The organism is Rahnella sp. PD12R, assembly GCF_019200965.1.
Lineage (GTDB): Bacteria > Pseudomonadota > Gammaproteobacteria > Enterobacterales > Enterobacteriaceae > Rahnella > Rahnella laticis.
Map to the genome: position 1 here is coordinate 1 of NZ_JAHTMS010000014.1, position 57,671 is coordinate 57,671.

Consider the following 57,671-nt stretch of genomic DNA (forward strand, 5'->3'; position numbering starts at 1 on the left):
GTGCAAGCCTGAGGTAGGGTGAGCGTTATGAATGAAACAGAATTTGCCTGGCGGCAGTAGCGCGGTGGTCCCACCTGACCCCATGCCGAACTCAGAAGTGAAACGCCGTAGCGCCGATGGTAGTGTGGGGTCTCCCCATGCGAGAGTAGGGAACTGCCAGGCATCAAACAAGTGAAAAGCCCTGTACTGACGTACAGGGCTTTTTGCTATGGGAAATTTGGGGAATATTGCAGGTGTCGGAAGGTAGTTACCGTGCCTATTCCTTCTTTTTTCTCAACCACTCGACGATAAACTCACCAATTTCACCAACGTTATTCAGATCTAAAACCCTGACACCGTCAAAGATAGGTGCGGAAGAGAGATCTGTAGCAACAGCGATCACATGATCGTCGATTAATTTATCCAAAAGCGTTCCAGCATTTTCTCTGTGAAGAAAAATCTTCTCAATTTTTTCATGCTTGAAACCTTCTACTAAAATTACATCCAGATCCTGGCAGTCAAAACGGCTGGCCAGATAGTTAAGATCAGGCTGATTTTGCAGAGGTGTTTCTGTCATAAGTGCCCATCGGCTACTGCTGGCGACCATTGTCTGGTCAGCACCGGCTTTGCGTAGCTCGAAGCTATCCTTTCCAGGAGTATCTACATCAACATTATGATGCGTATGCTTTATCAGACCGGTCCAGATACCACGTGAACGTAAATACGGAATGAGTTGTTTCAGCAACGTCGTCTTACCTGTTCCGCTGTATGCGACGATTCCAAGTAAAGGGGTCTGCGTGCTTTTCATCGTTTGAGATCTCGCTGGTTAGCCTTCCAAAGTTCAACATCCTCAGGCGTGTTGAGGTTTGAAAAATCTGCCGGATTATGGAAAAGAGCTGTTTGGGCGCCGATTTTTTCAAAGAAAATCATCAGCTTTCTATCACCATTTCCCAGATAAGATTTGAGCGCTGGAATGATTTTTCGGTTCAGCAGGCAAAGTGTCGGATGGGCTCTTTCAGGATCACGTGCATAAACGGCGTACTGCCCGCTAACTTCGGCCTGTAATACTTCAGCAAGATTGTCAGGGAAAGCAGGGACATCGCAGGGGACAAATAAAACCCATTCTGTTTTGCTCACTGACAATGCGGCAAGCATGCCTGCCAGCGGGCCTGAAAAGTCGGATGTCAGATCCGGGACTGTCTGAAAATCTCTTCCGTAACGTTCATTATTTCGGTTACAGCTGATCAGAATTTCACTGACCTGTGGTAGTAACTTCTCGGCGATATATTCGAATAAAGGCCGTCCGTTTACTTCTACCAGCCCTTTATCTTCGCCCATTCTCGTTGAGCGGCCACCTGCCAAAATAACGCCAGTAATGTCACTGCGGTTCATAATTTTTCCTGCCGGGGAGTCTGTATTCTGATGATTGTAACGTCTTACGATGAGGGCGGGCAGATTTAACTTTTACGTCGCAAGCCGGCTCTTCCCCAAAAGAAATAACCCTGTTATTTTTAGGGTCTGTAAGCTAATAGAGAGAAATAACATGAAAGAGCATCGCGTAAACGAGTTGATTGAATTACTGCATCCGGCATGGAAAGAAGACTGTGATCTGAACCTGATGGAGTTTATTCAGAAACTGGCAACGGAATGTGGTTATCAGGGGCCATTGGGTGAACTAAGCGATGACACCTTGATTTATCACCTTAAAATGCGTGGTACCGACAGCACAGCAGAAATCCCGGGGCTTAAAAAAGACTATGAGGATGACTTTAAAACCGCTCTTTTACGTGCCCGTGGCGTGATTAAAGATTGATGTAAACTTATGTGAACTTCATGCGTGCCGCTAAAAATAGATGATACTATTTCCCATTGTCATTTTTCTGTGCGGCCAATCCGAATGAAGTCATGAACAATTCAGCATTTAATTTTCAGGCATTGTCGCCGGATCTTATCCTTGATGCTTTAGAGAGTGTCGGTCTTATTGCTGAGTCCGGCCTCACTGCATTGAACAGCTACGAGAACCGGGTTTACCAATTTCTTGGTGAAGACCGAAAACGTTACGTCGTGAAATTCTACCGCCCGGAACGCTGGAGCGAAGAGCAAATTTACGAAGAGCACCGTTTCTCGCTTGATATGGCTGATGCTGAAATACCGGCTGTCGCTCCGCTTTCAATCAATAATGATACCCTCCATCGCCATCAGGGTTACCTGTTCACCGTGTTTCCCAGCGTAGGCGGACGTCAGTATGAAATCGATAATCTGGACCAGCTGGAATGGGTGGGTCGTTTCCTCGGTCGTATTCACCAGGTGGGTAGTCAGAGCCCGTTCAAAGTTCGTCCGACGATAGGTTTGGATGAGTATCTGACGCAGCCGCGGGAAGTTCTCGCGCAATGCTCCCTGATACCCTCCAGCCTGCGCGAACCTTTCTTATCCGCTACTGATAACCTGATCCGTACTACGCGGGAATTCTGGCATACGGACTGGCAGTCATTACGTTTACACGGTGATTGCCATCCGGGAAATATTCTCTGGCGTGATGGCCCGCTGTTTGTCGATATGGATGATGCCCGCACTGGCCCGGCCGTTCAGGACATGTGGATGTTGTTACATGGCGAGCAAAGTGAGCAACGAATTCAGTTAGATATCTTGCTGGAAGCTTATGAGGAATTCGCCGATTTTGATTCCAGCGAGCTGGCGTTAATTGAGCCGCTGCGTGCTATGCGCATGGTCTATTATCTGGCCTGGGTCGCGAAGCGTTGGGGTGATCCGGCGTTTCCAAAAAGCTTCCCGTGGATGCAGGACGAAGATTTTTGGCGTGGTCAGATATCCGCTTTCACCGAGCAAATTAAGAAATTACAGGCACCTCCTTTACAGCTGATGCCAATGTACTGAGTCACGATTAATGTTCGAAGTTTAATTAAATGGAGATAGGCTTTATATGAAAAAGATATTCCTGGCACTGGTTGGTATGGTTATGGCCTTCAGTGTATCTGCAGCACAGTTTTCTGATGGTGCACAGTACGTTACTTTAGATAAAACCGTTGCTAATGAACCACAGGTACTCGAGTTCTTCTCATTTTATTGCCCGCACTGCTATCAGTTCGAACAAGTCTGGCATGTATCAGACAGCATCCGTAAGAACCTGCCAAAAGATGTGAAATACACCAAATACCACGTGGAATTCCTGGGGCCTTTGGGTAAACAATTAACTCAGGCATGGGCTGTTGCTATTGCTCTGGGTGTTGAGGATAAAGTCAGCCCGCTGATGTTTGATGCCGTTCAGAAACAACAGTCTGTTCAGAATGCTGATGATATCCGTAAGGTCTTTATTCAGGCCGGTGTGAAAGGCGAAGACTACGATGCAGCCCTTAACAGCTTTGTAGTGAAATCATTGGTTGTTCAACAGGAAAAAGCCGCTGCCGATCTGGGTCTGCAAGGCGTACCTTCTGTATTTGTGAACGGCAAATATATGGTTAAAAATGACGGACTTGATACCAGCTCAATGGACAGTTACGTCAAACAATATTCTGATGTGATTAACTTCTTATCGACCAAAAAATAAGACGTTTTGATCCCAACGCCAGCCTCAGGGCTGGCGTTCTATTTTCATAAAATTAAAAATCGGAAATGATTACGGACGAAAATATAAATGTTTTCTGCCGGCAGTTATTTTTAATAAATATAACTATCCACAAAAGCTATTAAGTTTCTATTACACGATAATCCCCCGCCTGCTTTCTATAACCTGATGAAACCAGTAGTTAAAATTCTGTAATATTTTCCGGTACAATTCAGATAATAATCCCCTTTGGAAACTATTCACAAACTTATCCACAGGAAGATCCTTCGAGATCCCTCGCAAGTTCGCAATGATTTTTCCTCGCGAGGTTCGTCTTTCCGGCTGGCTATGGCATCCTTAGAGCATGTCTGATCACGAATAAAGAAGAGTTATGGCCCAGATAGCAGAAAACCCCTTAATCCTGGTAGACGGTTCGTCTTACCTCTATCGCGCTTATCATGCGTTCCCGCCGCTGACGAACTCTGCGGGTGAACCGACAGGCGCGATGTACGGTGTGCTTAACATGTTGCGCAGTTTATTGCTGCAATACACGCCAAGCCATGTCGCTGTGGTTTTCGACGCGAAAGGCAAAACCTTCCGTGACGAACTTTTTGAACAGTACAAATCCCATCGTCCTCCAATGCCTGATGATCTGCGCTCGCAGATAGAACCTTTGCACCAGATGGTTAAAGCTATGGGCTTGCCGCTGCTGGTGGTTTCCGGCGTAGAAGCTGACGACGTGATCGGCACTCTGGCACTGGAAGCGGAAAAGGCAGGTCATGCTGTTCTTATCAGTACCGGTGATAAAGATATGGCACAACTGGTGACACCGGGCGTGACGCTGATTAACACCATGAATAATGCGATTCTCGGGCCTGAAGAAGTCGTTGAGAAATATGGTGTACCGCCTGAACTGATTATCGATTTCCTGGCTCTGATGGGCGATTCTTCGGATAACATTCCGGGCGTGCCTGGCGTTGGAGAGAAAACAGCGCAAGCTCTGTTGCAGGGGATTGGTGGCCTTGATGCTTTATATGCAGACCTTGATAAAGTATCGACATTAAGTTTCCGTGGTTCGAAAACCATGGCTGCGAAGCTTGCTGACAATAAAGACGTCGCTTATCTGTCATATCAGCTGGCGACCATTAAAACAGATGTTAAGCTCGACTTAACCTGTGCAGAACTGACCGTTTCAGAACCTGATGCTGATGAGCTTCATCAGCTCTTTGGCCGTTATGAATTTAAACGCTGGCTGGCCGATGTTGAAGCTGGCACCTGGCTGAGCGGTAAGAAATCTGCTGTTAAGGCTTCTGCCACATCGAAAAAGAGTACTGACTCAACCGAAGTGGCCTCAGCAGAACCTCTTGAGCGCAATCAGCTTTCTCAGGACGGTTATGTCACGATTCTGGATCAGGCCACTCTGGATGAATGGATTGGTTATCTGAAAGCTTCTGACGTTTTCGCTTTCGATACAGAAACCGATGGTCTGGATACGCTGACGGCCAACCTGATTGGTCTGTCTTTCGCGACAGAAGCAGGCAAAGCCGCTTATCTGCCCGTTGCTCATGATTATCTGGACGCGCCGGTACAACTTGATCGCGATGACGTGCTTAAGCAACTTAAACCGTTGCTGGAAGATGAGAAGCAGCTGAAAGTCGGGCAGAACCTGAAATTCGATCGCGGCATCTTATTGCGCTATGACATCGAAATGAAAGGCATAGCCTACGACACGATGCTTGAATCCTATGTTCTCGACAGCGTATCTGGCCGTCATGATATGGACAGCCTTGCAGATCGCTACCTCGGTCATAAAACTGTAGGTTTCGAAGAGATCGCCGGGAAAGGCAAAAATCAGCTGACTTTCAACCAGATCGCACTGGAGCAGGCCGCGCCGTATGCAGCGGAAGATGCTGATGTTACGCTCCAATTGCATCAGGCGCTTTGGCCACGTATTCAGGAAAGTGAATCACTGAAGAAAGTCTTCACTGAAATTGAGATGCCTCTGGTGCCCGTTCTGTCTCATATCGAGCGCACCGGTGTTTTGATTGACCAGAATATTTTGGCCGCTCATTCCAAAGAGCTGGCAATCCGCCTGAATGAGCTGGAAAACAAAGCACACGAGCTGGCGGAAGAACCTTTCAACCTTTCTTCGACTAAGCAGCTTCAGGCTATTTTGTATGAAAAACAGAAATTGCCGATTCTGAAGAAAACGCCAGGTGGTGCTCCATCAACGAATGAAGAAGTTCTGGCTGAGCTGGCACTGGATTATCCGTTGCCAAAAGTAATTCTGGAATATCGCGGTCTGGCAAAGCTGAAGTCAACGTATACCGATAAGTTGCCTCTGATGATCAACCCGCAGTCTGGCCGGGTTCATACCTCTTACCACCAGGCGGTAACGGCTACCGGTCGTCTGTCATCCAGCGATCCAAACCTGCAAAACATTCCTGTGCGTAATGATGAAGGACGTCGTATTCGTCAGGCTTTTATTGCGCCAAAAGATTACATCATTCTGGCTGCCGACTACTCGCAAATTGAACTGCGTATCATGGCGCACTTATCCAAAGATGAAGGTTTGCTGAAAGCGTTTGCTGAAGGTAAAGATATCCACCGTGCAACCGCGGCGGAAGTCTTCGGTACGCCACTGGATAGCGTCACCGGTGAACAGCGTCGCAGCGCTAAGGCGATTAACTTTGGTCTGATTTATGGCATGAGTGCTTTTGGGTTATCCCGCCAGCTGAACATTCCCCGTAAAGAATCTCAGCGTTATATGGATTTGTATTTCGAGCGCTATCCGGGCGTACTTGAATACATGGAACGCACACGTACTCAGGCTTCTGAGCAGGGTTATGTAGAAACGCTTGATGGCCGCCGTCTGTATCTGCCGGATATCAAATCCAGTAATGCCATGCGCCGTAAAGGCGCCGAGCGTGCCGCAATCAACGCCCCGATGCAGGGAACAGCAGCGGACATTATCAAACGCGCGATGATCAGCGTTGCCGACTGGCTCAGGCAATCCGATGCTCCGCGTGCCCGCATTATCATGCAGGTACACGATGAACTGGTGTTCGAGGTGCATAAGGATGATGTCGATGCAGCAAGTGAGAAAATTCGTAATTTGATGGAGTCGAGCATGGAGCTCGCTGTTCCGCTCAAAGTGGATGTCGGTACGGGTGAAAACTGGGACCAGGCTCACTAAGCGGTCATTTGACTAAGTGGATAGTAATTAAGCTTTTTTTGTAATTAAGCTACAGGATTGTGTGCTCAGACCTTGAAGGTGATCGCATAATCCGCGATTTTTGTGTAAGTAAACTACAAAAAGTTCTTTTTCCCCGTCAGGAAATAGGGTAAAGTTTCTCTTGTAGGGTACAGAGGTAAGATGTTCTATCTTTCAGACCTTTTACTTCACGTAATCGGATTTGGCTGAATATTTTAGCCGCCCCAGGCATTTATGTCTGGGGCGTTTTTTATTGTGCTTTTCATGACGTTGCGATGGTTTCCCTCAAACGCAATCCATAAAAAAGGGCGACCTGCTGGCCACCCTGATGATGTTCTTTACTTACACATGCCATTCATAATGGCCGGTAACGTTATTCGCCGGACAATTCTTCTTCCAGCACTTCCGGTGGGATCTCGTTGAACCAGTTGTTCAGCTTATCGCTCAGTTTATCCACGCCCATTTTCTTCGGTGAAGAGAACGCTTCAACCTGAATATCGCCCATGAATTCTTTTACTGCTTCACGGACCATCTTGATCTGCGCCTGACGTGCACCGGAAGCCAGTTTATCGGCTTTGGTCAGCAGCAACATTACCGGCGTACCAACATCCACTGCCCACTGAATCATCTGCTGATCGAGATCTTTAAGCGGATGACGGATATCCATCAGCACAACCAGACCCTTCAGCGAATTACGCATTTGCAGATATTCGCCCAGCGCGCGCTGCCATTTGCGTTTCATTTCTTCCGGTACTTCTGCATAACCGTAACCCGGTAAGTCGACCAGACGGATGCCCGGTTTGACTTCGAACAGGTTGATCAGCTGAGTACGTCCCGGCGTTTTACTGGTACGTGCGAGGCTTTTTTGCTGCGTCAGCGTATTCAGCGCACTGGATTTGCCGGCGTTTGAACGACCAGCAAATGCGACTTCAATGCCTTCGTCAGCTGGCAGGTGCCGGATATCCGGGGCGCTCATGACGAAATGGGTCATATGATAGTTGTAAGTTTGGCTGGTCAAAACGTGCGTCTCCGTGAGGCATGAGTATCTGGCTGGCGATTATAACTGCAACAGAGCCGAGATGTGTTCGTGTTTTTGAAATCCGAATGATGAGGCGAAGGGACCACAGAGATGAAGGCGGGGGAAATTGCCTTCATGATGTAAGACATTTGCTATTCATGATGCGGGTTATTTCGCTTGTTTTATCGCCGTATTTATTAATTCTTATCGTAATCAACAAGATAAAATTTGAGTGTTTCCGAAACCTCACTGGCGGCTGGCGGGTATCTTGAGCCTTTGCGCCAGTCGGGTAAAGTAATTCTTACGCGATGAAGGTAAGTAGGGAAACACGGACGAATTCTGCATTCACGGATCACGGGAAATGCATTGCGATTTAAGGACGAACGGGGCCGGAGGCTCTGAAAGGCAAAGGAAAAACCGGGACGTTGACGCTATACAGGGAAAGTGTTTGATGAATATCCTTCAGACGAAGGAAAGAAAAAGGCAGCAAGGTTACCTTGCTGCCTTTTTTCTTTGTTCGCTTTCTGCTAGATTCCGCCGCAAATCTATACTAAATGTACACACCTAAGAGCAGATGCCATGAAACAGCCAGCGAAAGCACCACGCGCCAAAACCGCGACAGCTAAAACGAAGAAGAAAAGTCGTGTAGAGCTTGATATCGAAGCGCGCGAACGCAAGCGTGATAACAAGCGCCGTGGCCATAAAGCAGGCTCACGCGCCAATCCGGATGCGGCTCAGAATCAAAACGGTTCCGGCGCTAAGAAAGCCGATCCGCGCATCGGCAGCAAGAAAGCGGTGCCATTAATCGTTGAGACAGTAACGAACAATGCGGCGAAAGCTAAAAAAGCCGCGCAGCCGAAGCAAGATGCAAAACCAAAAATGACGCCGGAAGAAGAACTGACGTTGCTGGAAAATGATGAGCGTCTGGATTCACTCCTGGACCTTATCGATGACGGCAAAGCACTGAGCGCGGAAGATCAGGCTTACGTTGATCAGACGCTGGATCGTATTGATGTTCTGATGGAAATCCTCGGCATTGAACTCGGCGACGATGAAGATGACGAAGAAGAAGAGAAGAACGAAGACATGATGCAGTTGCTGAAGCGCGGAAATCCAAAAGACGGTTTCTAAGCCATGCGCTGGGTCGTCCCGGCAATAGCCTTACTCTTTGCATGTTATATGCTTTGGTTATTCGGTAAACTACGGCGGTTATCGAAAACCAAAGCACGTTTGCGCAGAGCGACCTTTGCACGGCAGGCCCAAAACCTGCCTGTAAGGCGAACCGGCAGCATCCGACGCCGGAAGGAGTAAGTCACCCCATGTCAGAACAGACAACCGTCTGGGATTTAGCGCTGATCCAGAAGTACAACTATTCAGGTCCGCGATACACATCCTATCCAACAGCACTCGAATTCAGCGAAAGCTACGATGATGCGGCCTTCAAAAAAGCGGCTGTGCGTTATCCAGAGCGTTTCCTTTCGCTGTATGTGCACATTCCTTTCTGCCATAAGCTCTGCTATTTCTGCGGCTGCAATAAACTGGTGACCCGCCAGCAGCATAAAGCCGAAGAATACCTTAACGTCCTAGAGAAAGAGATCAGCCACCGCGCACCGCTCTTTAAAGGCCGTCAGGTCAGCCAGCTGCACTGGGGCGGTGGTACTCCGACTTACCTTAATAAAGCGCAGATAAGCCGTCTGATGAGCCTTCTGCGGGCACACTTCGATATCCTGCCTGACGCCGAGATGTCGCTGGAAGTGGATCCGCGCGAAATAGAGCTGGATGTTCTCGATCATCTGCGCAACGAAGGTTTTAATCGTCTGAGTATGGGCGTGCAGGATTTCAATAAAGAAGTGCAGCGTCTGGTGAACCGCGAGCAGGACGAAGACTTCATTTTTGCGCTGATTGAACGGGCACGTGCGCTGGGTTTCAACTCCACCAATATCGATCTTATCTACGGCCTGCCAAAACAAACCGCAGAAAGTTTTGCGTATACACTGAAACGCGTGGCGCAGCTGAACCCCGATCGTCTGAGCGTTTTCAACTACGCGCATATGCCGAAATTGTTCGCCGCTCAGCGCAAAATCAAAGATGCCGATTTACCCGGCGCCGAAGAAAAACTGAAGATCTTGCAGGAAACCATCGCTTCGCTGACAGATTCCGGATACCGCTTCATAGGCATGGACCACTTTGCCCGCCCGGATGATGAACTGGCCGTGGCGCAGCGCGAAGGGAAATTGCATCGCAACTTCCAGGGCTACACCACGCAGGGCGACAACGATTTGTTAGGCATGGGCGTTTCGGCGATCAGCATGCTGGGCGACACCTATGCGCAGAATGAAAAAGACCTGAAAACCTACTATGACCGCGTAGAAGCTGAAGGAAATGCGCTGTGGCGGGGTCTGGAAATGACCGATGACGATTGCCTGCGCCGTGACGTAATCAAAGCACTGATCTGTCATTTTGAACTGGATTTTGCCGATATCGAGAAACGTCACGGGATTCAGTTTACGGATTACTTTGCCGATGATCTGGCCTTGCTTGAGCCGCTGGTCAAAGACGGTCTGGTGGAAGTCAGTGAAAACCTCATTCAGGTCACCCCGCGCGGCCGTCTGCTGATCCGCAATATCTGCATGTGTTTTGATATTTACCTGCGCCGCCAGGTTCGCCAGCAGCAATTTTCCCGCGTTATCTGACGTTCGCTGCACAAACAAAAACAGCCGCATTTGCGGCTGTTTTGCTTTCTGGCAATGACGTTATTCCATGCCGAGTTCTTTCAGTTTACGGGTCAGGGTATTTCGTCCCCAACCCAGTAATCGTGCAGCTTCCTGTTTGTGCCCCTGAGTATGGCGCAGCGCCGTAGTCAGCAGCGTACGCTCCATCTCCGGCTGTGCTTCTGACAACAGATTTTGATGACCGGAACGCAGGGCGCGATCGGCCCATTGTGCCAGCAGCGTTGCCCAGCTGTCCGGCAGGCTTTGCCCACCCGTCTCAGGCGCTGTCGTTTCAAACAATTCACTCGGTAAATCCTGAATCAACACTTCCTGACCGGCGGCCATAACGGTTAACCAGCGGCAGGTGTTTTCCAGCTGGCGCACGTTCCCTTGCCACGGCAGACGTGTCAGCGCCGTTTCAGTTTCAGGATGAAGATTTTTGGCTTCCACACCCAGCTCTTTCGCCGCAACTTGCAGGAAATAACGGGCCAGACGCGGAATATCTTCACGACGTTCACGCAGCGGAGGCAGATGGACGCGGATCACGTTCAGACGGTGGAATAAGTCCTCACGAAATTTGCCTTCCTGAACCCGTAACTCCAGATTCTGGTGGGTAGCCGCGATAATCCTGACATCCACTTTTACCGGCGCGTAGCCGCCAACCCGATAGAACTGCCCGTCAGCCAGCACGCGCAGCAGGCGGGTTTGAACATCAAGCGGCATATCACCGATTTCATCGAGGAACAGCGTGCCGTTATCGGCCTGCTCAAAACGTCCCTGACGTATGGTATTCGCCCCGGTAAATGCGCCTTTCTCGTGGCCAAATAACTCGGACTCAATCAGGTCTTTCGGGATCGCAGCCATATTCAGCGCGATAAAGGGCGCTTTGGCGCGCGGGCTGTGGCGATGCAAAGCATGGGCGACCAGCTCTTTACCGGTTCCGGATTCCCCGTTTATCAGCACACTGATTGAAGAGCGTGATAACCGGCCAATAATGCGGAAGACGTCCTGCATGGCTGGCGCTTCACCAATAATATCAGCCGTCGGGCCACTGGCAGGTTGGCTGCGCGCCGGTTGTTGTTGTTCCTGATAATGACTGATCGCACGCTCGACAAGCGCAACGGCTTCGTCGATGTCGAACGGTTTTGGCAGATAATCAAACGCACCTTGCTGATAGGCGCTGACCGCGGCATCCAGATCGGAATGCGCTGTCATTATGATGACCGGAAGCATCGGATGGCGCTGTTTAATCTGTTTTAACAGCGCTAAACCGTCCATGCCGGGCATACGGATATCTGATAACAAAACGTCAGGGGTTTGAGTCGCAATGGCATCAAGCACTTCATTGCCGCTGTCAAACGTGGTGCAGGTTAAACCGGCTCCAGTGAGCGCGCGTTCAAGTACCCAGCGGATGGAGCTATCGTCATCGACGATCCAGACTATCCCTCGTTGCATAAGAACCTCACTGGCGAATAGGCAGGAAAACCGAGAATTCGGTGTGTCCTGGCCAACTGTTAAATTCAACTTTACCCGAATGCTGATCAATCAAACTGCGCGCGATAGAGAGGCCCAAACCGGTGCCCCCTTCGCGGCCACTGACCATGGGGTAAAAAAGGGTGTCCTGCAAATGCGCCGGTACCCCGGGGCCGTCATCTTCAATATCGATACGGGCCACCAGACGATAACGCACGCCGTGTAACGTAATCTGGAAAGCCGTGCGTGTGCGCAAAGTAATTGTGCCGCCTTCGTCCCCGAGCGCCTGCAATGCGTTGCGGGTGATGTTCAGCAAAATCTGTTCTATCTGATCCGGATCGTGCGCCAGTTCTGGCAGGCTCGGGTCATAGTCTCTGACCAGCTGAACGTTATCCGGTTTTTCCATCGACACCAGCTGGCAAACACGTTCCGCAACCTGATGAATACTTTGTGTGATGTGCTGGCTTGGGCGTTGTGGCCCCAGCAGGCGATCAACCAGATTACGCAGACGGTCGGCCTGCTCGATAATGACTTTGGTGTATTCCAGCAGAGCCGGATCGGGCAGTGCTCTGGATAATAACTGGGCGGCACCACGCAGCCCGCCAAGCGGGTTTTTGATTTCATGGGCCAGGCCGCGGATCAAATCACGCGCGGCAACCTGTTGAGCATGCTGCAATTGTTCCTGACTCAGACGTCGCTGGTTATCCATCGGCGCCAGTTCGACCAGAATGAAACCTTCCGGCAGCATCTGCGCGGTCAGTGAAAGAACATGTGCGCGCCCATCGACAACCAGGGTCACTTCGCTGTCTGTAAAGCCCTGTCCGGCTGTCAGACTTTCACGCATTAAGTCGATATTGAGCGAAAAATATCCCACCAGTTCCGGCAAAGGGGTACCAAAGAGTTTGCGGGAACTTTGCGCCAGTAACTGCTGAGCGGCCGGGTTGGCGTAATGCACAGCCAATTCGTCGTCCAATAACAGAACGCTGTTGATTAAGGAATTCAGGATCTGCCCAGCATCGGGCAGCTTGCCAGTTGCCATACCGCAGTCTCCCGCACCTGATTGGTGCATTTTATCTCGCTACCCGGCGAAATCACGGGCCAGAGGGGTTAAGCAGGAAAGAGTGTGGAGAAAAAAGCCCATCCGGAGATGGGCTGAAAGTTTCCACGGCAACAAATAAAATCGTCTTACTTAATTTTGACGCTGAAGGCTTTGTTACAACCAGGCCATCAGTCGGGTATTACGCTCAGCGCCAGCCCAACAGCGGGCGCTGAGCTCAGGGTTTAATCAGAAATTAAACGCTGTAGTACAGTTCGAACTCAACAGGGTGCGGAGTCATACGCACACGGTCCATTTCTTCTTTACGCAGACTGATGTAAGCATCGATAGCGTCGTCAGTGAACACGCCGCCACGGGTCAGGAACTCGCGGTCTTCGTTCAGTGCGTTCAGAGCTTCTTCCAGTGAACCTGCAACTTTTGGAATTTCTGCTTCTTCTTCCGGTGGCAGGTCATACAGGTTTTTATCCATCGCATCGCCAGGGTGGATCTTGTTGATGATACCGTCCAGGCCGGCCATCATCAGTGCAGCAAACGCCAGGTATGGGTTAGCCGCTGGATCAGGGAAGCGAGCTTCGATACGCATGGCTTTAGGGCTGGATACGTGTGGAATACGGATAGAGGCAGAACGGTTACGTGCAGAATATGCCAGCATCACAGGTGCTTCGTAGCCCGGGACCAAACGCTTGTAGGAGTTTGTTGTCGGGTTAGCGTAGGCATTGATGGCTTTAGCGTGCTTGATGATACCGCCGATGTAGAACAGTGCCATTTCTGACAGGCCGCCGTATTTGTCGCCAGAGAACAGGTTGTTACCGTTCTTAGACAGAGACATGTGGCAGTGCATACCGGAACCGTTATCGCCAAACATTGGTTTTGGCATAAAGGTCGCAGTTTTGCCAAATGCGTGAGCCACGTTGTGAACCACGTATTTGTAGATTTGGATTTCGTCAGCTTTTTTGGTCAGCGTGTTGAAGCGGGTTGCCACTTCGTTCTGGCCAGCAGTGGCGACTTCGTGGTGGTGAGCTTCAACAACCAGACCCATTTCTTCCATGGTCAGACACATGGTAGAACGCAGATCCTGGGAGGAGTCGACCGGAGGAACCGGGAAGTAACCGCCTTTAACTGCAGGACGGTGGCCTTTGTTGCCGCCTTCGTATTTGGTGCTTGAGTTCCATGCGCCTTCGATATCATCGATAGCAACGTGGGAACCGGAGATGCTGCTGCCGAAGCGCACATCATCAAACAGGAAGAATTCTGGTTCTGGCCCGAACAGGACGGTATCCGCGATACCAGAAGAGCGCAGGAAGTCTTCTGCACGTTTTGCGGTAGAGCGTGGGTCGCGGTCATAACCTTGCAGCGTTGTTGGCTCAAGGATATCGCAGCGAATGATCAGCGTGGTTTCTTCGTAGAATGGGTCAAGAACAGCAGTGCTCGCGTCTGGCATCAGAACCATGTCAGATTCGTTAATGCCTTTCCAGCCACCGATTGATGAACCATCAAACATTTTGCCTTCTTCGAAGAAGTCAGCGCTAACCTGGTGCGCTGGAATGGTGACGTGCTGTTCTTTACCCTTGGTGTCAGTGAAACGCAAATCTACGAATTTCACTTCATGCTCATTCAGCATCGTCAAAACGTGTTCAGCGGACATACTAGTTCTCCCGAATTTCTCATTATCGTCGTGGAACGAATAACCATTTTTGGTCTTTAGTTGGAAATAACAGCTTTACTTGAACTGGCGTGTGGCCTAAACAGCACTATTATTTGTCTGGTCAGACTCTTTCACCCAGTAAAAACTTTTTACCCTAAAAAATTTTTACTCTAAAAACTATTAGCGAAAAGTGTGCCAACTTTGAGAAAATGCAAACAACGCCATTTTACAGGGCTTTTGCACTCAATAAGTATGCACCATAACGGAATTTATGCACTACAATGGTGCTAATCGTGAGATGCAAGGCACCAAAAAGGTGCGTCATAATGGTTCAGGGGTTCTTTTGCACCGTGAAAGGGATCACAAAGTAGCCATCCACAAGTTGTTTCAACAAGATCCTTGTGATCTTGTTTAGAACCTCGCTTAATACGTGTACAATAGCGCGCTATTTCTAATGCCTGAGGCAAAGCTGTGATCGAAAATTTGCGTAACATCGCCATTATTGCCCACGTTGACCATGGTAAAACCACCCTGGTCGACAAGCTGCTGCAACAATCCGGTACTTTCGGAGAACGTGTAGAAGCTACCGAACGCGTAATGGACTCCAACGATTTGGAGAAAGAGCGTGGGATTACCATCCTCGCAAAAAACACCGCCATTAATTGGAAAGACTACCGCATCAACATCGTGGATACCCCAGGACACGCCGACTTCGGCGGTGAGGTAGAGCGTGTGATGTCAATGGTCGACTCGGTGCTGCTGGTTGTGGATGCAATGGATGGCCCAATGCCGCAAACCCGTTTCGTGACCAAAAAAGCATTCGCTAATGGTCTGAAGCCGATCGTGGTAATCAACAAAGTTGACCGCCCTGGCGCGCGTCCTGACTGGGTTGTTGATCAGGTCTTCGACCTGTTCGTAAACCTGGACGCAACTGACGAACAACTCGATTTCCCAATCATCTATGCATCTGCACTGATGGGTATCGCGGGTAATGACCATAACGATATGGCCGAAGACATGACCCCGCTGTACCAGGCGATTGTTGACCACGTATCTCCGCCACAAGTTGAGATGGAAGCACCTTTCCAGATGCAAATCTCTCAGCTGGACTACAACAACTATGTTGGCGTCATCGGCATCGGTCGTATCAAACGCGGTACTGTTAAACCTAACCAGCAGATCACTGTGATCGACAGCGAAGGTAAAACCCGTAACGGTAAAGTCGGTAAAGTTCTGACCCATATGGGTCTTGAGCGTATCGAAGCGACCGTTGCTGAAGCTGGCGACATCATCGCGATCACCGGTTTGGGTGAGCTGAACATTTCCGACACTATCTGTGACCCGGCAAATGTTGAAGCTCTGCCAGCGCTGAGCGTTGATGAACCAACCGTTACCATGTACTTCTGCGTTAACACCTCTCCGTTCTGTGGCAAAGAAGGTAAGTATGTGACTTCACGTCAGATCCTTGACCGTCTGAACAAAGAACTGGTGCACAACGTAGCATTGCGTGTTGAAGAAACTGAAGATGCTGATGCATTCCGTGTTTCAGGCCGTGGTGAACTTCACCTGTCGGTTCTGATCGAAAACATGCGTCGTGAAGGTTTCGAGCTGGCGGTTTCCCGTCCTAAAGTAATCAACCGTAAAATCGATGGCCGCATGCAAGAGCCATTCGAGAACGTGACACTGGATATCGAAGAGCAACACCAGGGTTCTGTAATGCAGGCCATGGGTGAGCGTAAAGGCGATGTCAAAGACATGATCCCAGACGGCAAAGGTCGTATCCGTCTTGATTACCTGATCCCAGCACGTGGCCTGATCGGCTTCCGTACTGAATTCATGACCATGACTTCAGGTACCGGTCTGCTGTACTCCACATTCAGCCACTACGATGACGTCCGTCAGGGCGAAATCGGTCAGCGTCAGAACGGCGTTCTGATTTCCAACGGTCAGGGTAAAGCAGTTGCGTTCGCACTGTTCAGCCTGCAAGACCGCGGTAAATTGTTCCTGGGCCACGGCGCAGAAGTGTATGAAGGCCAGATCATCGGTATTCACTCACGTTCTAACGACCTGACCGTGAACTGCCTGACCGGTAAGAAACTGACCAACATGCGTGCGTCCGGTACTGACGAAGCAACGACTCTGGTTCCTGCTATCAAAATGTCTCTGGAGCAAGCTCTGGAATTCATCGATGATGACGAACTGGTCGAAGTGACTCCTCAGTCTGTACGTATCCGTAAACGTCACCTGACCGAGAATGACCGTAAACGTGCAATGCGTGGTCCAAAAGAAGGTTAATCTTCTTTTACGCAAGCCGTTACACAGAAGCAGGGTGCCTTTGGGTACCCTGTTTTTTTTTGTGTTTTTTTTCCAAACCTGCACTAAACCCCGCGCATCTGTCACTGTTCACCTGTACGTTTTACCGCTAAAGTTAAAAGTCATCTTTGAAATCAGGAGCGTGCAATGCTGTACATTTTTGATATGGGAAACGTCATTATTGATATTGATTTCAAACGTGTTCTTGGCGTGTGGAGCCATCTTAGCGGTACGCCGCTGGCCACGCTGACGGAGCGATTCTCGATGGGCGAGGTATTCCAGAAGCACGAGCGTGGCGAAATCAGCGATGAACAGTTTGCCGCCGACTTATGCCATGAAATGGGCATAGCGCTCAGTTTCGAGCAGTTCAGCGCGGGCTGGCAAGCTATCTTCGTCGGGTTGAGGCCTGAGGTGATCACGGTATTCAAAAAGCTGCGCGAAGAAGGCCATCGCGTTGTCGTATTGTCGAATACCAACCGCCTGCATTTGGATTTCTGGCCGCATCACTATCCTGAAATCGAAGCCAATACCGACGCTATGTACCTCTCGCAAAATTTGGGTATGCGTAAACCCGAGCCGGAAATTTTTCAGCATGTGCTTGAAAAAGAAGGTTTCAGCGCAAGTGAGGCGGTATTCTTTGATGATGTCGCAGAAAACATTGAAGCTGCCCGGGCGGCCGGAATTGAAGCCGTTTGGGTGGAAGATAATCAAACCGTACCAAAATACTTTTCCTGAAGGATGAAAGGATGCAGAAAAGGGCACTGAGCCACTACCCGAAATCATTGTGGAAATTCACCCACCTGCTCTTAAAGCGTTCAGATAAAGATGGCCTGACGCTCCTTGCGGGCCATTTAGCCTATGTCTCTTTGTTGTCGCTGGTGCCGCTGATTGCGGTGGTCTTTTCATTGTTTGCGCTGTTTCCGGTGTTTTCGGATATCAGCGCGCAGCTCAAAACATTCATTTTTTCCAATTTCATGCCGGCGACCGGCAACGTCATCCAGCGCTACCTCGAACAGTTTGTCGCAAACTCCAGCAAAATGACGGCGGTGGGCACCTGCGGGTTAATCGTCACTGCGTTGTTGCTGATCGCGTCCGTCGACAGCGTGCTGAACAAAATTTGGGACAGCAAAACGAAACGCCCGATCGTCTTCTCTTTTGCTGTTTACTGGATGGTGCTGACGCTCGGGCCGATCCTCCTGGTGGCCAGCGTGGCGGTCAGTTCATACCTTCTCTCGCTGAACTGGCTGAACATCAGCGGCGTGCATTCCGTCATCGATCATTCCCTGAGGGTTCTTCCGTTGCTGATCTCCTGGGTTTCGTTCTGGCTGCTGTATCAGGTGGTGCCAACGGTCCGGGTTCCGTCAAAAGATGCACTGGTCGGCGCGCTGGTTTCCGGTGCATTATTTGAATTGAGTAAAAAAATCTTCGCCCTGTATATTCAGCTTTTCCCGTCTTATCAGTTGATTTACGGTGTACTGGCGGTGATTCCGATTTTATTTCTTTGGGTCTATGTCAGCTGGTGTATCGTGCTTCTTGGCGCGGAAATCACCGTTACGCTTGGCGAGTTCCGTTCCCTGAGAAAATTGCAGTCTGCTCAGCAAGTAGCAGCAGAAAAATCAGTCTGAAGGATTTGTATGATTGCGTTAATTCAGCGGGTATTGAATGCCAGCGTGACCATCGACGGAAGCGTCTGTGGTGAAATCGGGCCAGGGTTGCTGGTTTTGCTGGGGGTTGAGCGGGGCGATGACGAACAAAAAGCCAAACGTCTTTGTGAACGGGTGATTGGGTACCGGATATTTGGTGACGAGAATGACAAAATGAACCTGAACGTTCCGCAGGCTGGCGGCAGTTTGCTGGTGGTTTCGCAGTTTACGCTGGCGGCGGACACTCAAAAAGGCATGCGTCCGGGGTTCTCACAGGGCGCAGAGCCGCAGGAGGCCGACCGTTTGTATCAGTATTTTTGCGGGCAATGCCGTGAAAAAGGTATTGCTACCGAAACGGGCCGTTTCGCCGCGGATATGAAAGTGGCACTGGTGAATGACGGGCCGGTGACCTTCTGGCTACAAGTCTGATCGATAAGGCATAACGCCGGAGAGAAAGCATCTATGTATCACCTGAGAGTACCGACGACCGAAAAAGAGCTGGCCGCCTATTACCGATTCCGCTGGGAAATGCTGCGCAAGCCGTTGCATCAGCCGGAAGGTTCAGAACGTGATGCCTACGATTCGATTGCGCATCACCAGATGGTTGTGGATGAAAACGGCGATCCGGTTGCGGTAGGTCGTTTATATATTAATGCCGATAACGAGGCTTCAATCCGTTTTCTGGCCGTTGATCCGAATGTACAGGACAAAGGATTGGGGACGCTGGTGGCGATGACGCTGGAGTCTGTCGCCCGTCAGGAAGGCGTGAAGCGTGTGGTGTGTAGCGCGCGTGAAGATGCCGTGGAATTCTTCGCCAAGCTGGGTTTTGTGAATCAGGGCGAAATCACCACGCCGCAAACGACGCCGGTTCGCCATTTCCTGATGATCAAACCCATTGAAACGCTGGACGATATTTTGCATCGCCCGGACTGGTGCGGTCAGTTGCAGCAGGCCTGGTACGATCACATCCCGCTGAGTGAAAAAATGGGTGTGCGTATCAGCCAGTACACTGGCCAGAGATTCGTAACCACGATGCCGGAAACGGGCAATCAGAATCCTCATCACACCTTGTTTGCAGGCAGCTTGTTCTCGCTGGCCACACTGACTGGCTGGGGGCTCATCTGGTTATTGCTGCGTGAGCGCCATCTGGGCGGCACTATCGTGCTGGCCGATGCACATATCCGTTACAGCACGCCGGTGACCGGCAGACCGCGTGCCATCGCCGATTTGGGCTCTGTCCGGGGCGACCTTGACCGGCTGGCCCGCGGACGCAAAGCGCGCGTGCAGCTTGAAGTGAATTTATACGGCGACGAAACTGATGGCGCAGTATTTGAAGGTACTTATCTGGTTCTTCCCGCCGCTCCCAGCGCGCCGCTGGAACCTGAAATCAACTGATTCGCTTTCCGTAAAAAACAAAAAGGCACCGTGCAAACGGTGCCTTTTTACGTTCAGATGCGGAATTAATTATTCCGGCGCAGCGCCTGAAACCAGCCCGTTAACCATTTGCTGATTCAATGTCTGTCCGTTGCTGCCGGTAACCTGCAAAGTGCCTCTGAGCGTCGGTTTGAAATCGACATTGGCGGGCATTTGGCCTTGCAAATTGAGCTGCATATTGGCATTACCGTCCAGCGCCAGGTGCGGCCATCCCCAGTTTTCCAGCTCATTTGCCGGCACCGCACGTCCGCTCATTTTCATGGAGAAATGGCGCTGTGGTTGCTGATCTACCGTTGCCGTCGCTTCCAGTAATCCTTCTTTGGTGAAGGCGCTCAGCTCGGAAATATTCACCTGACTGTCGTTCGCATCCAGCGTTATGGAAGGGCGGCGAACATCATTACGGTTGAACGTCGCTTCACTGGCGTTGAGATTCAGCTTCCCGCCCCAGACTCCCCACTGATGGTCACGCGCCAGCAACAAATTACTGCCCAAACCATCAAGCGCTGTGATTTGGAACGGGAATTGCGGGTTGATATCGATAATCAGGTTACGGTTAGCGATGAACCGGCTGACAGAAATTTCGGCCAGCGGAGCAGGCAGCGCCTGAATCCAGAGTTGTTTCCAGTTCTGAGGCAGCGTGTATTCCAGCCCGGCAACGGAAAGCTCATCCAGTTGCAGACGTTTGTTCGCGCGCAGCCAGTTACCGGTCGTTCTCAACAAGCTACGCTCCCAGCGTGCGGTGGCCTGTTTGATGGAAATCCCCTGCGGGGAAAGGTCGAGGCTGATGATTGGATCCTGAATATGCAGATTACCGTCAATCATGTCCGTCGCGTTCAGCGTGATTTCGCCGTCATCGCTTTGCCAGTCACCTTTCTCCAGCGTCAGGTCTTGCACGGAAAGGTCGACATCGCTGAAAGCCCAGTCAGTGCCTTGCAGCCGGGCATCGATCAGATCCAGGCGCTGAATCGTCACTTTCGGCAATGTCTGGAAATCATCAAAGAATGCAGAAAGCGATTTTGACGTTTGCAGGCGGACATTGCTCAGACGCAGATTCTCGATATTCCAGCTGCCGTCAGCGGCCTGCGTCGCTTTACCAGTCAGCTGACCGCGCGCCAGATCGCCACCGAAATTACTCAGTGTCAGATTCTTGTTGTTGATATTGCCCTGAATCAGCACGTTCTCAGCCGGCAGCCCGTTCACGGTCAGGTTCGATGCGCTCAGCTGGAAATCCGCTTTATCACCCAGAAGCTGATTCGGTTTCGGCTGCCACGGCGAAATACCGGCGTTGATTTGCTGCCCCTGAATATCAAGGCCTGCGGTATTTCCGGTCAGTGCCATCTTGCTCAGTTGCAAAGTATTGGCCTGTAAGGGCAGCTTGATGGCTGAAGGGCTAACGTTCAGACGGCCATTGGCCAGAACAACGTGATCGAAAAAGTAAGGGTCAGTAATCTGACGCCAGCTCAAATCAAGATCCACTTCTCCGGCGTTCAGAATTTCAGGCTGATTTTTTTGCCCGAAGATGACATTCGTCAGCGTGATGCGGCCAGGCGATGACCAGTTGTGATCCAGCTTTTCTAGCGAGAGCCGGTACTCGCTGTTGTCGCTTATCCAGCGGCTGCCCCAGCCGGCAGCCCAGCGGGTTTGTAATAGGACGTACACCAGTACGATCGCCAGCACCAGAAGTAAGGCGAACGTCAGCAAAATTTTACCGATAAATCTCATCGTCTGGAGCCCTGTAACGGGAAAAAGGAAAAAAGATTCTTTGTTTATGCCGCAAACAGCGACTTTTCTCAACAGGTTAGCAGAAGGGAGACAATAAAAAGCGGCAGGGGTTCCAGACCCGCTGCCGCTGTTGCACGTGGATTACATCCCGTGATTACTTTTCGTGAGGGAAAACCAGATTCAGAACTATCGCAGTAATCCCGCCTGCCGCGATGCCGGAAGACAGCAGCGTTTTAATCCAGTCTGGCGCGAATTGCAGGATCAGCGGCTGCTGGGAAACGCCCATGCCGACGGCCAGTGAAAGCGCCATGATCATTATCGCGCGGCGGTTCAGGCGCTCTCGGGAAACAATGCGCACGCCGGAAGCGGCAATCGTACCGAACATCACGATGGTTGCACCGCCTAAAACAGGCTCAGGAATGTGCTGCACGAACCCGGCAACCGCAGGGAAAAGCCCCAGTACGATCAGCATCAGCGCAACCACAAAACCAACATAACGACTGGCTACGCCGGTCAGCTGAATCACGCCGTTGTTCTGGCCGAAACAGGAGTTAGGGAAGGTATTGAATACGGCTGACAGCATTGAGTTCAGGCCGTTAGCCAGTACGCCGCCTTTGATGCGCTTCATGTACAGAGAGCCACTTACCGGCTGCTCGGAAACGTCAGATGTCGCAGTGATATCACCGATGGTTTCCAGCGACGTCACCATAAAGATAAGCATCAGCGGGATGAGCAGATTCCAGTCGAAGCCAAGGCCGTAATACAACGGCGTCGGTAACGTAATCCAGTTGCTCTGTGCGGCTGGCGCCACGTCAGGCAACATGCCCATCATCCAGGCCGCCAGATACCCTACCGCCATGGCGATAACCAGAGAAGCGACGCGCATATACGGATTACGCTGGCGGTTGAGCAGAATGATAACCACCAGAACGACGGCAGCCAGAATCAGGTTTTTAGGCGCGCCGAACGTATGATTACTCATCGCCGCATAGCCGCCACCAATTGACGTCAGCCCGACCTGAATCAGCGAAAGACCGATAATCATGACGACGATGCCGGAAACCAGCGGGGTGATGACGCGGCGTGCAAGGTGCAAAAATCGCGACAAAACGATTTCGGTGCAGGACGCCAGCATCAATGTGCCGAACAGTGCGGCCATCATTGTCGGAACGTCAGCGCCGCCGTTTTTCAGCGCCAGACCGCCCATAATCAACGGTGAAACAAAGTTAAAGCTGGTGCCCTGAATTGAAAGCAGGCCGGAACCGACGGGACCCCAGGTTTTAATTTGCAGAATGGAAGCCAGACCTGAAGCAAACAGCGACATGCTGATGATGTGCTGAGTGTCCTGTGCAGGTAAACCCAGCGCCTGACAAATCAGTAATGCGGGGGTAATCACCGCGACAAACATCGCCAGTAAATGCTGACAGGCGGCAAAGAGAGTCTGAGGAATTGGCGGACGATCTTCGAGCCGGTAAATCAGTTCACTTTTTGTCTGGCGGGAAAGGTCGGGTTGCTGCGAGTCTTGTTCTGTGGTTTGCGAACTCATGTTATGGCATTCCAATAAGCGGCAAAGCGGGCATTTTTATTGAAATGCGCGACAAAAGCAAACGTTTGCTAACGACAATTTAAACTGTGAAATCTTCGTTAAAAAATCTTTTATGAACTGTTTGCCCGGCTGAGGTTTTTTCTGAGAAGGTCTTGTTCCGTTTTGTACGGAAAATCGGGTAATTCCGGTGGGTGACTGACGCTAAACAGGCGCCGGGATAAAAGCCACGGCGCCAGTTTCAGGCTTTCTGTTTCTTCACTTACCGCTTACTGAGTGGCCTCTGCTTTTTCCGTAAATACCGCTTCAGCTTCCGCTGCCTTTTCCTGCGTCAGCAACTGCTTTTCGTAAACCTTGAAGAACGGATAGTAAATCACCATCGAAAGCAGCATCAGCATGATCACCAGAATCGAGACTTTGAAATCCCAGCCCATCGCCCATGCCGCGCCAATCGGTGCGGGAGATGTCCAGGGAACCAGTGAAATCATGTGCGGAAGAAGATTAGTCGAGACAGCGCAGTAGGCAATCACGGCGTTAACCATCGGTGCGAGAAGGAACGGAATGAAAAAGACCGGGTTCATGACGATCGGCGTACCAAAGATCACCGGCTCATTGATGTTAAAACAACTCGGTACCAGGCTAAGTTTTCCCATGGTGCGCAGATGCGCCGATTTACTGCGGCAAAACAGCAAGACCAGCCCGATGGTGGCACCGGAGCCGCCGATCACGATCAGGAAGTTCCAAAATGCTTCGGTCATGATGTGCGTCATCGGCAAACCGGCGGCGAGATCAGTCTGATTCAACCCCAGATTGGTCAGCCAAAAAGCCTGCAACATCCCCGACACGATAGCCGAACCATGAATACCGGCGAACCACAGCAAGTGGCAAATCAGTACCGCCAGAAGTACGGCGGGCAGGGAGTCAGCGGCGGAAATCAACGGCTCGAACAGCGCCATAATTGCCTGCGGTAACAGCATGTCGAAGCCCGACTGCACCAGCAAACTCAGCGGGAACAGCGTAATCACAACGGCAATAATCGGGATCAGCAGATCGAATGAATGCTTAATATTGGAAGGAACCTGTTCAGGTAGCCGTATGCCAATATTGTATTTTTTCAGCAAGCGTGTCAGCTCGGTCACATAAATCGCCACCAGAATTGCGGTGAAAATCCCCACGCCGCCCAGTGCTGCTGTCGACATTTTTTCATCAATCTGAGGCGCAGCCACCAGCAGAAAAGACATCAGCGACAGCATCGCGGTCATAAACGGGTCAAGTTTGTAGCTTCGCGCCAGGTTGTAGGCAATGGCCGCAGCGATGTAGATCGACATAATCCCCATCGTCATATTAAACGGTGTCAGAATCTGTACTTCATATTTTGCCGACAGTTCCAGCCAGCTTCGGGCAAATCCCCATGAGGATTCAGGAGAGAAAGGTGGATGTACAAACACCAGCAAAAAGGACCCCACAATCATAAACGGCATTGCTGAAATAAACCCGTCGCGCACCGCCATGACATGGCGCTGAGAAGATAACCGGGCCGCAAACGGGCTGATTTTCTGTTCTATAAAATCAAAGAGGGACTGGCTGATACTCATGATGATATTGGCCTTATGGTGAGGGGATCTGACAGGCTTGCCTTAATTATCATCAGTGTAGTGGCGGGATGTGAAACCGGTTACCGACTTTGCCCCAGTCTGTGAAGGTCATCAAATAACCAGAAGACTTAATAGTTTTGAGGCGGAAATGAGCAAAAGTCGGGTTAATACATTGAAGCCAAACCATCATTTTCAATAATGTTTTGGCGTTTCAGAGAGAAAAACGAAAGTCGAAAAGCATAAGAATTATGCGTTAGTATAACGCACTCTTTCCGGCAACCAGCGCTCAATCAGCGCCTTGGCATGATCGGGAAATTGCTGCTGAAGATACCGCGCAATGCGCTGTACTTCGGGGATCATGGCCTGATCGCGCAGCAAATCAGCGACTTTAAATTCAGCGCTACCTGTCTGGCGCGTGCCCAGTAATTCACCCGGCCCGCGGATTTCTAAATCCTGCTGAGCAATCACAAAACCATCGTTGCTGTCGCGTAAAACCTGCAAGCGCTTCTGCGCTGTTTTGCTCAGTGGTGTTTTGTACAACAACACGCAGTGAGAAGCGACAGCACCACGTCCGACGCGGCCACGCAACTGGTGTAACTGCGCCAGCCCGAGGCGTTCCGGGTTTTCGATGATCATCAGGCTGGCGTTGGGCACGTCGACGCCCACTTCAATGACGGTTGTCGCCACCAGAAGCTGCACTTCGCCCTGTTTGAACGCCTGCATGACGGCCTGCTTTTCCTGTGCTTTCATCCGGCCATGAACCAGCCCGATATTCAGCGCAGGCAGCGCTTCTTTCAGCCCTTCCCATGTGGCTTCCGCCGCCTGAGCTTCCAGCATTTCGGATTCTTCAATCAGCGTACAAACCCAGTAAGCCTGACGGTTTTCCTGCTCGCAGGCGCTTTTCACGCGGCTGATGATATCGCTGCGGCGCGTATCAGGGATCGCAACGGTTGTTACCGGCGTTCTCCCGGGCGGAAGTTCGTCGATGACCGACGTATCCAGATCGGCGTAAGCGGTCATCGCCAGCGTTCGCGGGATTGGCGTTGCGGTCATGATCAGCTGATGCGGATGGAAGCCCTGTTGCAGACCTTTCTCCCACAATGCCAGCCGCTGATGGACACCAAAGCGGTGTTGTTCATCAATGATCACCAGAGATAATGAGGAGAACAGAACCTGTTCCTGAAATATCGCGTGAGTCCCGACGACCATCGAAACCTGGCCACTGGCAATCGCATCCTGCTGCGCCTGTCTGGCTTTGCCTTTTTGTTTTCCGGCCAGCCATCCGACCTGAATTCCCAGCGGTTCGAACCACTGACGGAAATTATTAGCGTGCTGCTCGGCGAGTAATTCGGTGGGTGCCATCAGCCCGACCTGCTGACCCTGCGCAATTGCACAAAGCGCAGCAAGTGCTGCTACCAGCGTTTTACCTGAACCTACGTCGCCCTGAACCAGACGCATCATCGGATAGCTTTTAGCTAAATCCTGTTCGATTTCAGCCACCACGCGCTGTTGTGCGCCGGTCGGGCTGAACGGCAAAGAGGCCAGGAACTGATTTTTCAGGCGATCGTCATGATGCAGCGGCATGGCTTTATAGCTTTGCGTGCCGGCGCGAACGGCCAGCATGCTGAGATTGTGTGCCAGCAACTCTTCCATAATCAGACGGCGTTGTGCCGGATGATGCCCTTTCTCCAGATCGGCCAGCTGAATATCTGGCGGCGGCCGGTGCAGTAAATGAAGCGCCTGTGGAAGCGGAATTAGCGAACGGCTCAGTTCTTCCGGCAACAGTTCCGCAATAGGCACGGTATCGAGTAATTCCAGCGCCTGATCGGTCAGTTTACGCAGCGTGGCCTGACGGATGCCTTCCGTTGTCGGATAAACCGGCGTCAGCGATTCCTGCAAAACAACTTCGCTGTTTTCGCCCTGAATACGGTATTCCGGATGAATAATTTCAGCGCCGTGCGTGCCGCGTTTGATTTCGCCATAAGCCGTCACGCGGCGGCCAGCAGCCAGGCTATTTTTCATGGCGGCGTTGAAGTTGAAAAATCGCAATGTCAGCAAACCAGTGCCATCGCTTATCTGGCAGGTCAGCATTCTGCGACGGCCGAAACTGATGTCACTTCGCAGCACTTCGCCTTCAACGGTCGCAAAGATGCCCGGCAATAAATCATTGATGGTGTACAGACGGGTGCGGTCTTCGTAACGCAGGGGAAGGTGAAGCAGCAGATCCTGAATAGTTTCAAGACCGAGTTTAGCGAGTTTGTCTGCCTGACTGGCTCCCACGCCGGAGAGCGACGTGAGCGGGATGGCGTCGAGCAGGCGGCCTTTCATCTTTTTTTCACCGTCATTTGCATCGCTGACCACCATTCCTCGTCAGCAATAATTTGACCATTTTCATCAATGAACGGACGCGGTAATTTCTTACGTTGCGCCACATGAGATAAGACCGGATAGCCACCTTCAAAGAGTAGCCGTTGCTGTTCTTTCTCACTTAAAACGCTGTTCTCGCGAGTATACATTCCGGCATTCTCACGCTGGCGCTGTGCTTCGTACAGGATTAAAGCGGAGGCCACAGACACATTCAGCGACTGTACCATCCCGATCATCGGAATAATGATATCGCTGTCTGCAAGAGCCAGCGCTTCGGGAGTAATACCGGTTTTTTCCTGCCCCAGCAAAATGCAGGTCGGGCGGGTGTAATCAATCGCGCGGAAATCGACGGCTTTTTCAGACAAATTGGTCGCAAGAATCTGCATACCTTGCGCCTTCATTTTGGCGACGGCATCCTGAATAGTTTTGTGCGTTTTGACCTGAACCCAGCTGTTACTGCCCGCAGCGGAAGACACCAGCGTCTTCATTCGGGTCGTTGGCCAGACGGCGTGGATTTGGTGAACACCGACGGCGTCGGCGGTCCGGATGACAGCAGAAACGTTATGCGGTTTATGCACCTGTTCCATGCAGACCGTCAGGTCTGGCTGTCGGGCCGCAAGCATTTCGCGGATGCGCGCATAACGTTCTGGGGTCATAACAATCAGTTTCGGTTGCGGGTAACTTTGATGACGTCCGGCATGATACGAATTTTACGCATGATATTCGCCAGATGAACGCGGTCGCGGGTCGTCAGGCGGATAAAGGCACTGTATACACGGCCGTCTTTTTCTTCAGTGCTCAGGCTCTGGATGTTTGACTGCGCGGCGTTAATCGCAGCGGTCAGATTTGCCAGAGCGCCCTGATGGTTGAACATGTCGACTTTAATTTCCGCGATAAATTCCTGATCGGTTTCCTGGTGATCGTCCCAGTCAACAGCCATGAATTTCTCAGGTTCTTTCTGATAACCGCGAATGTTACGACAGGATTCGTGATGAATAACCAGTCCTTTACCCGGGCTCACGTGAGCAATAATCGGGTCACCCGGAATAGGGCGGCAGCATTTCGCGAAGGTAATCAGCACGCCGTCTGCGCCTTTGATTGGCAGATTGCGTGTACCCGATGTTGCCATCGAAGACTGATCACCCATCAGATTTTTAGCCACGACAACGCTCATGGCGTTACCGAGACCAATTTCAGCCAGCAAATCGTCCATCGCCGCGAGCTTCATGCGGTCGAGTTCGTTTTTGATATTTTCTGGCGGAATGTCTGACAGTTTCTTACCGGCGCCCAGCGCATGGTTCAGCAGACGTCGACCGAGCGAAACGGAATCATCACGTTTCAGGTTCTTGAGCATCTGACGAATTTTGGCGCGAGCGCGTGAGCTGACGACAAAGTTGAGCCATGCCGCATTCGGGCGGGCGCCCGGCGCGGTAATGATTTCAATTGTCTGGCCGCTGCTCAGCGGCTGCGAGAGCGGATAAGGCTGGCGATCTACACGGGCGCCGACGCAGGCATGGCCGATATCGGTATGCACGGCGTACGCGAAGTCGACCGGTGTCGCACCCGCAGGCAATTCGACAATACGGCCTTCCGGCGTGAAGACGTAAATCTCGTCCGGGAACAGATCCGATTTCACGCTCTCGATAAATTCAAATGAGTTGCCTGCGCTCTGTTGCAGTTCGAGCAGGCTTTGCAACCAGCGCTGGGCACGAATCTGCGCCGTCGTGCTGGTTTCACTGTTCTCTTTATAAGCCCAGTGTGCCGCAACCCCCATCTCTGCCATCTGATCCATATCTTCGGTACGGATTTGTACCTCAACCGGAACACCGTGCGGGCCGATTAAAGAGGTATGCAGAGATTGATAGCCGTTGGCTTTAGGGATGGCGATGTAATCTTTAACCCGACCCGGACGCGGTTTGTACAGGCTGTGCGCCTGGCCCAACACGCGGTAACAGGTATCGAGTTCTTTAACGATCACCCGGAACGCGTAGATATCCATAATGGAATGGAAACGCTGTTCTTTCAGGTGCATTTTGCAATAGATCGAATACAGGTGTTTTTCGCGACCGCTTACACGGCACTGAATACCGGCTTCGGTTAAACGGCCTTCTATCTCAGAGAGGATTTTTTGGATCATCTCTTTACGGTTACCACGCGCGGCTTTCACCACTTCTTTGATGACGCGATAACGGTTTGGATAGAGTGCTTCGAAGCCCAGCTCTTCGAGCTCGGTTTTCAGATGGTGAATACCTAAACGGTGTGCCAGCGGGCTGTAAATTTCCAGCGTTTCGCGGGCGATGCGGCGACGTTTATCCGGGCGAAGAGAGCCCAGCGTGCGCATATTGTGGGTACGGTCGGCGAGTTTGATCAAAATGACGCGGATGTCTTGCACCATCGCCATGACCATTTTGCGGAAGTTTTCCGCCTGTGCTTCTTTCTTATCGCGGAATTTCAGCTTGTCTAACTTTGAAACGCCTTCAACCAGTTCAGCAACGCTTTTGCCAAACAGTTGTTCCATATCCTGGTAGGTTGCAGGCGTGTCTTCGATAACGTCGTGTAATAACGCCGCCATCAGAGTCTCATGATCGAGCCTCATTTCAGCCAAAATACATGCCACGGCTACCGGGTGAGTGATATAAGGCTCACCGCTGGAGCGTGTTTGCCCCTCATGCGCGTCCCGCGCCACGAGGTAAGCCTGCACGAGGCGCTTAATTTGCTCCTCCGGCAGGTATTTTTGAATCAGTTGATTCAGGCTTTCAAAGATATACAAGTGAGATCCGTTTCGTTAATTAACGACGACCTTCAGCGATGGCAGTCACTGCCTGAATCTCTGCGGCTTCCTGCTCTTGCTGTTCCTGACGGTCACGAACGTCGAGGATCTGATTCGTGATCAGGCCTTCTTCAATTTCGCGCAGGGCAATAACAGTGAATTTATCGTTTTCTTCAGCGACCAGTGGATCTTTACCACCAGATTGCAGCTGGCGTGCGCGACGAGCAGCCACCAACACCAGGTCAAAACGGTTACCAATTTTCTCAACAGCGTCTTGAACAGTTACGCGTGCCATATATGTGCTACTCCACAGGGTGACGAAAGACTGGGCATAATACTGAAAGTGACTTCAGTCTGCCAATAGTTTGGTGATTAATCCGTCATGACGGAGCCGTTGACGGCTCAGACGCAGACGTTCGGCGCGAATAATCGTTTTTAAATCCGATAAAGCCAGATCAAAATCATCATTCACAATTAAATAGTCGTATTCGGCAAAGTGCGTCATTTCTGCAACAGCCTGCGCCATACGTTTTGCGATGACTTCTTCGCTGTCCTGACCCCGGCCACGCAGGCGACGGTCAAGCTCATCTTTTGATGGCGGCAATACGAAAATACTGCGTGCCTGCGGCATTCTTTTCCTGATCTGCTGAGCACCTTGCCAGTCGATATCCAGGAAAACGTCAACACCAGACGCCAAAACCTGCTCAATGGTTTCACGTGAAGTCCCGTAATAATTCCCGAAAACTTCTGCGTGTTCTAAAAAGGCATCACGTTCAATCATCTCGCGAAACTCTTCTTTAGAGACAAAGAAGTAGTGCTCGCCATGTTTCTCGCCCGGACGTTCTGTACGGGTGGTATGGGAAATAGAAACCTGTGTGTCGTAGAGCGGTTGTGTCTTCAGTAAAGCCTGAATCAGACTTGATTTACCTGCTCCACTCGGGGCGGAGACAATATATAGCGTGCCTTGAACCATGATGACGTTTCAACTGATTGGGTTGATAGGAAGTATGCGAAGAGTGATCTCTCGCACAGTATACACGCTCGCCGCATTCGGTGCAGCGTTCCGACGTATTTCATCGTAACTAAGCTCGGGAAAACAGCCCCACTTTGTGGAATTACGCGCTGCATTCCAAAATTTCTTTGTATTACAGCAACGAATGAAATAACCAAGAAAGCATCTCGCAAGAACGAACATTGGCACTGGCAGATAAAATATCGACAACGTTTACTGGCGCTCACAAGGAGGTGCTTATGCGCCGTTTCATTCTTTTTATCAGTGTGTTCTGTTTTATTTTCCCAACGGTTGCCGGTGAGATATTCCCGCAGGATTGTCCTGCGTGGTCAGCGGCGCAGCTGAACAGGGAAACACATAAGCTTTCGGAGCAACTGGCTCAGTGGGACAAGGCGTACCATGAATCCGGAAGCAGCCCGATCGAAGATTCTGTTTACGATAACCTGCGACAGAAGCAGAGTAAGTGGTTGCAGTGCGCCGGATTGCCATTGCCTGAGCTCACGGTACCGGGTGGCGATGACGTCATCATTACTCACCCTGTCGCTCATACCGGGCTCAATAAATTACGTGATAAACAGGCTGTATCAGACTGGATGCGCGGCCGTAAAAATCTCTGGGTACAGCCTAAAGTCGATGGTGTGGCCGTTTCGCTGATTTACCGGCATGGCAAACTGGCGGCTCTGTTAAGCCGGGGCGATGGCGTCAAAGGCCAGAACTGGACGGTTAAAGCGGCTTCCATTCCGTCAATTCCACTCAATATTGCCGATACAAGCCCGGAACTGGTATTGCAGGGCGAGCTGTACCTGAAGATGACCGGTCATCAACAAAGTGTTGAAGGTGGCATGAATGCGAGATCGAAAGTGGCGGGTGCCATGATGCGAAATTCGGTGTCCGATCAGCTTAGTCAACTTGGCATCTTCATCTGGTCATGGCCTGACGGGCCTGCCGACATGCAGGAACATCTCCAAAAACTTAGTGCTTTAGGGTTCCCTGAAGTTTCTCAATTCACACTTGCAGTTAACTCGGTGGAAGATGTATCGAAATGGCGTGATGCCTGGTTTCTCCAGCCGCTGCCTTTTGCGACCGACGGCGTGGTGATCCGCCAGCAAGAAGAGCCAGCCGGAAAATACTGGATCAATAAACCCGCCGCATGGGCCGTTGCGTGGAAATACCCGCCCGCAAGACAACTCACGGAAGTCTCCGGAATTACAACAACCACGGGGCGAAGTGGAAAAGTCACCGTAATTCTGAACCTGAAGCCGCTGAAACTGGACGATAAATCGGTGAGTAAAGTCAGTGTAGGCTCGGTTGCCCGCTTTAAAGCATGGGATGTGTTGCCCGGTGATCAGGTGGCTATCAGTCTGGCCGGTCAGGGGATCCCGCGCCTTGATGATGTCACGTGGCGCGTGAGCGAACGCCCCGAAATAAACCTTCCTGATCCACAACAATATGATGCGCTTTCTTGTTTCACTCCGGAACCCGGTTGCGCGCAGCAATTTCTCTCGCGCCTTGTCTGGCTCAGTGGTCCTGAAGGATTAGATATGGCCGGATTTGGTGGTGCGACGTGGCAAAAGTTGTTCGAGAGGATCCCGGCTGACTCACTGGTGGCGTGGTTAAATCTGAATGAGAAGGACATGGCGGCTGTGCCGGGAATTAGTGTTAAGCAGGCGCAGAAGCTGTTGGCGCAAATCCAGCTGGCACGGGATAAAGGTTTCAGACACTGGCTGTCAGCATTGGGTTTTCCTACCTTTGCCCTGAAGTTTGCGGAGCAAAGGCAAAACTGGCGCCAGCTGGAACAACTTACTTCAGGTGAGTGGGAAACATTGGCCGGAGTTGGGCAAAAACGGGCCCGTCAGGTTTACGACTTTATCCATCACCCTCAGGTTGTGGCGCTCGCCGGGCGGCTAAAGCAGGCAGAACTGCCTGCTTTTCAGTAGCGCACAAAGCCAGCCGATAACTTAATGGTCTGAGTGCGGGTAGTTGAAAACCGGCAGCCCGAGGCGAAAGCGCAGCGCGATAAGGCGTGCGGTAAAACCGACAAGCAGGGTGATGATCACCACCAGGTTGTGCGGCAATGCGAGGTATTGCAGGCCGATATAAACCCAGGCGGAGGCGAAAGAGATCCCGGCGTAGATTTCTTTCTGGAAAACCAGCGGGATCTGATTACACATCATATCCCTCAGTACGCCGCCGAAAACGCCGGTAATCACTGCACAGACTGAAGCAATAATGGCGCCGTGGCCCATATCAAGCGCAACCTGCGTCCCGATGATTGAAAACACCACCAGGCCTACGGCATCAAGCACAAGAAATAGCCGGCGAAGATGTTGCATCAGTGGGGCCAGCCAGGTCGTCATAATGGCAGCAACGGCCACAATGACGATGTATTCCGGATGCTTAACCCAACCTAAAGGATAGTGCCCGAGCAACATGTCACGAACAGATCCGCCACCAATGGCAGTCGCCGCTGCGATAATAATGACGCCAAAAGAGTCCATTTTACGACGCCCGGCCGCCAGAGCACCGGTCATGGCTTCTGCGGTGATCCCAATAATATAAAGAACTGTGAGTAACATGAATGTTCGCCGGACAAATCAGTAAGTGAGAAAGCAGGAGCCGCGTAGAGTAATGAGCTTTTCATAAACTCTCGATTGAGTTTTTCTTTTGCATCTTATTTCGGATTATTAAAAATAATGCGATTTACACATAACTCAGGCTAAACAAAAGGATCGGGAAGGATTCTGGCTTATTTTAGATTAGAAAAACAGATATCGCATGCCAGTTTGTTCATCCTTCTTTCGTTTTCTTCCTGATGGGTTTCTTCCATAAAGATGAAAAGTGTCTATTTTTAAGTTACGATTATTTAAAATCGTCACTAAAAGACGCAAAACCCAATGGTTTTATCTGTCCGGAGGAGTGTATGAAGCCCGAAATTCCGGTTGCGTTAACTCAGCGTGGACCAGCCGAACACGAACGGCGCGAACAAATTATTGATGCGGCATTTGAGCACTTTCGTCTGTATGGTTATGCCAAAACGTCTGTGGCGGATCTGGCGAAATCAATCGGTGTTTCAAGTGCTTATATTTACAAGTTTTTTGAGTCAAAACAGGCGATTGGTGAAGCAATCTGTTCCCAGCGAGTCGGTCAGATTGATCAGGCTTTGCTGCTGATTGCTCAGAGCGACCAAAGTGCAACTCTGCGCCTGCGTTCAATTTTTAAGACGTTGTTAACACGTAGTCTGGATCTCTTCTTTCAGGATCGAAAGTTGCACGACCTGGCTGCGACAGCTTCGGCACAGCATTGGAAATCTACGCTAAATCACCGGGCTATGATGTATGCCATCGTTGAAAAAATAGTCAATGACGGGCGTGAGTCTGGCGAATTTGAACGTAAGACGCCTCTGGATGAGGTCTGTATGGCCATCACCAGCGTGACGACTCCGTTCTCTCACCCGCTGTTGCTGGAACAAAAAACGCCGGAGCAACTGGAAGAACGCGTTCAGGCCATTACCGGTCTGGTTCTGCGTAGCCTGGCTAAATAGTCGCGACAAAAATTTTGAGTTACGGGTTTACAAAATCGTAATTCGTCACATACTGTCAGCCTTTAATTAAATCGTTTCTGCCCGCTGGTGGAAGTTTCAGCAGAAACTTATGTCTTCAACAGACAGAGAGGAAAGTTTTATGACTCATCGTCGAGTGGTTATTACCGGCATGGGGGCTGTGAGTCCTCTGGGCTGTGATATCGAAACTATCTGGAAGCGCCTGCTGGCCGGTCAGTCTGGTATCCGCGTTTTGCCGGAAGAAATTGTTGAAACGCTGTCGGTGAAAATTGGCGGTCAGGTACAAACTAAAGAACAGGATCCTGAATCGGGTTTCGACCCTGACCTGTTTGTTGTGCCGAAAGACCAGAAGAAAATGGACCGTTTCATTCTTTTCGCCATGGCAGCCGCCGATATGGCGATTGCGAATTCAGGCTGGAAAGCGGAAACCGCTGAACAGCAGGAACGTACTGCAACCGTCATCGGTTCTGGTATCGGGGGTTTCCCGGCGATTGCACATGCTGTGCGCACCAACGACAGCCGCGGTGCTAAGCGTTTATCCCCGTTCACCATTCCTTCATTCCTGGTGAATCTGGCTTCCGGTCAGGTTTCCATTAAACACCAGTTCAAAGGCCCAATCGGTGCGCCAGTTACCGCGTGTGCGGCGGGTGTTCAGGCAATCGGCGATGCGGTTCGTTTGATTCGCAATGATGAAGCTGATGTTGCACTGTGTGGTGGCGCTGAAGCGGCTATCGATACCGTGAGCTTGGGTGGTTTTGCAGCGGCAAAAGCGATGTCTGCCGGCCATGAAGATCATCCGGAAAAAGCATCCCGTCCATTTGACAGCGCCCGTGACGGCTTTGTGATGGGCGAAGGCGCAGGCATGCTGGTTATCGAAGAACTGGAACATGCGAAAGCGCGTGGCGCAAAAATTCTTGCTGAGATCGTCGGTTACGGTACCAGCGGCGACGCTTATCACATGACCTCCGGTGCGGAAGACGGCAACGGCGCGGGCCGTGCGATGAAAATTGCTTTGCGTCAGGCGGGTATTCAGCCTTCAGACGTGCAGCATTTGAATGCGCATGCGACCTCTACGCCGGTGGGTGATTTAGGTGAAATTAACGCGATTAAAACCCTGTTCGGTACCGACGGGAAGCTGGCGGTAACATCCACCAAATCTGCAACCGGCCATTTGCTGGGCGCTGCGGGCGGTCTGGAAACTATCTTCACCATCCTGGCTGTGCGCGATCAAATCGTCCCGCCAACGCTGAACCTTGAAAACAAAGATGCCGCGGCAGAAGGCCTGAACATCGTTGGCAACACGGCGCAGAAGCACGGCATTACTTACGCGCTGTCCAACGGCTTTGGTTTTGGTGGTGTGAATGCTTGTGTACTCCTGAAACGTTGGGAAGATTAATTTCTTTCTGATTTTCAGAGCTAAAGCATAAAAAAACGCCTCTGGTCAGGCTGACCGGAGGCGTTTTTTATTGCATCAGAACAGATGATTTACTCGATGTTCTGAATCTGTTCGCGCATTTGTTCGATAAGCACTTTCAGCTCGATGGCTGAAGTTGTGACATCGGCATTGATCGATTTGGATGCCAGTGTGTTCGACTCGCGGTTAAATTCCTGCATCATGAAATCAAGACGACGACCGACCGCCTCTTCTTTCTTCATGATTTTATGCGTTTCCTTAACGTGCGCTTCCAGTCTGTCGAGCTCTTCTGCCACATCAATACGCTGCGCCATCAATACCAGTTCCTGTTCCAGGCGGGTATTTTCCAGCTGAACCTGCGCGTCTTCCAGTTTACTCACCAGACGTTCGCGCTGCCATTGCAGGATATTGGGCATCTGGGCGCGGACTTTCACGACTTCACCGCTGACGCCGTCGAGACGTTGTTCAATCAGCGTTTTCAGCGCAGCACCTTCGCTTTCGCGCGCGCTGATAAAGTCGTCCAGCGCGGTATCCAGCGCCAGCAGTAGTTCGGTGCTGATTGCATCCAGATCCTGTTCTTCGGCCAGCATTACACCCGGCCAGCGCAGAACTTCCAGCGGATTAATTTCGCCTTCGTCGCTTTGCATTTTTACCCATTGCGCCGCTTCAACCAGCTGTTTCGCCAGTTTTTCATTCAGCTGCAAAGTGCTTTGCGCGCCCGGATCGAGATCAAAACGCAGATTACATTCGACTTTACCCCGTGTCAGACGGGCACGAATGCGCTCGCGAATAACCGGCTCCAGGCTGCGAAATTGCTCTGGCAGACGGATGTAAGTTTCGAGATAACGTTGGTTTACCGAGCGAAGTTCCCACGCGGCGCTGCCCCAGTCACCCTTAATTTCGCGTCGGGCATAAGCGGTCATACTACGGATCATGTATGCGTACCTGTTAATGTAAAGATGCAGCGATTATAGCCCCGGTAAGCGGGTCATGATAGGCATTACCTCGCGAAGTCCGTATAATGCGCAGCCAAACACGATTCGCGACCCGGAGAACTATCCATGCGTCCAGCAGGCAGAAATGCACAACAAGTACGCCCCGTAACACTGACCCGCCATTACACTAAACACGCTGAAGGTTCCGTGCTGGTGGAGTTTGGTGATACCAAAGTGCTGTGTACCGCGACGGTCGAAGAAGGCGTTCCGCGTTTCCTGAAAGGTCAGGGACAAGGTTGGATCACGGCTGAATATGGCATGCTGCCGCGCTCCACGCACAGCCGTAATGCGCGTGAAGCCGCGAAAGGCAAACAAGGCGGTCGTACTCTTGAAATTCAGCGTCTGATTGCCCGCTCATTGCGTGCGGCAGTGGATCTCAAAAAACTGGGTGAATTCACCATCACGCTGGACTGCGATGTTTTGCAGGCTGATGGCGGCACGCGTACTGCGTCTATCTCCGGTGCCTGTGTGGCGCTGGCGGATGCACTGAACGCGCTGGTGGCTGCGGGTAAACTGAAAGCCAATCCGATGAAAGGGATGGTTGCTGCCGTTTCCGTCGGTATTGTGAAAGGTGAAGCGCTGTGCGACCTCGAGTATGTCGAGGACTCCGCTGCCGAAACGGACATGAACGTGGTCATGATGGAAGATGGCCGCATGATTGAAGTACAGGGTACCGCCGAAGGCGAGCCGTTCAGCCACGAAGAACTACTCACTTTACTTTCCCTCGCACGAGAGGGGATCGACACTATCTTCCAGGCGCAGAAAGCGGCGCTGGCGGAATAATTTTTTAAGGCGACTGAGAAGTCGCCTTTTTTATGGCCTGCGGGCTGACAATTGCAGATATAAGACGTTAACGAGGAGACCATCAATGAAAGCCTATCAGCGCCAGTTTATTGAGTTCGCACTGAACAAACAGGTTTTGAAATTCGGCGAGTTTACCCTGAAGTCCGGGCGCATCAGTCCTTACTTCTTCAATGCCGGTTTGTTTAATACTGGCCGTGATCTGGCGTTACTGGGACGTTTTTACGCTGAAGCATTGATGGATTCAAAAATTGATTTCGATTTAGTTTTCGGCCCGGCCTATAAAGGGATTCCGATCGCGACAACCACCGCCGTCGCACTGGCTGAGCACCATGACCGCGATGTACCGTATTGTTTCAACCGCAAAGAAGCCAAAGATCACGGTGAAGGCGGTTTACTGGTGGGCAGCCCGCTTCAGGGCCGCGTCATGCTGGTTGATGATGTGATTACCGCCGGTACAGCTATCCGTGAATCCATGGAAATCATCAATGCTCACAGCGCGACGCTGGCGGGCGTGCTGATTTCTCTGGATCGTCAGGAACGTGGCCGCGCGGATATTTCGGCGATTCAGGAAGTTGAGCGTGATTATCACTGCAAGGTGATTTCAATTATTACGCTGGCGGATTTGATTGAATATCTGGAAGAGAAAGCGGAAATGGCTGACCATCTGGCGGCTGTGCGCGCGTATCAGCAAACGTACGGCGTGTAATCATTCCCGTGAAATGAAAAAGGGCCTTCCGGCCCTTTTTTGCATCTGTAACCGTGCTGAAAATTGACGTTATTGCAGCTGAGCAGAAATCAGTGGCCAGCGGGTATCAAAGTCCTGAGTCGGACGATACTTAAATTCTGAACGCACAAACCGCGACAACATCCCCTCGCAAAATGCCAGCAACTGACTGGCGAGAAGGGTTTCATCACTGGCGAATCCACTGCCCTCACGCATTTTCTTTTCCCGCAGTACCTGTCGCAGTTGCGCTTCAATCCGCTCAAAAAGCTGGTTGATGCGGCCTTGCAGGCGGTCTTGTTCGAACATCAGTGCGTGACCGGTCATAATACGGGTAAGCCCCGGATTGCGTTCGGCAAAACCTAAAATCAGCAGTAAAATCAGACGGATTCGGTTTAACGTATCTTTCTCATCCTGGAGGATAAGATTGATACGGGTGATCAGGCTATCTTCGATAAACTCGATTAAGCTGTCAAACATCCGCGTCTTACTGGGAAAATGACGGTAAAGAGCTGCTTCCGAAACGCCTACGCTGGCGGCGAGTTTTGCGGTAGTGATCCGCTGGCTGCCATCGCTGGACTGAAGCATTTGCGCTAACGCCTGCAAAATCTCTTCGCGCCGGTTCCTTTTTGTCGTTTCTTTCTCTGCCATGTCTGAATAGACCCTTGCTAAAAAACGGCTAAAATCATGGAGAAACCGCACAACTGCCGCATGAATCGCTGTGATCCTGCGGCTTATTTCGTTCCCTTGGTGTTGTTACGGTCTGATAGTGATAAGGATCTGTTCAATATCGCGTCAAAATCTGCGGTGCTGAACAGGTTCTTATTGACGGCCCGAGTGGCCAAAACCACCTTCACCGCGTTCACTGGCGTCAAAATCTTCCACCAGATTGAATTCTGCCTGAACCACTGGCACAAAGACCATTTGAGCAATACGCTCGCCCGGCTCGATCACAAATGTTGTCTGACCACGGTTCCAGACGGAAACCATCAACTGGCCCTGATAATCGGAATCGATAAGACCGACCAGGTTGCCCAGAACGACGCCGTGTTTATGGCCCAAACCTGAACGTGGCAGGATAACCGCCGCCAGATTTGCATCACCGATATGGATAGCCAGACCGGTTGGCAGCAACGTCGTTTCGCCCGGTTTCAGTTCTACAGATGCGTCCAGGCAGGCGCGCAAATCAAGACCTGCGGAGCCCGGCGTTGCGTAGGCAGGTAAAGGGAAAGTCGAACCGATGCGCGGGTCGAGAATTTTAATGTCGATTTTTTTCATCATAACGGCTGACAATCTCTTCTAATAAACGTTGACCAAGCAGGGACTTATCGCTGAGCGGTAAGATTTTATCCCCGTCCTGCCAAAAAAGATGCAAGGCATTGGTATCAGTATTGAAACCGTGCCCGGCAAGTGAAACGTCGTTAGCGCAAATCAGATCCAGATTCTTACGGATCCTTTTTTGCCGCGCGTATTCTTCCACATTCTGGGTTTCTGCGGCAAACCCCACGACATAGGGCCGGTTTTCCGTCATAGCGGCAACGCCTGCCACAATATCGGGATTTTTGACCATTTTTACAGTGATTTCATCACCTTGTTTTTTGATTTTTTCTTCAGCAACTAACTCTGCACGGTAATCCGCGACGGCTGCGCAGGAGATGAAAATCTGCTGTGAAGCGGCGGAAAGTTGCACAGATTTTTGCATATCCAGCGCGCTTTCGACGTCAATGCGGCGGACATTCGGCGGTGTCGGTTGTGATACAGGACCCGCAATCAGCGTGACCTGTGCGCCACGGTCAGCAGCCGCTTTGGCGATGGCGAATCCCATCTTTCCTGAACTGTGGTTGCTGATAAAACGTACCGGGTCGAGCGCTTCGCGCGTCGGGCCTGCGGTAACCATGATATTCAGATGCGCCAGATCTTTACGTGCAGAAAAATGGGTATTGGCTAAATCGACTATCACCAGCGGATCGAGCATGCGGCCCGGGCCGATATCGCCACAGGCCTGGCTTCCGCTGTCGGGCCCCCAGATTAACGTGCCGCGTGCGGCCAGTTTTTCCAGGTTCTCCTGAGTGACGGCAGCGCGATACATTTGCTGGTTCATAGCTGGCAAAACGGCAACGGGCGCGGCAGTTGCCAGACAGACGGTTGTCAGCAGGTCATTCGCCATACCGGCATTCATTCGTGCCAGTAAATCAGCCGTGGCGGGAGCAATCAGAACTAAGTCAGCCCATTTGCCCAGCTCAATATGCCCCATTGCCGCTTCGGCAGCCGGATCAAGGAGGTCATCAGAAACCGGGTAGCCAGAAACGGCCTGCAGGCTCAGGGGAGTCACAAAGGATTTCGCCGCTTGCGTCATGACCACGCGTACTTCTGCGCCTCTTTCACGTAAGCGACGTACCAGTTCTGGTGCTTTATAGGCAGCGATACCACCGCTGATACCGAGCACAATATGTTTGCCGGAAAGTCCCGTCATCATCATTGTCCGATTGGTTGTAAGCCGAAAGAAGCGACATTTTAGCATAACGCGGAATGATGACAGCTATTGGCGATGCTCTTAAGCGGATGAATAAAAATTCTGCGTAATGCCTCGCAGGCTTTTAAACCAGAAACGCCCGCAGGCAGCGCTCTGTGCCACAATCGGCGCCTAAAAGGAGTCAGGATGACGAAAGCACAGGAAAGCTGGCCGGGAGAGTTGCCTCCGCGGGAAAAACTACTGCAACAGGGCGCAAAAGGGCTGACCGATCAGGAGCTGCTGGCGATTTATCTGCGCACCGGTTGTCAGGGGATGCACGTCATGGAGCTGGCGAAGAATCTTCTGGAAAAATTCGGTTCTCTGCATCAGTTGCTGATGGCTGATTTTGATTCAATGGCGGGCATTAAAGGGATGGGCGTCGCGAAATTTGCACAGTTGGTTGCAGTTTCAGAACTGTCGCGCCGGTCATATTTACGCCACCTCAATGCTGAGAATGCGATGCTCAGCCCTGAGGTCATGCGGGAATATCTGCAGAATTTGCTGGTTTTTCGGGAAAGAGAGGTCTTTCTGGTACTTTTTCTCGACAACCAGCATCGCGTTATTCGCCATGAGGAGATGTTTGCTGGTACTATTGGGCACGTAGAAGTGTATCCCCGCGAAATTGTTCGCGGTGCGATGAAGGTTAATGCGGCAGCCCTAATTCTGGCGCATAATCACCCATCCGGTCGGGCTGAGCCCAGCCTGATGGACCGGAAAGTGACTGAACAGATTATTCGAGCGTGCCAACTGCTGGAAATTCGCGTCCTCGACCATTTGGTTGTAGGCCACGGAGAAACAGTCTCTTTTGCTGAACGCGGTTGGATTTAGCGTCGTTTTTTGAAGATCCTTAGGGATCTTTAGCTGTTCGGGACTTGAGCACTTACGCTACAGAGCGTATACTACGCCACCTTTGAGAATCTTGGGTTTGGCGTTAAGAGCCTATCTCAGCAGGTTTCTAACCTGATGAATTGGTTTTTACCCGACGACAGTGAGTCGGTTCTCAGTGGAGTTTGCTGAGATGGGCTCTAAAAGCCTGACGAGGCGGCCATACCCTATACGAAGCTCGAGCTGATTTGATTTTTGGAGAATAGACATGTCCCGAGTCTGCCAAGTTACTGGCAAGCGCCCGGTGAGCGGTAACAACCGTTCCCACGCACTGAACGCGACCAAACGCCGTTTTCTGCCGAACCTGCACTCCCACCGTTTTTGGGTTGAGGCTGAGAAGCGCTTTGTAACTCTGCGTGTATCTGCTAAAGGTATGCGTGTTATTGATAAGAAGGGTATTGAGACGGTCTTGGCCGATCTGCGTGCCCGCGGTGAGAAGTATTAAGGAACTGCATCATGGCTAAAGGTGTTCGCGAGAAGATCAAGCTGGTTTCTTCTGCTGGTACTGGTCACTTCTATACCACCACGAAGAACAAGCGTACTAAGCCGGAAAAATTGGAACTGAAGAAATTCGATCCAGTTGTCCGTCAACACGTGATCTATAAAGAAGCTAAAATTAAATAATTTTAGTGGATTAATAAAACCCGGCTCCGGCCGGGTTTTTTATTGCCTGAATTTGGCCATTTCCGCTCAGCGCGACTTTTGTTTGCCTGATGCCGATGTCTGCGACACACTCTGAGAATCATTCTGCTAAGGGAGAAATTATGCCGGAATTACCTGAGGTTGAAACCAGCCGCAGAGGGATTGAACCCTATCTGAAAGGCCACACGATCATGCACGCTATCGTGCGTAATCCGCGTCTGCGCTGGCCTGTTTCTGCAGAGATTCTGTCGCTCAGTGACCAGCCGGTGCTGAGCGTTCAGCGTCGTGCAAAGTACCTGCTGGTTGAGCTCAAGACGGGTTGGATCATCATTCATCTGGGCATGTCTGGCAGTTTGCGGATTTTGTCGGAAGAAACCGAGCCAGGTAAACATGACCATGTCGATCTGGTGATGGATACCGGTTACGTGTTGCGTTATACCGACCCGCGACGTTTTGGAGCCTGGTTATGGTCTTCAGATCTGGCGGCCAGCAATGTTTTAGCGCACCTCGGGCCGGAGCCTTTAAGTACTGATTTTACGGCCGATTATCTGCTGGAAAAGTCGCGCACAAAAAAATCCCCCATCAAGCCTTGGCTGATGGACAACAAACTGGTAGTCGGGGTAGGCAACATTTACGCCAGCGAATCGCTGTTTGTTGCGGGAATTTCACCGGACAGGCTGGCGCATTCGCTTAAACGCGATGAGGCCGAATTACTCGTCAGAACCATTAAAGCGGTGTTACTACGTTCCATTGAGCAGGGCGGAACCACGCTGAAAGATTTCCTTCAGTCGGATGGCAAACCGGGGTATTTCGCGCAGGAATTACAGGTTTATGGCCGCGCTGGCGAGCCTTGCAGGGTATGCGGTACGCCTGTCGAGAGTAAGAAACACGCTCAGCGTACCACGTTTTTTTGCCCTAACTGCCAGCGGTAGAACAGACTCAGGCGCTGATCTTCTCCATCAAAGCCTGAGTGATTTTTTGAGGCAGGAACGGCGTGATATCGCCACCGTGGCGGGCCACTTCCTTCACCAGAGATGATGAAATAAACGACCACTCTTTTGATGGCATCATAAATACGCTTTCCAGCGTCGGCAGCAAATGCCGGTTCATGTTTGCCAGCTGCATCTCATATTCAAAGTCAGACACCGCACGCAAGCCACGCACCAGCACATTCGCGCCCTGCGCTTTGGCAAAGTTCGCCATCAGATCGCTAAAGCCAATCACCTCAACATTTTTCAGATGAGAAGTGACCTGCGTGGCCAGCGCTACACGTTCATCCAGAGTAAACATCGGTTTTTTGCTCGGGCTGGCGGCAATCGCCAGAATGACGTGATCGAACATCAGCGCAGCACGCGTCACGATATCCAGATGTCCGTTAGTCAGCGGGTCGAAAGTGCCGGGATAAATTGCCTTAGTGCTCATACAGGCTCACTTTTGCAGTTGATGGCTGAGCGCCCACAGGGCGGCATATTTATTGAAAGTATACTGTGCATTGACGCCCGCCAGGATCAAACCCTGTTTTCCATCCAGAAAACCCGCCCGCAGGACCCAGGTTTTGATGAATGCGCCTGACGTGTGTGAAATGACAGAGAAAAAGCTGCAACGGCGGCCTTGCTGGTGGCGCTGACGGGCCCATGCTTCGGCATAGCTGAGCTGTTTGCGCTGGAAAGCAAATAAATCCCGACAAGTCAGGTGCAGCAAATCGCCTTGCAAAGGGATAACGGCGGCATTGCCCGTGTTCAGCGATTCATGAACCAAATCGTCGTTATAGCGGAAGGCTGAAGGATATAAGCGGTTGACGCGATCGGGATACCAGCCGCTGTGGCGCATAAATTTTCCGAGGAATAAATTACTGCGGCCGAGACTGTAAACCGTATTTTCCTGAGGATTATTCAGAACGTTTTCAACCGACTGACGCAATTCCGGGGAAACCCGTTCGTCCGCGTCGATCATCAAAATGTAATCGCCGGTCGCATAGCTTTGCGCTAACTGGCGCTGCCTGCCAAAACCGGGCCATTGCACGTTGGTGAACACTTTCGCGCCGAACTGACGGGCAACGTCCGGTGTGGCATCTTCACTGCCTGAATCAAGCAGGATGATTTCATCTGCCCAGGCCACAGACTCGAGGCATTCGGGCAGCAGATCTGCTTCATTGCGTGCAATCAGCACGACGGATAAACGTTTTTTATCGGCCATTAATGACCCCGCACAGGCAGATAAGGCTCCAGCAAATGCAGCAGGCGTTGCAGCGCGCCCTGATTTTGATGCAAAACTTCTACCGCGTGGCGCCCGTAATACAGACGATAATCTTCATCTGTCAGCAGCGTGGAGATTTCTTTGACCAGCGACGGCGTATCCGTCACGGTGATCAACCCATCGTCCTGCGCGAGCTTGGCGCAGATATCTTTGAAATTAAACGTATGCGGACCCATCAGGACAGGAATGGCGTGTGCTGCGGCTTCCAGAGGATTATGGCCTCCGCGATCGACCAGGCTGCCGCCAACAAACGCCAGATCGGCAATTCCGTACAGCAGCATTAACTCACCCATCGTATCGCCGATCACGACCTGCGTTCCCGACGAAGGCACTTCTCCCGTACTGCGCTGCGTGAAGGTCAGACCTGCTTTGCGCGTCAGTTCACAGGCAACCGGGAAACGTTCCGGATGGCGCGGCACAAGGATCAGCAGCAGTGTCGGGTGAGCTTTCAGCAATTCTTTATGCGCTTCCAGCAGGAGGGTTTCTTCCCCTTCATGCGTACTGGTCGCAATCCACACCTGTCGGCGTGATGCCCACTGACTGCGCAGCGCGATGGCTTTCGCGGCAAGCTCCGGCGTCACGGAAATATCAAATTTCAGGCTACCGGTAACCGCGAGCTGATTGCGTTTTAATCCCAGCGAAAGGAAGCGGTCGCCATCTTCCTGATTTTGAGCGGCAATCAGCGTGATACGTTGCAAGATAGTGCGGATGAATTTGCCCAGCTTTTTGTAGCCTTTGGCCGAGCGTTCGGAAAGGCGCGCGTTAGCAATCACTAAAGGTATTTTACGGCGATGCAGGGCGCTGATGAGATTTGGCCAAAGCTCGGTTTCCATAATGATAACCAGCTTCGGGTTCACCTCATTGAGAAAACGGTTCAGCGATCCTGGCAGATCATAAGGAAGATAAACGTGATGAACACCGGCGCCAAAAGCGGACTGAACACGCTCGGAACCCGTTGGTGTCATCGTGGTCACCGTGATCGGCAAAGAAGGATAACGATGACGCAGGGCACGGACTAAAGGAATTGCCGCCAGTGTTTCGCCCACGGAGACTGAATGCAGCATGATGCCGCCAGAAACCACCTTCCCTTTGCAGAAGCCATAACGTTCAGCCCAGCGTTTACGGTATGCCGGTGACTTCCGGCCACGTACCAGTAAACGGATCCAGATAAGAGGCTGGATGAGGTATAGAAGAACTGTATACAGCGTTTGCAACATAATATCCGTGAAGTCTCGAGTAGGGTTGGAATTCTAAGTTTTTAGCCAAATCAAAGCTAATACTTTTAACGCCAGAGGCAGGGGGCTCGCGCATCAGGATGCGGTTACCGACCGTTACGGGATCTATCCACTGATTAATTTTCGCAATTTGAAATACCGACGCCCCAGCCGCCAGCGGAGGCGAAAAGTATTGGCGTTTCGCCACATCAGGTTCCAGACACCTAGCTGGAAAATTTCCTCAACCAGTTTTTTCTTCAATGCCGGGTCTTTTATTTTGTCGACAGTATGAAGAATGCCCAGACCTTCTTTTGCTATTTGCCATTTACACGCTGGAATTTTAGCGACTTTCTCCGGATACCGATGATTAATATCATCCAGCATACGAAGAATCTTCATGTAATGATGTGCAGAGCGGACTTCGGTTGCGTCACCGTCTGTTTTATGTGAAACCGAATTCGAATGAATTAAATAATCGTAGAAAATATCACTGGTATATTGAACACGTTCTGCCGCCAGCAGAATCTCAGTCGTCCATGGAATATCCTGATGTCTGAGCCCTGGCTCGAAAGAAAAGTGATGACGTTTAATAAAATCATGATTGTAGATGTTCAGCCAGGTCACATGCAGAAACTTGCGGGAGTTGAGCGCCTGTTTCAGCCAGACGTCACCCGAAATCACGCCTGTCGAAGATAAACGTTCTGGCGGGAAGATTATTTTGTTTTTTTCACTATTTTCATAAACATAGCGCCCGTTGCAGGTTGCTACATCCAGCGAGTTCTTATCAGCCATCTCCAGCAGTTTCTGATACATACCAGGATGAATATTGTCATCGATGTCCGGAAATGCCAGATACTGGCCCGTGGCTTGCGACAAACCGTGATTACGTGCGGTAGAAACGCCCTGATTTTCAATTGTGAATACCTTGAACGCCTCAAAAGATTCCCGATAGGATTCAATAAGTTCTGCACTTTTATCCGTTGAACCGTCGTTAACAATAATCATCTCAAAATCGGTTAATGCCTGCTGGATGATATTGTCGAAAAACTGGGCGAGAAATTTCTCCCCGTTATAAACGGCAACGATAATACTCAGTGAAGGGATCTGCAGCATAATTATCCTGGAATAGACGTAGAGCAGCGGGTGCTCAGAATGAATTCTTATTTAGCTCTCAGCATTTTTTGCCAGCGAGCAATATTGTTCGCAAATAGGTTCAATGCCAAAGCCTGATAACGTTTCCTGATTGATTTCCGGGGGATTCTGGTAAATATCCACCATCACTTTGGCTAAATCATGGCTGTTCAGCTGAGCCAGCCCGCGGGCAAGTTCACCTTGCAGGATTTCAGCCGGGCCGCCCGGGCAACGTGTGCTGACGACCGGGGTGCCCAGAAGTAGGGCTTCAACTAATACATTCCCAAACCCTTCGCTGTCCGAACTCAGCACCAGCATTGCTGCATTTCGAATGAAAGGATAAGGGTTAGGCCTGAATCCGGGAAACAGAACCTTGTCTTCCACGCCGAGATCCTGAGCTAATGTTTTCAGCTTTTCGGTTTTCGCCTCTGACCCCTGGCCCAGCAGAACCAGAGGGAGTTCGATATGGCTTTCAGCATAAGCCTGAATGAGCCGGTCGTGGCGCTTATTCTCATGAAAACGACCTACATGAATCAGGTACGATCCCGGAGAAAACTCACATTGTTGAGCTGCTGCCAGCCTGATTGCTTCAATATCGAACGGGTTGTAGATCACCTTAAGCTGCGAGGGACGGAGTTTGAAATGGGCTAAATCATCTGCCACAGCCTGTGAAACGGTCACGAGATTCCGGTTCTGATAAACCCTTTTGATCTTGAGTTTCTTCAGCCAGCGGCTTAGGCCAGTCCGGTGCCCCAGATAAGACGCTGAGAACATCCCGTGTAAACAAAACCAGACTTTATGGCGGGGGAGGCATTTGCTGCGGGAAACGATACGATCAGTTTTGTGCAGGTTTGATAATACCAAATCGAACTCATCGCTGGATTGTACGGCCTGATCAAGCAACCGGGCACGTCGTGTAAGCTCAGTGATTTTACGCCACGGCGCGCGGCATTTATCTTTGATCACCCGGTAGTTCAGACCTTCCGGCAGCGGATACTCACAAACGTCTCTTAATGAAAATAGCGAAACACGGTGTCCGGCGCGCAGGAAGCCTTCAGCTAATGTCAAAACAACCTTCTCAGCACCGCCGCCAGGCAAACCATCAATAACAATCAGAATATTTATCATCGGTTCAGAAGCTCTTTATAGAGGTTAAGAAGCTGCTCTGAAAGGCGCTGAGGCGTATTGTTCATGACCGTTTCCCGTGAGTTTAGAGACTCGCGAGAATCTACCACATTAGACGGCAGAGCCATAATCGCTTGCTGCAGGTCGTTGATATCCAGCGCATCACAAACGAATCCGTTTCTTCCATTTTCTATAAACTCGGCACCACCACAAGTTGGGGTAGTGATCACGGGGAGGCCACAGGCCATGGCTTCGAGAATCACGTTGGGGAATGGATCGTATAGTGTAGGAAGAAGCAATCCATCAGCCATTTGATAGAACGGCAGCGTATTTTGCTGAACGCCAAAGAAATGCACCCGATCTTTGCAGCCGGTTGCAGCCGCTAATTCGCGGTACCGTGGCTCATTTTTATCTTTGCCGACTACCAGAAGATGTCGCGACGTTCCTGAAATGGCTTTGATTGCCGCGTCCAGGCCTTTGCGCTCAAAGCCCGAGCCAACGTAAATCATGCAAGTTGCATTTGCCGGCACACCATATTGCTGGCGTAACTGAGCACGCAGTGGGGTTGTAGCGGGTATGAAATGTTGGTTATTTACAGAATTATAAATGACGTGAATTTTTTCTGCTGGCACAGAAAACCGCTCAATGATTTCTTTTTTAACCATTTCGGCATTACAGATGACCGCTTTCAGCTCTGACGCGGCATACATATCCTTTTCTGCTTGCATGACGTAACGGTGAAACCGGTCGGTGAAAAGTCTTTTCGCTTTGTGCTGAGGCAACAATCGCGAACGCTCTTCCAGCCATCTGACATGAACGCCATCACCGGCCCGGTATAAATCGCAGCCTGGTATTCGTTCGTGGCTTTGCACTAAATCGAAGTTCTCTTTTTGCCAGATTTGCCGGGCCGCATTGGCAAAACCACGTTCCCTGCTTACACGACCAAATTTCCAGGGATTGCACAGATGCACATTCCAGTCGGGGTTTATGTCACCCTGCCATTCGCGGGTGATGACATTAAGCTCGATATTTTGGGTTTCAAGTGCTTCCAGCGCCCGGGAAACAAACCGTTCGGCGCCTCCGTCAGGGCGGTATTTCTGGCGGACTAAAGCAAGCCGGAATGCTTTCATGCTAATAATCTCCTGGCCGCATCAGTCACGACGTTTACGGGAATGGCATTCAGATAACGTTCTGATGTGTTGGTATCGATATTGTCCGGATCAGGAAGTGGCCCGAAATCACCGGCCCAAATCACTTCACCTATGGCTTCCCACGGGCGCCAGAAAACCAGTTTTGACGGGCCAAACAGAGCGACGAGCGGAGTTTTCAAAGCCGCCGCCATATGCATCGGGACAGAATCCACGCCGATAAATAGCGCGGCACCATCAATCAAGGCGGCAAGCTGGGGCAACGTTAATTTGCCCGCCAGAGAAATCACATTGATCTGCGGACAAAGTTTCAGGATACGATCGACCATGGCGAGCTCGTGTTTGTCCGGCCCGGAAGTGACAATCAGGGGATAGCCTTCAGCGCGCAATTGCGTGAGCATGGCGGCCATCTTTTCTTCTGACCAGCATTTGAAGAACCATCGAGAGGTAGGCTGCACGACAATATAACGGCCAGAAACCTGATTCTGCTGTAATAAATGCTGTACCTTTTCACTGTCTTCCTGAGCATAACTCATCGTGGCTTCCGGTTTTATCGACGGAAGCTGAAGGGGTTCCAGAAGGGAGAGATTTTGTTCAACGGTATGAAGTGCATGATGGTTTCTTGTACTGACCAGTTGGGTGTGGCAAAAACGCCAAAATGCACCCTGACGCTTTGGAAAATTAAATCCCAGGCGGACAGACGCGCCGGTGAGTCGGGTTGCGATGGCACTTCGCCACTGATCGCTTAAGTTGAGCGTCAGATCATAATGGCGGGACATGACCTGTTTCATTAAATGAATTTCATGAGCCATATGGGACCACACTCCGAGCTTTTTCCAGGTGCGGTCGATGCAATGCAAGTAATGAATGGAAGGATTTGCTGCGAGCATATCCCGGGTTTCCTGGTATATCAGCATATCAATTTCAGCGTCAGGATAACGCGCCTTCAATGCATTGACGACCGGGGTCGTCAGCAACATATCGCCGTGATGACGTAGTTTGATGATAAGGATACGCTTGATAGAGGAATCCGGATTTTGTGCTTGAGCAGTCGTCATAATTCATCACTGTTTAGGAATCAAAGTACGATTCTAAAGTACACTGAAGCCTCAGGCTACACCCAACACGGTTCTTGCGTTGAGGGTGAAAATCCCAAAAAATAGAAACAATCCAATAAATTGTTGTCATAGCGGTATGTTTGCATGGGCATGCCCGCGTAACCGTCATCCTGTACGTTTGATTAATAAGATAAAATTAGGCCAGTTCAATGAAAAAACCCGCATTTATCATCACCATAGATACCGAGGGTGACAATCTTTGGCAAAATCATGAGCGCATTTCCACTGAGAACACCCGCTTTCTGCCGCGATTCCAGAGCCTTTGCGAAAAGTATGCCTTTAAGCCCGTTTATCTGACGAATTATGAAATGGCGCAGGATGCTGCTTATGTGGAGTTTGCCAGTGATGTGATCCGGCGGGGGCAGGGCGAAGTTGGCATGCATTTGCATGCCTGGAATAGCCCTCCACTTGTCGCGCTGACCGATGATGACTGGCGACACAAGCCTTATCTGATCGAATTCCCTAAAGACCAAATCAAGGCCAAAGTGGCATTTATGACGCAACTGCTGGAAGACAATTTCCAGACCAAAATGCTCAGCCATCGCGCGGGTCGTTGGGCGTTTAATGAGTGTTATGCGTCGCTGCTGGTTGAGCAGGGATATCTTGTTGATTGTTCGGTGACGCCGCATGTGAACTGGTCATCTTCACCGGGTAACCCTGAAGGGGCGGGCGGAACGGATTACAGCCGTTTCCCGAAAGAGGCTTATTTCATTGACCTCAATGATATTGCAAAAGCGGGCAACTCTCCTCTTCTTGAAGTCCCGATGAGTATTCAGCTTAAGCACTCGGGAATGCTCAATCATATTAAGAGCGGCTACGATAAACTTCGCGGAAAGAACCGTTCACCCTCTACGCTCTGGTTGCGCCCATCCGGTGGCAATGTTGAGAATATGAAAAAGGTTGCTGAACAGTCTCTGAAGCAGGGCTCCGACTATATCGAGTTCATGCTGCACTCTTCAGAGTTCATGCCTGGCGGAAGCCCGACGTTTAAAAACGAACAAGACATTGAAAGACTCTACGACGATTTGGAAAAGCTGTTTAGCTGGATAAGCGAACGGGCACAGGGGATGACTCTGGCAGAATATTATCAACGGAAGATGAACTAAAATGTCGCAGAAAAGAATGAAAATATTTTGGATTAATCTTTTCTTACATTGTTATGTAAAGATTAAACCTACACTGAAAAGCCGCAAGTCATTCTCGTCAGAAGAGAATTTTAAAAGTATTGCCATTTACTCGACTACGGCGTTGGGCGATTTAATGTTCAATACGCCCGCCATTCGTGCGATAAGACAACGTTATCCGGATGCGTTTATTACACTGGTCTCCAGTGAAAAAAATAAAACCCTCGTCGAGGGAAGTCTTTTTTTTGACCGGATAGTGTATTGGGATGAGAAAGTAAAACACGTCAAAAAACTGGTCAAACAACTTAAAGAGCAGCCTCCTCAATTAACGGTAGTCTTACACTCAAAAGCGCCCTACGACATTCTTAGTGCAGTGATGTCCGGCTCCCAATATATCGTCAAGGATATATACGGCGGTAAGAATATTGGGATGGAAAAGTGGCTTGTCAACGAAGGATCGTTTTTAAGCTGCCATCTGATTCAACGAAAATTGAATATGTGCAGTTTGTTAGGTTGCGATGTATCCAATAATGAAATGGTTATTCCAGTTGATTTCCCGCATCTTAATAAAGAAGCCGGAAAGAAAATTATTGGTTTTCAGATGGGCGCCTCTGAACCAATAAGATGCTGGCCGATATCAAAGTTTTCTGAGCTTGCGAAACTACTTTTCCAATTGGGGCCGGAGTATGAAGTTGTGCTGATTGGGACAAAAAAAGAACTGGCCTATGAAAAATTCTTCCTGAATTCATTATCGGAAGATGAAGCAAAAAGGGTGACCAGCTCTATCGGAAAAACCGATCTGAAGCAATTGATGGGCATTATAGAAAACATGGATTTACTCGTTACCGGAGATACCGGACCGCTTCATCTTGCCGTCGCGCTGAAAACTAAAACTGTCAGCCTTTTCGTGACAGCAAATCCTGACCATACAGGGCCTTATCAGGATATGGAATTGCACCAGATCATGCGTGTTTCTACAGATATTAAAAATCTGGCGGCAGATATAAAGATACAGCCTTTAGCTATCATTAATGCTGAGGATGTTCTGGAAAGAATCGAATTATTGTTACCGCGCTGATGGTGAGAGCAAGGGAATAGACATTTCTCCCTTGCTCTATTTCGTCATTTATTATTGGGCTTTCTTTATTTCTCCGGCCAGCAAGACACCTATCGGGAACCAGAATAAGTACCAGGTTTCGCTGGGATTACCGAGGTTAAACATTCCCTGAGAAAGATAAAAAATCAGCATAAAAATGAAGATTGCCGCTTCAAAGCGCCTGTCTTCTTTTATGTAGCCAAACGCCCTGCGAGCGACATAACCAAGCAGAAGCAGAAGTGAAACTAAGCCTGCTAACCCACCTTTCAGCATGGCGCCCAGATACAAACTATGTGTCGTTGTGATGTGCTCGCCGCTGTAATTAATGAAATTCAGACTCTTATCAAAACCGTAACCGAAAACTATGTCAGGAGAGATCACCTCAAAAGTATGTCGCCAGATACTGAGACGTAAGTAAACCTGCGATGATAGCTCCTGAAAACGTTCAATGACCATCTCAGTAATGCCAATATATGACATGGCTGTGATGACAACGACCAGTGCGATGGCAGCAATTAAAACGTTTTTCCTGGAAAGGATTTTATAGTGCGACGTTACGATCAGAGAGATCAGAAGAGCAATAAAGGGCCCGCGGCTTTGAGTGAGTAATAATGCGATAAAAAGTATAGATGCTGTGATGATAAACACAGGTTTCTTACTCTCTTTGAACGCCAGCAAAGACAGAATTATCCCGATTGAAAAGTATCCACCGACATCGATGACATTACTCGGTCCGGGAGATATTGGGCTCATCAGTCGGTTGGTCAGTAAGTTTTGATAATCAATAACAATTAAGAAGAGCGCTAAAGCAACAAATCCGAAAATTATCGCTGTCAGAGCAATCTCTCTTTTCTCGCTGCTTAATATTTTCGCGACCATGGCGACAAAGATCAGAATGTATAAACTGTGTGTTAACGCTGACTCAAGGTTTGACGGGATGTCTCCCCAAAGGGTGCTCAGTGAAAAATACAAAAGATAGATTGAGCAAAAAAACAGCCCATAAAGCATTTGTTTTTTATGCAGAAGGCTATCGCGAAATGTTTTGTTTCTGAAAATTAGGAAAAGGAAAGCTATTCCCGATAAATGGAAGAGGTTTGTCGATCTTGTATAGCCGCAAAAAATTGCACTGAAGAAAAGAAACAATGTAAAAAATAAATAATAAAGATGCTCTGCATTAATTCTTCTTAAAAAATGCATCATTATATGAAACCTTTTCAAAAATGTAGTCTGGAATAGCACTATTGACTGAAAGATTAACAACTCTTATTTTCTTATCTTTAAGTAATAAGCTGGCATGTTCAAATGCAGGTAAAACAAGGCTTGTAAAAATACCTTCAAGGTTCGTGGGTTGTTTTTCGCTCTGGCTTTCATAAAACCGGGGCTTATCAAAGTTGTTCATATCCAGGCCTGCGATAAACAATTCTGTAAAACCAAGATACACGGAAATCTGCAATGCCCAGTAAATCACAGTACCGGCATCAAAAATTCCCTGCCGGATATCCGTTGAAAAACCGATATCTGCACGGGTCTGAGTAAACGCAACAAAGTTTTCTTTTATATAAAAATCTTTAAGTTCACGAGGTTTGAGTGCGGGCTGGTAAATTTTACAGGCAGCATCTTCGATAAGCGCTAATGTGCACTGAATACTTTTTAATCCGAAGCGATCAACGATTCTGGCTATGCCATGCGCCGTCGTAAATAAGGTTAAACTGCGAGCAGCGACAATGTTAGCCACGATTTCGGGCTTTTTATCAAAGAATCCCATGTCTACGATAACGTAAAACGAGAATTCAAAAAATAGGCTCAGTGACCATGATCCGTTAACGCCAAAAGCGGGAACCGGGAGAGGGGGTTGGGTAAAATCAATTTCTCTCACGGAAGGCCCGGTGGCAGTCAGCATTACCGGCCCGGAAAACTTTCCTTTTAATGAGGAAAGATCAGCTATGGGTACTGACTGGCCGCGGTATTCGAGTTTATTTATTTCCCCCGAACGCGCTCTGCCGATTTTCATATAGGGCCATAAATTTTCATTGTGCCTGTATGACCGCGGGTGCGTATATCGGTAAATCTGTTTGAAAAAAGATCCCACGATTAACCGGCCTCCTTATCGAGCAGTGTTTTTACCTGTTCAGGAAGAATGTCCGCAATTTGATTCCCGGATAGCGGGCGGCAAATAAACTGATTCTTCCCATATCCCCCGATCAGCCCGGGATCTGTCGGGCCGTAAAGCGTGATATTTGGGCGATCAAGTGCGGCAGTCAAATGACTCAGGCCGGTATCGACTGAAACGACAGCCTTTGCCCCTGCCAACACTTCAGCCACATTTTGCAGGCTTAATTTTGGTAGTACTTCAACAAAGGGGAAACCTTCTGCAAGTCGCAGCGCACGCTGATATTCGTGTTCTGCGCCCCACGGCAGTTTGATACGGATATTCTGCGTACTGAACAGGCCAATCAGTTCACGCCAGTGCTCTTCAGGCCAGTGTTTATCAGCGCGAGTGGTAGCGTGAAGGAAAACCAGATACTGGCCAGCATCTTCCGGTGGATGTGAAAGGAAGCGTGCGGCGATGGCATAGTCGCCCTGAATCGCCGGCTTATCATAGCCCAGGCTTTTTGCAAAAAGCTCACGGGTGCGTTCTACAGCATGCTGTTTTTTATCGATCTCGTGACGCTGATTGTAAAACCAGCTGGCAAAAGGCTCGCGGGCACTTTTGCAATCCTGACCGTGCTTTTCGCCTTTTGCGACACGGGTAATCAGTGCCGCGCTTTTGATCAGGCCTTGTGCGTCAATGACGGCATCGTAAGTCCGTGACTGCACTTCACGTTTGAAATCACAACGTTGCTGGCGGGTTTCAGAACCAAACCAGTTTTTGCGCCACCGCCGGATGGCTACCGGGATAACGCGATCTACCGCCGGATGCCAGCCGGGAATTTGCGTGAAACCTTCCTCCACGACCCAGTCAAACTGGATCCCGGGGATAGCCTGCATGGCATCCGTCAGTGCCGGGAGAGTATGCAGAACGTCACCCATTGACGATGTTTTGACGATGAGAACCCGCATTACTGCTCCTTCCCTGAATTCAGTAACTGACTTAATTCCTGATAAACCTGTTCTGGCTGAATATCGATCAGACTCTGGTGGTAGCCTTCTTCGGCATCGCCTTTGCGGACTTTATGATAGCCGGTGATGAGGCGGATAACTTTGGCCTGATGGCTGAGCGGCGGAGTGAAATCCGGGCTACTCGGCCCGTACAGGGCAACCAGCGGTTTATCCAGCGCGGCCGCAACGTGCATTAGCCCTGAGTCATTGCTGACGACGGCCTGACAGGCGGAAATCATTACAACCGCCTGATCCAGCGACGTTTTACCCGCCAGGTTCAGGCAGAAAGGCTGCGCGCTTTCCGTTAGTGACTGGCGGATTTGTTCTCCCGCCGGGTGGTCTTTCGCAGAACCAAAGAGCACCACCTGCTGTCCTTCGCCAATCAGTTTTTCGGCAAGAGCAGCGTAATGATAGTGCGGCCAGCGCTTTGCCGGGCCAAATTCTGCTCCCGGACAAAAGCCCACAAACGGCCTGTTATCGCTGATGGCAAAGGAGATTTTAACCGCCGCCACTTCCGCTTCTGAAACCTGTAATTTTGGCCAGAGAATTGGCTGCGGCAGGTCGGCAGCGGTGCGGATTTGTTGCGCGTCGTAGCCGAGCGCGGCATAGCGCTGAACCATCAGAGGAAAGGCGGCTTTATCGAGAACACGCAGGTCATTGAGCAGACCATAACGCATTTCGCCACGCCAGCCGGTACGCTGAGGAATGCGGGCAAAGAACGGAACCAGCGCTGATTTGAACGAGTTAGGCAGCACGAAGGCGCGCTGATATTGTTCGCCACGAAGCGAAATGCCCAGACGGCGCCGCTCACCGAGTTCCAGAGCACCGTGGCCTAACGGCATCGGCAGAGCCTGACGCACTTCCGGCATCCGGTCGAGTAAAGGACGGCACCATGCAGGTGCCATCACGTCGATTTGCGCTTGCGGATGCGCCGCTTTCAGCGTGCGGTAGAGACTTTGTGACATCATCATGTCACCGACCCACGACGGCCCAATTACCAGTATTTTCATACCGTTAATCCATTCCTCAATCAGCGGACTTATACTGTGCGGTTAAGCCAGCTCATGTATTCCGTTACGCCTTCAGCAACCGTTTTGAACGGTTTGTCGTAACCGGCGTTACGCAGCGCGGTCATATCGGCCTGTGTAAAGGACTGATAACGGCCTTTCAGTTTTTCCGGGAAAGGAATGTATTCGATATCGCCAGATTTGTGGTAAGCAACGACGGCATCTGCAACGGCCTGGAACGATTCTGAACGGCCCGTCCCGCAGTTGAAAATACCGGAAACGCCGTTCTGCCAGAACCACAGGTTCACGGCGGCTACGTCACCCACGTAAATGAAATCGCGTTTGAACCCTTCGCTGCCTGAGAACAATTTCGGATTTTCACCGGCTTTGATCTGATTGTTCAGGTGGAACGCTACGCTGGCCATGCTGCCTTTATGGCCTTCACGCGGTCCGTAGACGTTGAAGTAACGGAAACCACAAATTTGTGAATCCGCATGAGGCAGGATCTCGCGAACATATTGGTCAAACAGGAACTTGGAGTAGCCGTAGATGTTCAGCGGTTGTTCATATTTACGGTCTTCTACAAAGCTGGTGCTCTGGCTGCCGTAAGTGGCGGCTGAAGAGGCGTAAAGGAAAGGAATGCTACGATCCAGACAATAATGCAGGATATCTTTGGAATACTGATAGTTGTTATCCATCATGTATTTGCCGTCCCACTCGGTGGTGGAAGAGCAGGCGCCTTCATGGAAGATGGCATCGATATCAC

Annotated in this window: 53 protein-coding genes and 1 rRNA gene (1 of these 54 running past the window's edge); 23 read left to right on the forward strand and 31 right to left on the reverse strand. The window is 50.5% G+C overall.

The annotated features are described in order from the left end of the window. Nucleotides 1–46: 46 nt before the first annotated feature. Nucleotides 47–162, forward strand: a 5S ribosomal RNA gene (gene rrf, locus KWG64_RS21745). A 94-nt stretch (nt 163–256) separates the two neighbouring features. On the opposite strand, the gene mobB is transcribed toward rrf, so the two are convergent. Beyond that, nucleotides 257–787, reverse strand: a complete 531-nt coding sequence (mobB, locus tag KWG64_RS21750) for a molybdopterin-guanine dinucleotide biosynthesis protein MobB (RefSeq protein WP_218523106.1) — start codon at nt 785–787, stop codon at nt 257–259. Next, on the reverse strand, nt 784–1,371 hold the full coding sequence (gene mobA, locus KWG64_RS21755; protein WP_218523107.1) for a molybdenum cofactor guanylyltransferase MobA: 588 nt from the start codon (nt 1,369–1,371) through the stop codon (nt 784–786). The genes mobB and mobA overlap by 4 nt, the downstream gene beginning before the upstream one ends. Nucleotides 1,372–1,522: 151 nt before the next feature. Between mobA and KWG64_RS21760 the strand changes: the two genes are divergently transcribed. From KWG64_RS21760 to polA, 4 genes are all read left to right on the forward strand, one after another. After that, entirely contained in the window at nt 1,523–1,792 is a 270-nt protein-coding gene (locus KWG64_RS21760; RefSeq protein ID WP_101079961.1) for a YihD family protein, read from the forward strand. A 92-nt stretch (nt 1,793–1,884) separates the two neighbouring features. After that, the gene (locus KWG64_RS21765; RefSeq protein WP_218523108.1) at nt 1,885–2,871 is read left to right on the forward strand and encodes a serine/threonine protein kinase; all 987 of its coding nucleotides are present in this window, start codon (nt 1,885–1,887) and stop codon (nt 2,869–2,871) included. A gap of 46 nt (nt 2,872–2,917) precedes the next feature. Beyond that, nucleotides 2,918–3,541, forward strand: coding sequence for a thiol:disulfide interchange protein DsbA (gene dsbA, locus KWG64_RS21770; protein ID WP_101079959.1), 624 nt, complete (start codon nt 2,918–2,920; stop codon nt 3,539–3,541). Between the two features lie 388 nt (nt 3,542–3,929). After that, a complete protein-coding gene (gene polA / locus KWG64_RS21775; protein WP_218523109.1) occupies nt 3,930–6,734 on the forward strand; it encodes a DNA polymerase I in 2,805 nt (934 codons plus the stop codon). Nucleotides 6,735–7,125: 391 nt separating this feature from the next. Here polA and yihA read toward each other — a convergent pair whose 3' ends face one another. Further along, complete coding sequence (gene yihA, locus KWG64_RS21780) at nt 7,126–7,770, reverse strand: ribosome biogenesis GTP-binding protein YihA/YsxC (RefSeq protein WP_152324939.1); 645 nt, start codon at nt 7,768–7,770, stop codon at nt 7,126–7,128. Between the two features lie 579 nt (nt 7,771–8,349). Between yihA and yihI the strand changes: the two genes are divergently transcribed. Together yihI and hemN are read left to right on the forward strand one after the other, a co-directional pair. Further along, entirely contained in the window at nt 8,350–8,901 is a 552-nt protein-coding gene (yihI, locus tag KWG64_RS21785) for a Der GTPase-activating protein YihI (RefSeq protein ID WP_152324940.1), read from the forward strand. Nucleotides 8,902–9,089: 188 nt separating this feature from the next. Beyond that, on the forward strand, nt 9,090–10,463 hold the full coding sequence (hemN, locus tag KWG64_RS21790; protein ID WP_218523110.1) for an oxygen-independent coproporphyrinogen III oxidase: 1,374 nt from the start codon (nt 9,090–9,092) through the stop codon (nt 10,461–10,463). Nucleotides 10,464–10,523: 60 nt separating this feature from the next. Here hemN and glnG read toward each other — a convergent pair whose 3' ends face one another. The 3 genes from glnG to glnA all read right to left on the reverse strand — a co-directional run bounded on the left by glnG (nt 10,524) and on the right by glnA (nt 14,656). Then, complete coding sequence (gene glnG / locus KWG64_RS21795) at nt 10,524–11,936, reverse strand: nitrogen regulation protein NR(I) (protein WP_101079953.1); 1,413 nt, start codon at nt 11,934–11,936, stop codon at nt 10,524–10,526. 7 nt (nt 11,937–11,943) lie between these two features. Next, on the reverse strand, nt 11,944–12,993 hold the full coding sequence (gene glnL / locus KWG64_RS21800; RefSeq protein ID WP_218523111.1) for a nitrogen regulation protein NR(II): 1,050 nt from the start codon (nt 12,991–12,993) through the stop codon (nt 11,944–11,946). A 253-nt stretch (nt 12,994–13,246) separates the two neighbouring features. Continuing rightward, on the reverse strand, nt 13,247–14,656 hold the full coding sequence (gene glnA, locus KWG64_RS21805; RefSeq protein ID WP_218523112.1) for a glutamate--ammonia ligase: 1,410 nt from the start codon (nt 14,654–14,656) through the stop codon (nt 13,247–13,249). Nucleotides 14,657–15,127: 471 nt separating this feature from the next. On the opposite strand from glnA, the gene typA reads away from it, so the two are divergent. The 5 genes from typA to fabY all read left to right on the forward strand — a co-directional run bounded on the left by typA (nt 15,128) and on the right by fabY (nt 20,007). Next, nucleotides 15,128–16,951, forward strand: a complete 1,824-nt coding sequence (typA, locus tag KWG64_RS21810; protein WP_152324949.1) for a ribosome-dependent GTPase TypA — start codon at nt 15,128–15,130, stop codon at nt 16,949–16,951. A 165-nt stretch (nt 16,952–17,116) separates the two neighbouring features. Next, nucleotides 17,117–17,704: a glucose-1-phosphatase gene (yihX, locus tag KWG64_RS21815; RefSeq protein ID WP_195816108.1), complete on the forward strand. Its 588-nt coding sequence runs from the start codon at nt 17,117–17,119 to the stop codon at nt 17,702–17,704. 11 nt (nt 17,705–17,715) lie between these two features. Then, entirely contained in the window at nt 17,716–18,594 is an 879-nt protein-coding gene (locus KWG64_RS21820; RefSeq protein WP_195816109.1) for a virulence factor BrkB family protein, read from the forward strand. Between the two features lie 9 nt (nt 18,595–18,603). Continuing rightward, nucleotides 18,604–19,041, forward strand: a complete 438-nt coding sequence (gene dtd / locus KWG64_RS21825; RefSeq protein WP_218523113.1) for a D-aminoacyl-tRNA deacylase — start codon at nt 18,604–18,606, stop codon at nt 19,039–19,041. A gap of 33 nt (nt 19,042–19,074) precedes the next feature. Continuing rightward, nucleotides 19,075–20,007, forward strand: a complete 933-nt coding sequence (gene fabY, locus KWG64_RS21830; RefSeq protein WP_218523114.1) for a fatty acid biosynthesis protein FabY — start codon at nt 19,075–19,077, stop codon at nt 20,005–20,007. A gap of 69 nt (nt 20,008–20,076) precedes the next feature. Here the strand turns inward: fabY and KWG64_RS21835 are convergent, their stop codons facing one another. The 8 genes from KWG64_RS21835 to gmk all read right to left on the reverse strand — a co-directional run bounded on the left by KWG64_RS21835 (nt 20,077) and on the right by gmk (nt 31,016). Further along, complete coding sequence (locus KWG64_RS21835; protein WP_218523115.1) at nt 20,077–21,768, reverse strand: AsmA family protein; 1,692 nt, start codon at nt 21,766–21,768, stop codon at nt 20,077–20,079. 154 nt (nt 21,769–21,922) lie between these two features. Then, entirely contained in the window at nt 21,923–23,314 is a 1,392-nt protein-coding gene (locus KWG64_RS21840) for a uracil-xanthine permease family protein (RefSeq protein WP_218523116.1), read from the reverse strand. A 266-nt stretch (nt 23,315–23,580) separates the two neighbouring features. Further along, nucleotides 23,581–24,906, reverse strand: a complete 1,326-nt coding sequence (locus KWG64_RS21845) for a PTS sugar transporter subunit IIC (RefSeq protein ID WP_195825804.1) — start codon at nt 24,904–24,906, stop codon at nt 23,581–23,583. 246 nt (nt 24,907–25,152) lie between these two features. Continuing rightward, nucleotides 25,153–27,234: an ATP-dependent DNA helicase RecG gene (gene recG, locus KWG64_RS21850; protein WP_218523117.1), complete on the reverse strand. Its 2,082-nt coding sequence runs from the start codon at nt 27,232–27,234 to the stop codon at nt 25,153–25,155. Beyond that, nucleotides 27,231–27,929: a tRNA (guanosine(18)-2'-O)-methyltransferase TrmH gene (gene trmH / locus KWG64_RS21855; protein WP_195816115.1), complete on the reverse strand. Its 699-nt coding sequence runs from the start codon at nt 27,927–27,929 to the stop codon at nt 27,231–27,233. Before trmH ends, recG begins: the two co-directional genes overlap by 4 nt. A gap of 5 nt (nt 27,930–27,934) precedes the next feature. Then, a complete protein-coding gene (gene spoT, locus KWG64_RS21860; RefSeq protein WP_218523118.1) occupies nt 27,935–30,043 on the reverse strand; it encodes a bifunctional GTP diphosphokinase/guanosine-3',5'-bis pyrophosphate 3'-pyrophosphohydrolase in 2,109 nt (702 codons plus the stop codon). A gap of 19 nt (nt 30,044–30,062) precedes the next feature. After that, nucleotides 30,063–30,338 carry a DNA-directed RNA polymerase subunit omega gene (rpoZ, locus tag KWG64_RS21865; RefSeq protein WP_015699238.1) on the reverse strand — a complete coding sequence of 92 codons (276 nt, stop codon included), beginning with the start codon at nt 30,336–30,338 and terminating at the stop codon, nt 30,063–30,065. A gap of 54 nt (nt 30,339–30,392) precedes the next feature. Continuing rightward, nucleotides 30,393–31,016 carry a guanylate kinase gene (gene gmk, locus KWG64_RS21870; RefSeq protein ID WP_104923929.1) on the reverse strand — a complete coding sequence of 208 codons (624 nt, stop codon included), beginning with the start codon at nt 31,014–31,016 and terminating at the stop codon, nt 30,393–30,395. Nucleotides 31,017–31,294: 278 nt separating this feature from the next. Here gmk and ligB point away from each other — a divergent pair, with 278 nt between their 5' ends. Continuing rightward, nucleotides 31,295–32,992 carry an NAD-dependent DNA ligase LigB gene (gene ligB, locus KWG64_RS21875; RefSeq protein ID WP_218523119.1) on the forward strand — a complete coding sequence of 566 codons (1,698 nt, stop codon included), beginning with the start codon at nt 31,295–31,297 and terminating at the stop codon, nt 32,990–32,992. Between the two features lie 21 nt (nt 32,993–33,013). Here the strand turns inward: ligB and KWG64_RS21880 are convergent, their stop codons facing one another. Beyond that, nucleotides 33,014–33,631, reverse strand: coding sequence for a trimeric intracellular cation channel family protein (locus KWG64_RS21880; RefSeq protein WP_195816117.1), 618 nt, complete (start codon nt 33,629–33,631; stop codon nt 33,014–33,016). Nucleotides 33,632–33,975: 344 nt separating this feature from the next. Between KWG64_RS21880 and KWG64_RS21885 the strand changes: the two genes are divergently transcribed. Next, nucleotides 33,976–34,596, forward strand: coding sequence for a TetR/AcrR family transcriptional regulator (locus KWG64_RS21885; RefSeq protein WP_218523120.1), 621 nt, complete (start codon nt 33,976–33,978; stop codon nt 34,594–34,596). A gap of 139 nt (nt 34,597–34,735) precedes the next feature. After that, nucleotides 34,736–36,010 carry a beta-ketoacyl-ACP synthase II gene (gene fabF / locus KWG64_RS21890; protein WP_195816119.1) on the forward strand — a complete coding sequence of 425 codons (1,275 nt, stop codon included), beginning with the start codon at nt 34,736–34,738 and terminating at the stop codon, nt 36,008–36,010. A gap of 89 nt (nt 36,011–36,099) precedes the next feature. On the opposite strand, the gene KWG64_RS21895 is transcribed toward fabF, so the two are convergent. Continuing rightward, nucleotides 36,100–36,963, reverse strand: coding sequence for a YicC/YloC family endoribonuclease (locus tag KWG64_RS21895; RefSeq protein ID WP_195816120.1), 864 nt, complete (start codon nt 36,961–36,963; stop codon nt 36,100–36,102). Nucleotides 36,964–37,089: 126 nt separating this feature from the next. Between KWG64_RS21895 and rph the strand changes: the two genes are divergently transcribed. Together rph and pyrE are read left to right on the forward strand one after the other, a co-directional pair. Further along, the gene (gene rph / locus KWG64_RS21900) at nt 37,090–37,806 is read left to right on the forward strand and encodes a ribonuclease PH (RefSeq protein ID WP_101079933.1); all 717 of its coding nucleotides are present in this window, start codon (nt 37,090–37,092) and stop codon (nt 37,804–37,806) included. A gap of 85 nt (nt 37,807–37,891) precedes the next feature. Beyond that, a complete protein-coding gene (gene pyrE / locus KWG64_RS21905) occupies nt 37,892–38,533 on the forward strand; it encodes an orotate phosphoribosyltransferase (protein WP_195816121.1) in 642 nt (213 codons plus the stop codon). A 69-nt stretch (nt 38,534–38,602) separates the two neighbouring features. Here the strand turns inward: pyrE and slmA are convergent, their stop codons facing one another. From slmA to coaBC, 3 genes are all read right to left on the reverse strand, one after another. Then, entirely contained in the window at nt 38,603–39,199 is a 597-nt protein-coding gene (gene slmA, locus KWG64_RS21910; protein ID WP_101079931.1) for a nucleoid occlusion factor SlmA, read from the reverse strand. A 171-nt stretch (nt 39,200–39,370) separates the two neighbouring features. Further along, entirely contained in the window at nt 39,371–39,829 is a 459-nt protein-coding gene (gene dut / locus KWG64_RS21915; protein WP_013577627.1) for a dUTP diphosphatase, read from the reverse strand. Beyond that, entirely contained in the window at nt 39,807–41,024 is a 1,218-nt protein-coding gene (gene coaBC, locus KWG64_RS21920; RefSeq protein WP_218523152.1) for a bifunctional phosphopantothenoylcysteine decarboxylase/phosphopantothenate--cysteine ligase CoaBC, read from the reverse strand. The genes dut and coaBC overlap by 23 nt, the downstream gene beginning before the upstream one ends. A 183-nt stretch (nt 41,025–41,207) precedes the next feature. Between coaBC and radC the strand changes: the two genes are divergently transcribed. From radC to mutM, 4 genes are all read left to right on the forward strand, one after another. Continuing rightward, the gene (gene radC / locus KWG64_RS21925; RefSeq protein WP_195816124.1) at nt 41,208–41,888 is read left to right on the forward strand and encodes a DNA repair protein RadC; all 681 of its coding nucleotides are present in this window, start codon (nt 41,208–41,210) and stop codon (nt 41,886–41,888) included. 265 nt (nt 41,889–42,153) lie between these two features. Then, nucleotides 42,154–42,390 carry a 50S ribosomal protein L28 gene (gene rpmB, locus KWG64_RS21930; protein ID WP_101079928.1) on the forward strand — a complete coding sequence of 79 codons (237 nt, stop codon included), beginning with the start codon at nt 42,154–42,156 and terminating at the stop codon, nt 42,388–42,390. 11 nt (nt 42,391–42,401) lie between these two features. Then, the gene (gene rpmG, locus KWG64_RS21935) at nt 42,402–42,569 is read left to right on the forward strand and encodes a 50S ribosomal protein L33 (RefSeq protein ID WP_004392084.1); all 168 of its coding nucleotides are present in this window, start codon (nt 42,402–42,404) and stop codon (nt 42,567–42,569) included. A gap of 140 nt (nt 42,570–42,709) precedes the next feature. After that, nucleotides 42,710–43,519 carry a bifunctional DNA-formamidopyrimidine glycosylase/DNA-(apurinic or apyrimidinic site) lyase gene (gene mutM / locus KWG64_RS21940; RefSeq protein WP_218523121.1) on the forward strand — a complete coding sequence of 270 codons (810 nt, stop codon included), beginning with the start codon at nt 42,710–42,712 and terminating at the stop codon, nt 43,517–43,519. Between the two features lie 7 nt (nt 43,520–43,526). Here mutM and coaD read toward each other — a convergent pair whose 3' ends face one another. The 7 genes from coaD to rfaQ form a co-directional block, all read right to left on the reverse strand. Beyond that, nucleotides 43,527–44,009 carry a pantetheine-phosphate adenylyltransferase gene (coaD, locus tag KWG64_RS21945; RefSeq protein WP_101079926.1) on the reverse strand — a complete coding sequence of 161 codons (483 nt, stop codon included), beginning with the start codon at nt 44,007–44,009 and terminating at the stop codon, nt 43,527–43,529. Between the two features lie 6 nt (nt 44,010–44,015). Continuing rightward, the gene (locus KWG64_RS21950; RefSeq protein ID WP_218523122.1) at nt 44,016–44,783 is read right to left on the reverse strand and encodes a glycosyltransferase family 2 protein; all 768 of its coding nucleotides are present in this window, start codon (nt 44,781–44,783) and stop codon (nt 44,016–44,018) included. Further along, entirely contained in the window at nt 44,783–46,057 is a 1,275-nt protein-coding gene (gene waaA / locus KWG64_RS21955) for a lipid IV(A) 3-deoxy-D-manno-octulosonic acid transferase (protein WP_218523153.1), read from the reverse strand. The genes KWG64_RS21950 and waaA overlap by 1 nt, the downstream gene beginning before the upstream one ends. Nucleotides 46,058–46,183: 126 nt before the next feature. Next, entirely contained in the window at nt 46,184–47,170 is a 987-nt protein-coding gene (locus KWG64_RS21960) for a glycosyltransferase (RefSeq protein ID WP_218523123.1), read from the reverse strand. Between the two features lie 51 nt (nt 47,171–47,221). After that, nucleotides 47,222–48,313 (reverse strand): glycosyltransferase, encoded by a 1,092-nt coding sequence (locus KWG64_RS21965; protein ID WP_218523154.1) that lies wholly within the window; start codon nt 48,311–48,313, stop codon nt 47,222–47,224. After that, on the reverse strand, nt 48,313–49,443 hold the full coding sequence (locus KWG64_RS21970) for a glycosyltransferase family 4 protein (protein WP_218523124.1): 1,131 nt from the start codon (nt 49,441–49,443) through the stop codon (nt 48,313–48,315). The genes KWG64_RS21965 and KWG64_RS21970 overlap by 1 nt, the downstream gene beginning before the upstream one ends. Continuing rightward, nucleotides 49,440–50,522 carry a putative lipopolysaccharide heptosyltransferase III gene (rfaQ, locus tag KWG64_RS21975; RefSeq protein WP_370628747.1) on the reverse strand — a complete coding sequence of 361 codons (1,083 nt, stop codon included), beginning with the start codon at nt 50,520–50,522 and terminating at the stop codon, nt 49,440–49,442. Before rfaQ ends, KWG64_RS21970 begins: the two co-directional genes overlap by 4 nt. A gap of 206 nt (nt 50,523–50,728) precedes the next feature. On the opposite strand from rfaQ, the gene KWG64_RS21980 reads away from it, so the two are divergent. Together KWG64_RS21980 and KWG64_RS21985 are read left to right on the forward strand one after the other, a co-directional pair. Beyond that, complete coding sequence (locus KWG64_RS21980; protein ID WP_218523126.1) at nt 50,729–51,685, forward strand: polysaccharide deacetylase family protein; 957 nt, start codon at nt 50,729–50,731, stop codon at nt 51,683–51,685. Nucleotide 51,686: 1 nt separating this feature from the next. Further along, nucleotides 51,687–52,781, forward strand: a complete 1,095-nt coding sequence (locus KWG64_RS21985) for a glycosyltransferase family 9 protein (RefSeq protein ID WP_255562262.1) — start codon at nt 51,687–51,689, stop codon at nt 52,779–52,781. Between the two features lie 51 nt (nt 52,782–52,832). On the opposite strand, the gene KWG64_RS21990 is transcribed toward KWG64_RS21985, so the two are convergent. The 5 genes in view from KWG64_RS21990 to rfaD are tightly spaced (at most 29 nt apart) and all read right to left on the reverse strand, a layout consistent with a single transcriptional unit that may run on beyond the window. Further along, nucleotides 52,833–53,999: an O-antigen ligase family protein gene (locus tag KWG64_RS21990; RefSeq protein ID WP_255562263.1), complete on the reverse strand. Its 1,167-nt coding sequence runs from the start codon at nt 53,997–53,999 to the stop codon at nt 52,833–52,835. Next, the gene (locus KWG64_RS21995; RefSeq protein WP_218523127.1) at nt 53,974–54,888 is read right to left on the reverse strand and encodes a sugar glycosyltransferase; all 915 of its coding nucleotides are present in this window, start codon (nt 54,886–54,888) and stop codon (nt 53,974–53,976) included. Before KWG64_RS21995 ends, KWG64_RS21990 begins: the two co-directional genes overlap by 26 nt. A 2-nt stretch (nt 54,889–54,890) precedes the next feature. Continuing rightward, on the reverse strand, nt 54,891–55,859 hold the full coding sequence (rfaC, locus tag KWG64_RS22000) for a lipopolysaccharide heptosyltransferase RfaC (protein ID WP_218523128.1): 969 nt from the start codon (nt 55,857–55,859) through the stop codon (nt 54,891–54,893). Next, nucleotides 55,859–56,908: an ADP-heptose--LPS heptosyltransferase RfaF gene (gene rfaF, locus KWG64_RS22005; RefSeq protein WP_218523129.1), complete on the reverse strand. Its 1,050-nt coding sequence runs from the start codon at nt 56,906–56,908 to the stop codon at nt 55,859–55,861. The genes rfaC and rfaF overlap by 1 nt, the downstream gene beginning before the upstream one ends. A gap of 29 nt (nt 56,909–56,937) precedes the next feature. Next, nucleotides 56,938–57,671, reverse strand: partial view of an ADP-glyceromanno-heptose 6-epimerase gene (gene rfaD / locus KWG64_RS22010; protein ID WP_218523130.1) — the 3' portion only. It continues 199 nt past the right edge of the window; the window shows 734 of its 933 coding nt (coding positions 200–933); the start codon falls outside the window, past its right edge; it ends in the stop codon at nt 56,938–56,940.

Excerpts from the sequence above, each read along its gene's own strand:
- mobB (WP_218523106.1), bottom strand. The coding sequence starts at position 787 with ATGAAAAGCACGCAGACCCCTTTACTTGGAATCGTCGCATACAGCGGA.
- mobA (WP_218523107.1), bottom strand. The coding sequence starts at position 1,371 with ATGAACCGCAGTGACATTACTGGCGTTATTTTGGCAGGTGGCCGCTCA.
- KWG64_RS21760 (WP_101079961.1), top strand. The coding sequence starts at position 1,523 with ATGAAAGAGCATCGCGTAAACGAGTTGATTGAATTACTGCATCCGGCA.
- KWG64_RS21765 (WP_218523108.1), top strand. The coding sequence starts at position 1,885 with ATGAACAATTCAGCATTTAATTTTCAGGCATTGTCGCCGGATCTTATC.
- dsbA (WP_101079959.1), top strand. The coding sequence starts at position 2,918 with ATGAAAAAGATATTCCTGGCACTGGTTGGTATGGTTATGGCCTTCAGT.
- polA (WP_218523109.1), top strand. The coding sequence starts at position 3,930 with ATGGCCCAGATAGCAGAAAACCCCTTAATCCTGGTAGACGGTTCGTCT.
- yihI (WP_152324940.1), top strand. The coding sequence starts at position 8,350 with ATGAAACAGCCAGCGAAAGCACCACGCGCCAAAACCGCGACAGCTAAA.
- hemN (WP_218523110.1), top strand. The coding sequence starts at position 9,090 with ATGTCAGAACAGACAACCGTCTGGGATTTAGCGCTGATCCAGAAGTAC.
- glnG (WP_101079953.1), bottom strand. The coding sequence starts at position 11,936 with ATGCAACGAGGGATAGTCTGGATCGTCGATGACGATAGCTCCATCCGC.
- glnL (WP_218523111.1), bottom strand. The coding sequence starts at position 12,993 with ATGGCAACTGGCAAGCTGCCCGATGCTGGGCAGATCCTGAATTCCTTA.
- glnA (WP_218523112.1), bottom strand. The coding sequence starts at position 14,656 with ATGTCCGCTGAACACGTTTTGACGATGCTGAATGAGCATGAAGTGAAA.
- yihX (WP_195816108.1), top strand. The coding sequence starts at position 17,117 with ATGCTGTACATTTTTGATATGGGAAACGTCATTATTGATATTGATTTC.
- KWG64_RS21820 (WP_195816109.1), top strand. The coding sequence starts at position 17,716 with ATGCAGAAAAGGGCACTGAGCCACTACCCGAAATCATTGTGGAAATTC.
- dtd (WP_218523113.1), top strand. The coding sequence starts at position 18,604 with ATGATTGCGTTAATTCAGCGGGTATTGAATGCCAGCGTGACCATCGAC.
- fabY (WP_218523114.1), top strand. The coding sequence starts at position 19,075 with ATGTATCACCTGAGAGTACCGACGACCGAAAAAGAGCTGGCCGCCTAT.
- KWG64_RS21835 (WP_218523115.1), bottom strand. The coding sequence starts at position 21,768 with ATGAGATTTATCGGTAAAATTTTGCTGACGTTCGCCTTACTTCTGGTG.
- KWG64_RS21840 (WP_218523116.1), bottom strand. The coding sequence starts at position 23,314 with ATGAGTTCGCAAACCACAGAACAAGACTCGCAGCAACCCGACCTTTCC.
- KWG64_RS21845 (WP_195825804.1), bottom strand. The coding sequence starts at position 24,906 with ATGAGTATCAGCCAGTCCCTCTTTGATTTTATAGAACAGAAAATCAGC.
- recG (WP_218523117.1), bottom strand. The coding sequence starts at position 27,234 with ATGAAAGGCCGCCTGCTCGACGCCATCCCGCTCACGTCGCTCTCCGGC.
- trmH (WP_195816115.1), bottom strand. The coding sequence starts at position 27,929 with ATGACCCCAGAACGTTATGCGCGCATCCGCGAAATGCTTGCGGCCCGA.
- rpoZ (WP_015699238.1), bottom strand. The coding sequence starts at position 30,338 with ATGGCACGCGTAACTGTTCAAGACGCTGTTGAGAAAATTGGTAACCGT.
- gmk (WP_104923929.1), bottom strand. The coding sequence starts at position 31,016 with ATGGTTCAAGGCACGCTATATATTGTCTCCGCCCCGAGTGGAGCAGGT.
- ligB (WP_218523119.1), top strand. The coding sequence starts at position 31,295 with ATGCGCCGTTTCATTCTTTTTATCAGTGTGTTCTGTTTTATTTTCCCA.
- KWG64_RS21880 (WP_195816117.1), bottom strand. The coding sequence starts at position 33,631 with ATGTTACTCACAGTTCTTTATATTATTGGGATCACCGCAGAAGCCATG.
- KWG64_RS21885 (WP_218523120.1), top strand. The coding sequence starts at position 33,976 with ATGAAGCCCGAAATTCCGGTTGCGTTAACTCAGCGTGGACCAGCCGAA.
- fabF (WP_195816119.1), top strand. The coding sequence starts at position 34,736 with ATGACTCATCGTCGAGTGGTTATTACCGGCATGGGGGCTGTGAGTCCT.
- KWG64_RS21895 (WP_195816120.1), bottom strand. The coding sequence starts at position 36,963 with ATGATCCGTAGTATGACCGCTTATGCCCGACGCGAAATTAAGGGTGAC.
- rph (WP_101079933.1), top strand. The coding sequence starts at position 37,090 with ATGCGTCCAGCAGGCAGAAATGCACAACAAGTACGCCCCGTAACACTG.
- pyrE (WP_195816121.1), top strand. The coding sequence starts at position 37,892 with ATGAAAGCCTATCAGCGCCAGTTTATTGAGTTCGCACTGAACAAACAG.
- slmA (WP_101079931.1), bottom strand. The coding sequence starts at position 39,199 with ATGGCAGAGAAAGAAACGACAAAAAGGAACCGGCGCGAAGAGATTTTG.
- dut (WP_013577627.1), bottom strand. The coding sequence starts at position 39,829 with ATGATGAAAAAAATCGACATTAAAATTCTCGACCCGCGCATCGGTTCG.
- coaBC (WP_218523152.1), bottom strand. The coding sequence starts at position 41,024 with ATGATGACGGGACTTTCCGGCAAACATATTGTGCTCGGTATCAGCGGT.
- radC (WP_195816124.1), top strand. The coding sequence starts at position 41,208 with ATGACGAAAGCACAGGAAAGCTGGCCGGGAGAGTTGCCTCCGCGGGAA.
- rpmB (WP_101079928.1), top strand. The coding sequence starts at position 42,154 with ATGTCCCGAGTCTGCCAAGTTACTGGCAAGCGCCCGGTGAGCGGTAAC.
- rpmG (WP_004392084.1), top strand. The coding sequence starts at position 42,402 with ATGGCTAAAGGTGTTCGCGAGAAGATCAAGCTGGTTTCTTCTGCTGGT.
- mutM (WP_218523121.1), top strand. The coding sequence starts at position 42,710 with ATGCCGGAATTACCTGAGGTTGAAACCAGCCGCAGAGGGATTGAACCC.
- coaD (WP_101079926.1), bottom strand. The coding sequence starts at position 44,009 with ATGAGCACTAAGGCAATTTATCCCGGCACTTTCGACCCGCTGACTAAC.
- KWG64_RS21950 (WP_218523122.1), bottom strand. The coding sequence starts at position 44,783 with ATGGCCGATAAAAAACGTTTATCCGTCGTGCTGATTGCACGCAATGAA.
- KWG64_RS21960 (WP_218523123.1), bottom strand. The coding sequence starts at position 47,170 with ATGCTGCAGATCCCTTCACTGAGTATTATCGTTGCCGTTTATAACGGG.
- KWG64_RS21970 (WP_218523124.1), bottom strand. The coding sequence starts at position 49,443 with ATGAAAGCATTCCGGCTTGCTTTAGTCCGCCAGAAATACCGCCCTGAC.
- KWG64_RS21980 (WP_218523126.1), top strand. The coding sequence starts at position 50,729 with ATGAAAAAACCCGCATTTATCATCACCATAGATACCGAGGGTGACAAT.
- KWG64_RS21985 (WP_255562262.1), top strand. The coding sequence starts at position 51,687 with ATGTCGCAGAAAAGAATGAAAATATTTTGGATTAATCTTTTCTTACAT.
- KWG64_RS21990 (WP_255562263.1), bottom strand. The coding sequence starts at position 53,999 with ATGATGCATTTTTTAAGAAGAATTAATGCAGAGCATCTTTATTATTTA.
- rfaC (WP_218523128.1), bottom strand. The coding sequence starts at position 55,859 with ATGCGGGTTCTCATCGTCAAAACATCGTCAATGGGTGACGTTCTGCAT.
- rfaF (WP_218523129.1), bottom strand. The coding sequence starts at position 56,908 with ATGAAAATACTGGTAATTGGGCCGTCGTGGGTCGGTGACATGATGATG.